Origin of the sequence: Actinomadura miaoliensis (genome assembly GCF_039536785.1) — a bacterium.
Taxonomy (GTDB): Bacteria; Actinomycetota; Actinomycetes; order Streptosporangiales; family Streptosporangiaceae; genus Spirillospora; species Spirillospora miaoliensis.
Genome location: NZ_BAAAZG010000014.1, coordinates 95,372 through 138,614, shown reverse-complemented (window position 1 = coordinate 138,614; position 43,243 = coordinate 95,372). Strand labels below are relative to the sequence as shown.

The 43,243-nt window shown below is 73.3% G+C and carries 33 protein-coding genes, 2 pseudogenes and 1 riboswitch; of the genes and pseudogenes, 25 read left to right on the top strand and 10 right to left on the bottom strand.

The features are described from left to right. The 3 genes from ABD811_RS12315 to ABD811_RS12305 all read right to left on the bottom strand — a co-directional run. Positions 1–1,002, bottom strand: a 1,002-nt coding sequence (locus ABD811_RS12315; RefSeq protein ID WP_344945503.1) for a serine/threonine-protein kinase, incomplete at its 3' end; no start/stop codon positions are given. A 79-nt stretch (positions 1,003–1,081) separates the two neighbouring features. Next, positions 1,082–2,290 (bottom strand): MFS transporter, encoded by a 1,209-nt coding sequence (locus ABD811_RS12310; RefSeq protein ID WP_344945500.1) that lies wholly within the window; start codon positions 2,288–2,290, stop codon positions 1,082–1,084. A gap of 192 nt (positions 2,291–2,482) precedes the next feature. Then, positions 2,483–3,004 carry a TetR/AcrR family transcriptional regulator gene (locus ABD811_RS12305; RefSeq protein ID WP_344945497.1) on the bottom strand — a complete coding sequence of 174 codons (522 nt, stop codon included), beginning with the start codon at positions 3,002–3,004 and terminating at the stop codon, positions 2,483–2,485. Between the two features lie 129 nt (positions 3,005–3,133). Here ABD811_RS12305 and ABD811_RS12300 point away from each other — a divergent pair, with 129 nt between their 5' ends. Both ABD811_RS12300 and ABD811_RS12295 read left to right on the top strand, forming a co-directional pair. Further along, positions 3,134–4,297 (top strand): cysteine desulfurase family protein, encoded by a 1,164-nt coding sequence (locus ABD811_RS12300; RefSeq protein WP_344945524.1) that lies wholly within the window; start codon positions 3,134–3,136, stop codon positions 4,295–4,297. A gap of 61 nt (positions 4,298–4,358) precedes the next feature. Beyond that, on the top strand, positions 4,359–5,195 hold the full coding sequence (locus ABD811_RS12295) for a DUF1206 domain-containing protein (RefSeq protein ID WP_344945494.1): 837 nt from the start codon (positions 4,359–4,361) through the stop codon (positions 5,193–5,195). A gap of 40 nt (positions 5,196–5,235) precedes the next feature. Here ABD811_RS12295 and ABD811_RS12290 read toward each other — a convergent pair whose 3' ends face one another. Then, positions 5,236–6,273 carry a DUF695 domain-containing protein gene (locus tag ABD811_RS12290; RefSeq protein ID WP_344945491.1) on the bottom strand — a complete coding sequence of 346 codons (1,038 nt, stop codon included), beginning with the start codon at positions 6,271–6,273 and terminating at the stop codon, positions 5,236–5,238. A gap of 63 nt (positions 6,274–6,336) precedes the next feature. Here ABD811_RS12290 and mnmA point away from each other — a divergent pair, with 63 nt between their 5' ends. From mnmA to ABD811_RS12265, 5 genes are all read left to right on the top strand, one after another. Next, complete coding sequence (gene mnmA / locus ABD811_RS12285) at positions 6,337–7,413, top strand: tRNA 2-thiouridine(34) synthase MnmA (protein ID WP_344945488.1); 1,077 nt, start codon at positions 6,337–6,339, stop codon at positions 7,411–7,413. A gap of 29 nt (positions 7,414–7,442) precedes the next feature. Next, positions 7,443–8,261, top strand: a complete 819-nt coding sequence (locus tag ABD811_RS12280) for an LLM class F420-dependent oxidoreductase (RefSeq protein WP_344945485.1) — start codon at positions 7,443–7,445, stop codon at positions 8,259–8,261. 43 nt (positions 8,262–8,304) lie between these two features. Further along, complete coding sequence (locus tag ABD811_RS12275; protein WP_344945521.1) at positions 8,305–9,315, top strand: methionine synthase; 1,011 nt, start codon at positions 8,305–8,307, stop codon at positions 9,313–9,315. Between the two features lie 120 nt (positions 9,316–9,435). Further along, entirely contained in the window at positions 9,436–11,604 is a 2,169-nt protein-coding gene (gene ligA / locus ABD811_RS12270) for an NAD-dependent DNA ligase LigA (RefSeq protein ID WP_344945482.1), read from the top strand. 279 nt (positions 11,605–11,883) lie between these two features. Next, positions 11,884–13,968, top strand: a complete 2,085-nt coding sequence (locus ABD811_RS12265; protein ID WP_344945479.1) for a putative bifunctional diguanylate cyclase/phosphodiesterase — start codon at positions 11,884–11,886, stop codon at positions 13,966–13,968. Between the two features lie 126 nt (positions 13,969–14,094). On the opposite strand, the gene ABD811_RS12260 is transcribed toward ABD811_RS12265, so the two are convergent. Further along, positions 14,095–14,361: a DUF6458 family protein gene (locus ABD811_RS12260; protein WP_344945476.1), complete on the bottom strand. Its 267-nt coding sequence runs from the start codon at positions 14,359–14,361 to the stop codon at positions 14,095–14,097. A gap of 174 nt (positions 14,362–14,535) precedes the next feature. Here ABD811_RS12260 and gatC point away from each other — a divergent pair, with 174 nt between their 5' ends. From gatC to gatB, 3 genes are read left to right on the top strand one after another with little or no spacing between them, the layout of a single operon-like run. Then, positions 14,536–14,835, top strand: a complete 300-nt coding sequence (gatC, locus tag ABD811_RS12255) for an Asp-tRNA(Asn)/Glu-tRNA(Gln) amidotransferase subunit GatC (RefSeq protein WP_344945473.1) — start codon at positions 14,536–14,538, stop codon at positions 14,833–14,835. A gap of 3 nt (positions 14,836–14,838) precedes the next feature. Next, positions 14,839–16,347 (top strand): Asp-tRNA(Asn)/Glu-tRNA(Gln) amidotransferase subunit GatA, encoded by a 1,509-nt coding sequence (gatA, locus tag ABD811_RS12250; RefSeq protein ID WP_344945470.1) that lies wholly within the window; start codon positions 14,839–14,841, stop codon positions 16,345–16,347. A gap of 23 nt (positions 16,348–16,370) precedes the next feature. Then, the gene (gene gatB, locus ABD811_RS12245; protein ID WP_344945518.1) at positions 16,371–17,855 is read left to right on the top strand and encodes an Asp-tRNA(Asn)/Glu-tRNA(Gln) amidotransferase subunit GatB; all 1,485 of its coding nucleotides are present in this window, start codon (positions 16,371–16,373) and stop codon (positions 17,853–17,855) included. 133 nt (positions 17,856–17,988) lie between these two features. On the opposite strand, the gene ABD811_RS12240 is transcribed toward gatB, so the two are convergent. Then, complete coding sequence (locus ABD811_RS12240) at positions 17,989–19,119, bottom strand: PQQ-dependent sugar dehydrogenase (RefSeq protein ID WP_344945468.1); 1,131 nt, start codon at positions 19,117–19,119, stop codon at positions 17,989–17,991. Positions 19,120–19,667: 548 nt separating this feature from the next. Between ABD811_RS12240 and ABD811_RS12235 the strand changes: the two genes are divergently transcribed. The 4 genes and pseudogenes from ABD811_RS12235 to ilvC all read left to right on the top strand — a co-directional run bounded on the left by ABD811_RS12235 (position 19,668) and on the right by ilvC (position 26,433). Next, complete coding sequence (locus ABD811_RS12235; protein WP_344945465.1) at positions 19,668–22,781, top strand: putative bifunctional diguanylate cyclase/phosphodiesterase; 3,114 nt, start codon at positions 19,668–19,670, stop codon at positions 22,779–22,781. Positions 22,782–23,101: 320 nt separating this feature from the next. Next, positions 23,102–24,853: pseudogene (locus ABD811_RS12230) on the top strand (acetolactate synthase large subunit); the annotation flags it as partial. A gap of 5 nt (positions 24,854–24,858) precedes the next feature. Next, positions 24,859–25,383: an acetolactate synthase small subunit gene (gene ilvN, locus ABD811_RS12225; protein WP_344945463.1), complete on the top strand. Its 525-nt coding sequence runs from the start codon at positions 24,859–24,861 to the stop codon at positions 25,381–25,383. 66 nt (positions 25,384–25,449) lie between these two features. Next, on the top strand, positions 25,450–26,433 hold the full coding sequence (ilvC, locus tag ABD811_RS12220) for a ketol-acid reductoisomerase (RefSeq protein ID WP_344945462.1): 984 nt from the start codon (positions 25,450–25,452) through the stop codon (positions 26,431–26,433). Positions 26,434–26,520: 87 nt separating this feature from the next. On the opposite strand, the gene ABD811_RS12215 is transcribed toward ilvC, so the two are convergent. Further along, a complete protein-coding gene (locus ABD811_RS12215; RefSeq protein ID WP_344945460.1) occupies positions 26,521–27,312 on the bottom strand; it encodes a hypothetical protein in 792 nt (263 codons plus the stop codon). Positions 27,313–27,422: 110 nt separating this feature from the next. Here ABD811_RS12215 and ABD811_RS12210 point away from each other — a divergent pair, with 110 nt between their 5' ends. From ABD811_RS12210 to ABD811_RS12190, 5 genes are all read left to right on the top strand, one after another. Then, positions 27,423–28,004 carry a PadR family transcriptional regulator gene (locus tag ABD811_RS12210; RefSeq protein ID WP_344945457.1) on the top strand — a complete coding sequence of 194 codons (582 nt, stop codon included), beginning with the start codon at positions 27,423–27,425 and terminating at the stop codon, positions 28,002–28,004. Positions 28,005–28,253: 249 nt separating this feature from the next. Continuing rightward, positions 28,254–29,696: a DUF2079 domain-containing protein gene (locus tag ABD811_RS12205; protein WP_344945454.1), complete on the top strand. Its 1,443-nt coding sequence runs from the start codon at positions 28,254–28,256 to the stop codon at positions 29,694–29,696. A gap of 346 nt (positions 29,697–30,042) precedes the next feature. After that, complete coding sequence (locus ABD811_RS12200) at positions 30,043–30,684, top strand: thymidylate synthase family protein (RefSeq protein WP_344945451.1); 642 nt, start codon at positions 30,043–30,045, stop codon at positions 30,682–30,684. Positions 30,685–30,959: 275 nt separating this feature from the next. Next, entirely contained in the window at positions 30,960–32,549 is a 1,590-nt protein-coding gene (gene serA / locus ABD811_RS12195; protein WP_344945448.1) for a phosphoglycerate dehydrogenase, read from the top strand. Between the two features lie 558 nt (positions 32,550–33,107). Beyond that, positions 33,108–33,821, top strand: coding sequence for a (2Fe-2S)-binding protein (locus ABD811_RS12190; protein ID WP_344945445.1), 714 nt, complete (start codon positions 33,108–33,110; stop codon positions 33,819–33,821). Positions 33,822–33,852: 31 nt separating this feature from the next. On the opposite strand, the gene ABD811_RS12185 is transcribed toward ABD811_RS12190, so the two are convergent. Continuing rightward, positions 33,853–34,587: a CbtA family protein gene (locus ABD811_RS12185; protein ID WP_344945442.1), complete on the bottom strand. Its 735-nt coding sequence runs from the start codon at positions 34,585–34,587 to the stop codon at positions 33,853–33,855. A 19-nt stretch (positions 34,588–34,606) separates the two neighbouring features. After that, entirely contained in the window at positions 34,607–34,831 is a 225-nt protein-coding gene (locus ABD811_RS12180; protein ID WP_344945439.1) for a CbtB domain-containing protein, read from the bottom strand. 52 nt (positions 34,832–34,883) lie between these two features. Then, positions 34,884–35,011, bottom strand: a riboswitch (cobalamin riboswitch). A gap of 416 nt (positions 35,012–35,427) precedes the next feature. Here ABD811_RS12180 and ABD811_RS12175 point away from each other — a divergent pair. The 4 genes from ABD811_RS12175 to cimA all read left to right on the top strand — a co-directional run bounded on the left by ABD811_RS12175 (position 35,428) and on the right by cimA (position 41,369). Further along, the gene (locus tag ABD811_RS12175; RefSeq protein WP_344945436.1) at positions 35,428–37,002 is read left to right on the top strand and encodes a cellulase family glycosylhydrolase; all 1,575 of its coding nucleotides are present in this window, start codon (positions 35,428–35,430) and stop codon (positions 37,000–37,002) included. A gap of 197 nt (positions 37,003–37,199) precedes the next feature. Then, a complete protein-coding gene (locus ABD811_RS12170; protein ID WP_344945433.1) occupies positions 37,200–38,255 on the top strand; it encodes a 3-isopropylmalate dehydrogenase in 1,056 nt (351 codons plus the stop codon). 183 nt (positions 38,256–38,438) lie between these two features. Further along, complete coding sequence (locus ABD811_RS12165) at positions 38,439–39,542, top strand: branched-chain amino acid aminotransferase (protein ID WP_344945430.1); 1,104 nt, start codon at positions 38,439–38,441, stop codon at positions 39,540–39,542. A gap of 249 nt (positions 39,543–39,791) precedes the next feature. After that, the gene (gene cimA / locus ABD811_RS12160; protein ID WP_344945427.1) at positions 39,792–41,369 is read left to right on the top strand and encodes a citramalate synthase; all 1,578 of its coding nucleotides are present in this window, start codon (positions 39,792–39,794) and stop codon (positions 41,367–41,369) included. A 37-nt stretch (positions 41,370–41,406) separates the two neighbouring features. Here cimA and ABD811_RS12155 read toward each other — a convergent pair whose 3' ends face one another. Next, positions 41,407–41,772, bottom strand: coding sequence for an antibiotic biosynthesis monooxygenase family protein (locus ABD811_RS12155; RefSeq protein ID WP_344945515.1), 366 nt, complete (start codon positions 41,770–41,772; stop codon positions 41,407–41,409). Positions 41,773–42,026: 254 nt separating this feature from the next. Between ABD811_RS12155 and ABD811_RS12150 the strand changes: the two genes are divergently transcribed. Together ABD811_RS12150 and ABD811_RS12145 are read left to right on the top strand one after the other, a co-directional pair. Then, entirely contained in the window at positions 42,027–42,449 is a 423-nt protein-coding gene (locus ABD811_RS12150) for an SEL1-like repeat protein (RefSeq protein WP_344945424.1), read from the top strand. Positions 42,450–42,534: 85 nt separating this feature from the next. Beyond that, positions 42,535–43,243: pseudogene (locus ABD811_RS12145) on the top strand (hypothetical protein); the annotation flags it as partial.

Sequence of the window (43,243 nt, the reverse complement as noted above, 5' to 3'; positions counted from 1 at the left end):
GGCCGTCCCGGCCGCTCCGCCCCCGGCCCCCGCGGCGGCACCGCCCGCGCCTGAGGCCGCCGCCCCCGATGCGCCCGCGCCCGAACCCGCGGCCGCGGCGGCGCCGCTCGAACCGGCCGGGGCCAGGGCGAGCGCGGTCAGCGGGAACAGCATCGACAGCGCCGCGGCCGCCCCGGCGACGATCCGCAGGCCACGCCCCTCCCAGCCGGGGCCGTACGAGGCGGCCGCGACCTGCTCCAGCTCGGTGACGAACGCGGCCGCGCCGTGGGGCCGGCCCCACGGGTCCTTGGCCAGGCCCCGGGCGACCAGCGCACGCAGCGGCTCGGGCACGTCCCGCACCGGAACGGGCGCCGTCAGGTGCCCGTGCATGAGCGCGGCCTGCCCGTCGGCCTCAAAGGGGCGGCGCCCCGTCACGCACTCGAAGAACACGCACGTCGCCGCGTACACGTCCGTGACGGGGGACACGGGCTCACCGCGCCACTGCTCCGGGGCCATGTAGGCCGGCGTGCCCGACCGTCCCGCCTCGCCCGCCTCCACGGCGATGCCGAAGTCGATGAGCTTGCTGCCGCCGTCACCCTGGACGATCACGTTGGCGGGCTTGTAGTCGCGGTGCACCACGCCCAGGTGGTGCGCTGCGGCCAGGCCGAGCAGCGAGCCCTTCAGCACCGCCAGCGCCGCCTCCGGCGGCAGCGGTCCGCGCTCGGCCAGCACCGCCTTCAGCGACGCCCCGTCCACGGCCTCCATGACGATGGCGGCCGCGTCCTCGGTCTCGACCAGGCCGTACAGCCGCGCCACGTGCGGGTCGTACACGCGCCGCAGCAGTTCGGCCTCGCCGCGGAACCGCTCCCGGAACGCGGCGTCCGCGCACAGCCGGGGCGCCAGGTACTTGATCGCGGCGGGCGCGCCGGTGGCGTCGTACCTGGCCAGCACCACGCGTCCGTGCGCGCCCTCGCCGAGCGTCCGCAGTTCCGTGTATCCCGGGACGCGCCATGGGCCGTCCATCACCGCTCCTGTCTGTCGTACCGTGTCGCTACATCCCGTCGCGTGGCCTCATGTCCGACGCACGGGACCGGGCGAATGTTCAGGCGGCGAGGGTGACCGCCCGCGGCTCCTCGGGTTCGGCCGCGCCGGGACGGGAGGCGGCCACGTCGGCCTGCCCGCCCAGCGGGACGAACCGGGCCCCGGCCGAGATCAGCAGGGCCAGCAGGACGACCACGCCGACGCCCACCCGCAGCGACGTCGCCTCCGACAGGAACCCGACCACCACCGGGCCGAGCAGCAGCCCGCCGTACCCCATCGCGCCGACCTGCGCGACCGCGGCGCCCGAACGGCCCGGCGCCGCCGTCCCCGCCAGCGACATCGTGGTGGGCACGACCGTGCACACCACCAGGCCCGTCAGGAAGAACCCGGCGACCGCGACGGGCGCGGACGGCGCCAGCACCACGACGGTCATGCTCAGCGACGTGCCGATCCCGGCGGCCGCCAGCATCCGCCGGGTCCCCAGGCGGACCCGGACCCGGTCGCCGAACAGCCGTCCCAGCAGCATCGCCAGCTCGAACACCGGGTAGCCGAGCGCGGCCAGCGCCTGCGAGGCGCCCATCTCCTGGTGCAGCAGCAGCCCGCTCCAGTCGGCGATCGACCCCTCGGCCATGAACGCGATGAACGCCAGCACGCCGATCAGGTACACCGCGGCGGGCAGCCGGGTGCGCCGCCGTCCGTCACCGGCCCCGGCGGGCGCGGCCGGGTCGGGCAGGTAGGTGCGGCCCAGCGCCAGCGCGGCGGGCACCGCCAGCAGCCCGGCCGTCAGCACGGTCCGCGTGAAGCCCAGGCCGAGGGCGGCGGTGAGCACGCCGAACAGCCCGCCGCTCATCGCGCCGACGCACCAGCCCGCGTGCATGCCGCTCATGATGGGCCGCCTGTACGCCTGCTCCACCACGCTGGCCTGGGCGTTCATCGCGATGTCGGTGACGCCGAACGTCATGCCGAACAGCGCCACGGCCGCCAGCAGCACCCCGTACGACGGCGCCAGCGCCACCGAGGTGTAGGCGAGCGCGGTCAGCGGCAGCGCCACGCGCAGCACCCCCCGGCTGCCCGCCCGGGCCATCACGCCGCGCAGGCCCTGCATGGCCGCCAGCGCGCCGAGCCCCCAGACGAGGACCACGATGCCGATCTCGCTCTCGCCGGTGCGGAACTTGTCCGCCAGCGCGGGCATGCGCGCCGTCCACACCCCGCACAGCAGGCCCGCCAGTGCGAACGTCAGGAAGGATCCAAGACGCGAGCGGAACAGCATGATTCACCTCTTTCTCGGCTCGGCGGGGCGCGGTCGGCCCCGGACGCCCGGGGCACAGGCCGGCCCCGGTCGACATACGGTCGGGTGGGCACCGCGGGCGTGGACACGCACGCGGTGTGGCCGCCTGGTCGGCGGCGGTTTCAGCGGGGCCCGGCGCACTCCGGGCCGGGGGTCGTCACGCGATGGCGGCGGTCAGCGTTCGAGCAGCTCCAGCAGCCGTCGTCGCAGCGCCTCGAGCTGGTCGGCGCCGTACAGGTCGGGCGCGTGACTGACCACCTCCCACAGGCCTTCGGCCGCCAGCCGCACCACCGCCCCGGTGAGCGGGTCGGGGTCGCCTTCGCGGGCGCGGCCGTGCCAGCGGGCCATCGCCTCGTTGAGCGGGGCGGCCAGTTCCGGGTCGGTCGCGGCGGCCGTGATCGCCGACCATCGCCGGTGGGCGCGCGCCTCGCCGGTGAGTATCGCGAACGTGGCGTGCACGTAGGCCTGGCTGTAGCCGGCGGGCGACCCGTCGTCGAAGGAGTCGATCAGCTCGTCGAACTCCCCGATGACCCGCGCGACCAGCGCGGTGACGAGGGCCTCCTTGGTGGGGAAGTGGTAGAGCAGGCCGCCCTTGGACACGCCCGCGCGGTCGGCGACCGCGGAGAGCGTCAGCGCCTGGGTGCCCTGCTCGAAGAGCACGGCCTCGGCGGCGTCCAACAGGGCGTCCTTTCGCATGAAATCTACTGTACCGTCCGGTCGGTACAGTAGGCGAACACGGCCGGCCCCGCCCGCATTCCCGCCGTCCCCGGGGCTGCTGGGGCGCCTCCGGGGAAGCTTCGCGGCGCGGCTAATGTTGAGCGGGTGGTGACCTACCTCGACCATGCGGCGACGACCCCGATGCTGCCCGAGGCCGTCGCGGCGATGACCGAGCAGCTCGGCGCGCTCGGCAACCCCTCCTCGCTGCACGCCGTGGGCCGCCGCGCCCGCCGCGTCGTGGAGGAGTCCCGCGAGATCATCGCCGAGGCGTTCGACGCCCGCCCCAGCGAGGTCGTCTTCACCTCCGGCGGCACCGAGGCCGACAACCTCGCCGTCAAGGGCCTGTACTGGGCGCGCCGCGCCGCCGACCCGCGCCGCACCCGGGTGCTGGCCGCCGCCGTCGAGCACCACGCCGTGCTGGACGCGGTGCGCTGGCTGGCCGACCACGAGGGCGCCACGGCGCAGTGGCTGCCGGTCGACGAGTTCGGCCGCGTCCGCCCCGACACGCTGCGCGCCGCCCTCGCCGAGGCCGACGACGTCGCGCTGGTCACCGTCATGTGGGCCAACAACGAGGTCGGCACCGTCCAGCCCGTCGCGGAGCTGGCCGCCATCGCCCGCGAACACGGCGTCCCGTTCCACACCGACGCCGTGCAGGCCGCCGCGCAGCTTCCGGTCGCGTTCGCCGCGTCCGGCGTCCAGGCGCTCACCCTGTCGGGCCACAAGCTCGGCGGGCCGCTGGGCGTGGGCGCGCTGCTGCTGGCCAAGGGCGTCGACCCGGTGCCCGTCCTGCACGGCGGCGGCCAGGAACGCGACGTGCGCTCGGGCACGCTCGACACCCCCGCCATCGCCGGGTTCGCCGCCGCCGTCCAGGTCGCGGTGGCGCGCCGGGACGAGGAGGCCCGCCGCCTGGCCGGGCTGCGCGACTCGCTGGTCAAGGCGGTGCGCACGGCGGTGCCGGACGCGGTGCTCAACGGCGACCCCGACGACCGGCTGCCCGGCAACGCCCACTTCTCCTTCCCCGGCTGCGAGGGCGACGCGCTGCTGATGCTGCTGGACGCGCGCGACATCGAGTGCTCGACCGGCTCGGCCTGCTCCGCCGGGGTGTCCCAGCCGAGCCACGTGTTGCTGGCGATGGGCGCCGACCCGGCGCGCGCCCGCGGCTCCCTGCGCTTCACCCTCGGGCACACCTCCACCGAGGACGACGTGGCCGCGCTCGCCGACGCCATCGGCCCGGTTGTCGAACGCGCCCGCCGAGCAGGCATTTCGTCCTGACCCGGTTTCACCCCTGCCGGCAGGGGGACAGCCTTGCCCGTCCGGGCGAAGGGACGGGCGGATGGCGACGAACACGGTGGCCGGCAGGGCCGACCAGATGGGCCGCAAGACCGTGCGCAGCACGTGGTTCCGCTGGCTGCTGCGCGCCGGGCTGGTCACCCGCGGCGTGATGTACCTGCTGGTCGGCTGGCTCGCGGTGCAGATCGGGCTGGGCCACGGCGGCGAGGAGGCCGACCGCGCGGGCGCGCTGCGGGCCGTCGCCGAACGGCCGGGCGGCACGCTCGCGCTGTGGCTGCTGATCGTGGGGTTCGCCGGTCTGGCGCTGTGGGGGTACACCGAGGCGCTGTACGGCCAGGCGTCCCCGGACGGGCGCAAGGCCCGCAAACGCCTGTCCTCACTGGGACGCGGCCTGATCTACACGGCGGGCTTCGCGGCCACCATCGCGTTCGTCGTCGGGCACGGGAGCAGGTCCAGCGACGCGCAGTCGCAGACGTTCACCGCCCGCGCCATGGGGGAGCCTGGCGGACGCTGGCTGGTCCTGGGGGTGGGCATCGCGTTCGTCGCGGTGGGCGTCGGCGTCATCGTGCACGCCGTCCGCCGCAAGTTCCAGGCGGAACTGGAGCACATCGGCCCGCGGGTCCGCCCGGTCGTGGACGTGCTCGGCGTGGTCGGTCACGTGGCACGCGGCCTGGTCATGGGCGGCGCGGGCGTGCTGCTGTCCTACGCGGCCGTCAGCTTCGACCCGCACAAGGCGCAGGGCGTGGACGGGACGCTGCGCGAGTTCGCCAGGACGCCCGTCGGCCCCTGGCTGCTGGTCGCCGTCGCCGTCGGCCTGCTGCTGTTCGGCCTGTTCTCGTTCTGCGAGGCCCGATGGCGCAAGCTGGAGCACCTCGGCTGACAAGGAACGACGAGCAGGGGGAGCCCATCCCCCCGGGCTCTCAAGGCTGGTAGGGGGCGAGGGCTCGCCAGCCGGGGTCGCTGGTGGAGGCCACCTTGGCCTTGCCTTCCGTCCAGCTCGCCGCCAGCTGGTCCAGCTCGGCGATCACACCGGAGTCGGGGTCGGCGTACAGGTGGAACACCCGCAGCCCGTCGCCGGTCTCACGGACCGCCAGCACCGCCCGGTCGCCCAGCGCCGACAGCCGCTTCTCGAACTCGCGCAGCGCGCCCGCCGACGGCTCCACCGGCAGCCGGTCGGGGTTGCTGTTGGCGTACGGCACCGTGATCGCCACGTGCAGGTCGCACAGCGGGTAGTCCTGGCGGTGCAGCGGGAACCGGGCGCCCACCCGGGCCGGATGGCCGCGCGGGGTGCGTCCCTCGCCGCTCAGCCACGTCGGCTCGCGGAACGGCTCGGAGATCTGCTCGACCACGGCGGGCAGCATGGCGGGCGGCATCGCGTCCATCGGCGCCTCGGTGGCGATCGTCACCTCGCCGATCCAGCGGGCCACGTCGTCCTCGCCGAGCGCCCAGTCCAGCACGTGCAGGGCGACCCGCAGCCGCTGCTCCTCGGCCACGAACAGGAAGTCGGGGTGGTAGGCGGTGACGTGCACGCGGGCGCGTCCCTGGTCGGCACGCATCCCGAACCGCACGTACTCCAGGTCGAACTCGTGGTCGCCCAGCACCAGCCGCTGGTCGAGCATCTCCGGGTCGGCATGCCGCGCCGCGTGGTACCGCCAGCCGCCGGCGTCGGCGGGGGCGGCGCGGCGCCACCGTTCGGCCAGCCCGCGCAGCTCGGGGTCGCCGCCGCCGGTGATCGTCAGGGCGGGCGGGTGGTCGTCGCCCCCGCCGATCTCCCACTGCAGCCCCGGGTTGATCTTGTGGACGCGGCGGGACAGCTCCTCGACCGTCTCGGTGGACAGACCGTCGCCCAGCCGCTTCTCTATCTCCGGCCGGGCCTGCGGCCACCACGCCCAGAACTCGGCGATCGCCGGCACGGCGGCCGGTGCGGACGTGTCACGAGGACGGCGGAAGATTCCCATAGCGGATGTCATCGTACGCGGAATGCCCGGCGTCCCGCCGCCGCTGCATAGGCTGGAGGTGTTATGACTTTGCGCGTACTCGCCGCCATGTCGGGTGGCGTCGACTCAGCCGTGGCCGCCGCGCGCGCCGCCGAGGCCGGGCACGACGTCACCGGGGTCCACATGGCCCTGTCCAGCAACCCGCAGTCGTACCGCACGGGCGCCCGCGGCTGCTGCACGCTGGAGGACTCCCGTGACGCCCGCCGCGCCGCCGACGTCATCGGCATCCCGTTCTACGTGTGGGACCTGGCCGAGCGGTTCCACCGCGACGTGGTCGAGGACTTCGTCAGCGAGTACGCGGCGGGCCGCACGCCCAACCCGTGCCTGCGCTGCAACGAGAAGATCAAGTTCGCGGCGCTGCTGGACCGCGCGCTGGCGCTCGGCTTCGACGCGGTCTGCACCGGCCACTACGCCCGCCTGGACGGCGGCGTGCTGCGCCGGGGGGTGGACGCGGGCAAGGACCAGTCCTACGTGCTGGCCGTGTGCACGCCCGAGCAGCTCGCGCACGCCATGTTCCCCCTGGGCGACACCACCAAGGCCGACATCCGCGCCGAGGCGCAGCGTCGCGGCCTGCAGGTGGCCGACAAGCCCGACAGCCACGACATCTGCTTCATCGCCGACGGCGACACCCGCGGCTTCCTGGCCGAGCGGCTCGGCAGCGCCCCCGGCCCCATCGTCGACCAGGACGGCAACACGGTGGGCGAGCACGAGGGCGCGTACGCCTACACCGTCGGGCAGCGCAAGGGGCTGCGCATCGGCACCCCGGCCCCCGACGGCCGTCCCCGCTACGTGCTCGACATCTCGCCGGTGACCAACACCGTCACGGTCGGCCCCCGCGAGGCCTTGGACGTCGACGAGATCGTGGGGGAGCGTCCCATCTGGCTGTCGGAGCCCCCGACGGGGCCGCTGCCGTGCCAGGTGCAGCTGCGCGCGCACGGCGAGGTGCACGACTGCGTGGCCGAAACGGTGGACGACACGGTCCGCATCACGCTCACCCACCCCGCGCGCGGCGTGGCCGCCGGGCAGGCCGCCGTCCTGTACGACGGCGACCGCGTCCTAGGCTCCTCCACCATCGCCACCACCGCGCGCGCCGCCGTCTGAAGCGGCGCGCCCAGTCGAAAGGACGACTCGTGCAGTTCGGCGTGTCGACGTTCGTGACCGACGACGGGATCGGCCCGGCGGCCCTGGGGCGGGCCCTGGAGGACCGGGGGTTCGGCTCCCTGTACGTGGCCGAGCACACCCACATCCCCGTCAAGCGGGAGAGCCCGTGGCCGGGCGGCGACGAGCTGCCGCGCCACTACTACCGCACCCTGGACCCGTTCGTGACGCTGACCGCCGCGGCGGCGGTGACCGAGCGGCTGCGCGTCGGCACGGGCATCGCCCTGGTGATCCAGCGCGACCCGATCATCCTGGCCAAGGAGCTGGCCTCGCTCGACCTGGTCTCCGGCGGACGGGCCGTCCTCGGCGTCGGCGCCGGCTGGAACCGAGAGGAGATGCGCAACCACGGCACCGACCCGCGCACCCGCATGCGCCTGATGCGCGAACGCGTGCTGGCGATCAAGGAGCTGTGGACCGCCGAGCAGGCCGAGTTCCACGGCGAGTTCGTCGACTTCGACCCCGTCTACAGCTACCCCAAGCCCGTGCAGGACCCGCACCCGCCCGTGATGGTGGGCGGCTCCGGCCCCACGACGTTCGACCGGGTGATCGACTTCGGTGACGGCTGGATGCCGATCTACGGACGCGGCACCGACGAGCTGGCCGGGCAGATCGCCGAGCTGCGCGAGCGGGCCGGGCGCCGCGTCCCGGTCACGGTGTTCGCCGTGCCGCCCAAGCCGCAGGTGATCGACGAGCTGCGGGCCGCGGACGTCGACGAGATCCTGTTCAACCTGCCGACCGAGCCGCAGGACGCCACCCTGCACCGCCTGGACGCCCTGGCCGAGGTTCTCTGAGCGTCGTTCGGGCCGCGGGTTGGCTAGGGTTTCGGGCGTGACGATGAGCTTTCCCTGGGGGGTGGGGAGCGCGACCGGGGTCGGGTCGTACCCCGGTGACGACCCGGCCGAGGCGCTGCGGATCGTGCTCGGCGAGCTGCCCGAGCTGCCGCACCTGCCCGAGCTGCCGGACCGCGGGCCGGGCGCCGACCTGACCGGCCGCAGCGCCGGGCTGCTGGTGGACCTGCCGGTGCACCTGCAGCCCTCCGGCTGGCGGTTCGCCGACAGGCCCGGCCGCGACCTGCGCCGGGCCCACGACCATCTGGCGCGCGACCTGGACGTGCTGGAGGAGCTGGCGGGCGGGCACGACGGCCCGTTCAAGATCCAGGTGTGCGGGCCGTGGACGCTGGCCGCGACGATCGAGCTGCGGCACGGCGACCGCACGCTGCGCGACCCGGGCGCCGTCCGCGACCTGACCGCCTCGCTGGCCGAGGGCGTCGCCGGGCATGTGGCCGAGGTCCGGCGGCGGCTGCCGGCCGCGCGGATCCTGCTGCAGCTCGACGAGCCCGCGCTGCCCGCGGTCCTGGCGGGGCGGGTGCCGACCGCCAGCGGCTTCTCCCGGCTGCCGCCCGTGGAGGCCCCCGTGGCCGAACAGGGCCTGCGCCAGGTGATCGAGACCGTCTGCGCGGACGACGCCGCCTTCCCCGTGGTGCACTGCTGCGCGCGCGACGTCCCGTACGGGCTGCTGCGCGGGGCGGGCGCCAAGGCGATCTCCGTGGACCTGGCGCTGGTGCCCGAACGCCATGACGACGCCGTGGGGGAGACGATCGACGCCGGGGTGGGGCTGTGGCTCGGCGTGGTGCCGGGCACCGACGCGGCCCTGCCCGCCCTCAAGGACACCGCCGCGCCCGTGCGGAAGCTGTGGCAGCGCCTGGGGTTCCCGCCCGCCCGGCTGGCCGAGCAGGTCGTCGTCACCCCGGCGTGCGGCCTGGCGGGGGCGTCCCCCCGTTACGTGCGGACCGCCTTGAAACGCTGCCGCGACACCGCTCGCATGCTCCACGAGGCGGCCGAGTAGAGCACGCCCCCGTGACCGAGGGGTTGAGCACGTCCTGGCACGTCAGCGCGGGTGTTACCGGGACGACTCGGACGCCGCGAGGGGGGTCAGAATGTCGGCGGGGCGAGCAAGAATAGGCCCATGACCTTGAGCGACGGCGTTCCCACGGAGGCGGCGCAGCGGCATGCGGAGCTGAGCCGGGAGATCGACGAGGCCAACTACCGCTACTACGTGCTCGACCGGCCCACGCTGAGCGACGCCGACTACGACGCGTTGATGCGCGAGCTGCGCGAGCTGGAGGCGGCGCATCCGGAGCTGGTGACCCCCGACTCGCCGACGCAGCGGGTCGGGGCGCCCATCATCACCGACTTCGCGACCGTCGAGCACCTGGAGCGCATGCAGAGCCTCGACAACGCGATGAACGCCGAGGAGCTGGCGGCCTGGGACGAGCGGGTGCTGCGCGAGGTCGGCGAGGTCGCCGCCTACCTGTGCGAGCTGAAGATCGACGGGCTGGCGGTCGCGCTGATCTACGAGAACGGGCGGCTGGTGCGCGGCGCCACCCGCGGCGACGGCCGCACCGGCGAGGACATCACCCCCAACATCCGCACCATCGACGCGATCCCCACCCGGCTCAAGGGCGCCGGCTGGCCCGAGGTGCTGGAGGTGCGCGGCGAGGTCTTCCTGCCCCGCGAGGGGTTCGAGCAGGTCAACGCCGCGCAGGTGGAGGAGGGCAAGGAGCCGTTCGCCAACCCGCGCAACGCCGCCGCCGGATCGCTGCGGCAGAAGGACCCGCGCGTCACCGCCCGGCGGCCGCTGAGCATGCTCGTGCACGGGTTCGGCCGCTGGGAGGGCGGCAAGCAGCCCGACAGCCAGGCCGAGGCGTACGAGATGATGCGCGAGTGGGGCCTGCCGATCAGCGACCGCTACAAGGTGGTGCCCGACCCGGCCGGTGTGCGGGAGTACATCGAGTACTACGGCGAGCACCGGCACGACCCCGAGTACGAGATCGACGGCGTGGTCGTCAAGGTCGACCAGTTCCCGCTGCAGCGGCGGCTGGGGTCCACCTCGCGGGCGCCGCGCTGGGCGATCGCGTTCAAGTACCCGCCCGAAGAGGTCAACACCAAGCTGCTGGACATCAAGGTCGGCGTGGGCCGCACCGGGCGGGTCACCCCGTACGGCGTGATGAAGCCGGTGTTCGTCGCCGGGTCCACGGTCGAGCGCGCCACGCTGCACAACGCCGACGAGGTCAAGCGCAAGGGCGTGCTGATCGGCGACACCGTGGTGCTGCGCAAGGCGGGCGACGTCATCCCCGAGATCGTGGCGCCGGTCGCCGACCTGCGCGACGGCACCGAGCGCGAGTTCGTCATGCCCGACCGCTGCCCCGAGTGCGGCACGCCGCTGGCCCGCGAGAAGGAGAGCGACGTCGACATCCGCTGCCCGAACGCGCGCTCGTGTCCGGCGCAGCTGCGTGAGCGGCTGTTCTTCCTGGCCAGCCGCAAGGCGCTGGACATCGAGGCGCTCGGGTACGTGGCGGCGACCGCGCTGACCCGCCCGCTGGAGCCCGCCGACCCGCCGCTGAAGGACGAGGGCGACCTGTTCGACCTGACGGTCGAGCAGCTTCTGCCGATCAAGACGCTGGTGCTCGACCCCGACACCGGCCTGCCCAAGACCGATCCCAAGACCGGCGAGGAGAAGGTCGTCACGTTCTTCGCCAACAAGGAGGGTCAGCCGAAGAAGACCGTCGAGGTGCTGTTCGAGGAGCTGGAGAAGGCCAAGCGGCAGCCGCTGTGGCGGGTGCTGGTGGCGCTGTCCATCCGGCACGTCGGCCCCACCGCCGCCCAGGACCTGGCGCGCGAGCTGCGGTCGATGGAGGCGATCCGCACCGCCACCGAGGAGGAGCTGGCGGCCGTCGACGGGGTCGGCCCGACGATCGCCCGGTCCATCAGGCAGTGGTTCGACGTCGACTGGCACCAGGAGATCGTCCGCAAGTGGGCCGCGGCCGGGGTCCGCATGGAGGAGGAGGGCGCCGCGGCGCCGCGCCCGCTGGAGGGCGTCACCGTGGTGATCACCGGTTCGCTGGAGGGCCACAGCCGCGACTCGGCCACCGAGGCGGTGCAGAAGCTCGGCGGCAAGGTCACCGGGTCGGTGTCCAAGAAGACCGGATTCGTGGTGGTCGGCGACAGTCCGGGGTCCAAGTACGACAAGGCGATCAAGCTCGGGGTGCCCGTCCTGGACGAGGCGGGGTTCCAGGTTCTGCTGTCCGAAGGGCCGGAAGCGGCCAAAAGCGTAACCCTCCGCGGGGACGAATGACGGCCCGTACTCGTTGCAAGGTTAACCAGTAGCGGGTTACCCAGGGGTACGATGTCGCTACGTACGGGTAGTGGACTGGAGCGGAATGGGAATAACGGAACGTACGCAACCGGTTTCGCGAAGTTGAGCAAAGGCCGTACCCTCCCAGTCATCACGACCCTCCCGAGCCTCCGTTCGTCACAGAACGGGGGACGGGCCCCACACCGCCGGCGCCCGCGCCGGCGGTGAACACGGACCCGCGGCCGACCGGGGGGCGGTTGCCGACCCTTCGAGGATGTGATGAAGGACCCGAACAACACGCGGAACACCGTGCCGCGCCGGGGCTCCCCGCTGTGGATCTACTTCGCGGTCGTCATCGTCGTGGGCGCCGCCGTGTTCGCGGCCGCCCTGGCGGGCATGTCCGGCGCGCAGGTCGACGCGCTGGCGGGCAACCCGGTGTTCTGGATCCTGGCCGCCTTCATCGTCTTCGGCGAGCTCCGGCCGATCATCACGCCCGGTTCCACCGAGAACAACGGCGCCACCACCTCCACGACCTTCTCGTTCGCGGCCCTGCTGTACGCGGGGCTGCCCATCGCCGCGGTGCTGCAGTCGGTCGCCGTGATCGCCTGCGGCGTGCTGCGCGGCCGCACCCCGCACCGCATCGCGTTCAACGTCGCCCAGTACACCCTCAGCCTGGCCGCCGCCTACGGGACGCTGACGCTGTTCGGCATCCACCCCGGCCCGACGGCCCTGTGGGTGCCCGAGGGAGGCGACCTGCCCGCGATCGCCGCGGCCGGGGCGGTCTACTTCGCCTGCAACGACGGCCTCGTGGGCGCCGCGGTCGCGCTGCACGAGCGGGTCTCCCTGGTCAAGGCGCTGCGCTGGGACCTGGGCTACCAGGTCCTGGTGCACCTGGCGCTGCTGGCACTGGCGCCGCTGGTCGTGGTGGCGATGGACCGGTCCGCCGTGTTCGTCCCGCTCATCCTGCTGCCGTTCATCGCCGTCTACCTCAACGCCTCGGCCTCGGTGCGCCGCGAGCACCAGGCCCTGCACGACGGGCTGACCGGCCTGCCCAACCGCAAGATGCTGACCGTCCGCACCGAGGACTCCCTGGCCGAGGCCCGCGCCATCGCCTCCCGCGCCGCGTCCCGGAGCAGGGGCGCCGGCCAGGCGCCCCGCGTCGGCCTCTTCCTGCTGGACCTGGACCGGTTCAAGGAGGTCAACGACACCCTCGGCCACCCGACCGGCGACCGGCTGCTGCAGCTGGTGGCGCACCGCCTCACCCACAGCGTGCGGCCCGGCGACCTGGTGGCCCGGCTCGGCGGCGACGAGTTCGCCGTGCTGCTGCCCACCATCCGCGACACCGCCGCGGCCCGCGAGGTCGCCGCGCGGCTGCGCGCCGCGCTCAGCGAGCCGGTCCGGCTGGACGGCATGTCGTTCGACCTGGAGGGCAGCGTCGGCATCGCGCTGTTCCCCGACCACGCCCCCGACTTCGAGCTGCTGCTGCAACGCGCCGACGTGGCGATGTACCACGCCAAGGAGAGCCGTTCGGGCGTCGAGGTCTACTCGCCCGACAAGGACCGCAACTCCCCGGCCCGCCTGAGCATGCTCGGCGACCTGCGCCGCGCCATCGACCGCGGCGAGCTGGAGCTGTTCTACCAGCCCAAGGTGTCCCTGCACGACGGGCAGCTGGTCGGCATGGAGGCGCTGGTGCGCTGGCGCCACCCCGACAAGGGCGTGCTGGAGCCCGAGCACTTCCTGCCGATCGCCGAGCAGACGTACCTGATGCGCTCCATCACCCACTACGTGGTGGACGCCGCCCTGGCGCAGGCCGCCGCCTGGTGGCGCGACGACCTGACCGTCCAGGTCGCGGTGAACGCCTCCGGCCGCGACCTGTTCGACACCGGCCTCACCGAGACGATCGAGAACGGCCTGCTCGCCCGCGGCCTGCCCACCGCCGCCCTGCAGCTGGAGATCACCGAGCGGATCCTGATGAACGAGCCCGCCTACGCCTCCGACACCGTCGGCGCGCTGGCCGAGCTCGGCATCCCGCTCAGCCTGGACGACTTCGGCACCGGCTACTCGTCCCTGGTCCGGTTGAAACGGCTGCCGGTGGAAGAGATCAAGATCGACGCCTCGTTCGTGCGGCGGCTGGCCCGCTCGGCCGACGACGCGGTGATCGTCCGCTCCACCGTCGACCTGGTCCGCACGCTCGGCCTGCGCTCGGTCGCCGAGGGCGTCGAGGATCCGCAGACCGCGAGCATGCTGCGCGAGATGGGCTGCGACGCCGCCCAGGGCTGGCACTTCGGCCGTCCCATGGACGCCGCCACCGCCACCGACTGGCTCCGCCGCCGCATGCAACGCGCTCCCGAACCCGCCGCCTGACCCCGCCGCCTGCCCCTGCCACTCGACCGAGGGCCCGCACCCGGCGCCCGCCCCGAAGACGCCAAGGCCGGGGCCCGATGTGCTCACCCGGGGCGACGCCGGGCGGCCGTGTGCGCGTGTGGCGTGTCAGTAGGGGCGGCGGCGGGTGGGGGGCGCCTCGTAGGTCGGGGGGACGTCCTCTTCGTAGTAGCGCTCCTCCCGGATGGGCGGGCGGGGCGCGGCGGCGCGCCGGGCGGTGACGATCCGCACGATCCCGATGATCAGGCCGATCAGGCCGCCCAGCATGAGGATGACCCCGACCACGCGGATGTCGACCCCGCTGAACTCGTACTCGACCGCGTAGGCCAGGATGGCACCGATGATGATCAGAGCGAGGCTGCCTCCGATGGTCACCGCGCTCTCCTCTCGTCGTCGGGGGGTGTTCCAGATGTCCGTTCCCCCTGGACGGCCCTGAAACGGGGACGCGCCGCCGCCCGCCCCGCCCGGACCGCAAACCCGTCGGCCGTGGCCTGCGGGCCCCATAGGATGGCAGGGAACCCAATCCGATCTCAGGAACGGTTTTTCCAGATGACCGCCATCACCCGTGACGAGGTGGCGCACCTCGCCCGGCTGTCCCGGCTGGCGCTCGGCGAGGACGAGCTCGACCACCTCGCCGCCCAGCTCGACCAGATCATTTCCGCGGTCGCGCGGGTGCAGGAGGTCGCGGCGGAGGACATCCCGCCGACCTCGCACGCGCTGCCGCTGACCAACGTGTACCGGGCCGACGAGGTCCGGCCCTCGCTGCCGCCCGAGCAGGCGCTGGCGGGTGCCCCGGCGGCCGAGGAGCAGCGCTTCCGCGTCCCGCGGATCCTGGACGAGGAGGCGTGAGCGGTGAGTGATCTGACCAGGAAGACGGCGGCGGAGCTGGCGGGGCTGGTGGCCTCGGGCGAGGCGTCCGCCGTCGAGGTGGCGCGGGCGCACCTGGACCGGGTCGCCGCCGTCGACGGGCGGGTGCACGCGTTCCTGCACGTCGACGAGGAGGCCGTGCTGGCGCAGGCGCGCACGGTCGACGAGCGGCGCGCCGCGGGCGAGACGCTCGGCCCGCTGGCCGGGGTGCCGATCGCGCACAAGGACGTGTTCACCACCGTCGACATGCCGACCACCGCCGGGTCGAAGATCCTGGAGGGGTGGCGGCCGCCGTACGACGCGACGGTCACCGCGCGGCTGCGCGCGGCGGGGCTGGTGATCCTCGGCAAGTCCAACATGGACGAGTTCGCGATGGGCTCGTCCACCGAGAACAGCGCGTACGGCCCGGCGCACAACCCGTGGGACCTGACGCGGATCCCGGGCGGCTCGTCCGGCGGGTCGTCGGCCGCGGTGGCGGCCTACGAGGCGCCGCTGGCGACCGGCACCGACACCGGCGGCTCGATCCGCCAGCCGGCGGCGGTCACCGGGATCGTCGGCGCCAAGCCCACCTACGGCGGCTCCTCCCGCTACGGGCTGATCGCGTTCGCGTCGTCGCTGGACACGCCGGGCCCGTTCGCCCGCAACGTGCTCGACGCGGCGCTGCTGCACGAGGCGTTCAGCGGCCACGACCCGATGGACTCCACCTCGATCGACAAGCCGGTGCCGCCGGTGGTCGAGGCGGCCCGCCGCGCCGACGTGGCGGGGCTGCGCGTCGGCGTGGTCAGGGAACTGGGCGGCGAGGGCTACCAGCCGGGCGTGCTGGCCCGCTTCCGCGAGGCCGTCGAGCTGCTGGAGTCGCTGGGCGCCAAGGTGGTCGAGGTGTCCTGCCCGAACTTCGGGTACGCGCTGCCCGCCTACTACCTGATCGCGCCGTCGGAGTGCTCGTCCAACCTGGCCCGGTTCGACGCCATGCGGTACGGGCTGCGCGTCGGTGACGACGGCGCCCGCAGCGCCGAGGACGTCATGGCGCTGACCCGGGCGCAGGGCTTCGGCCCCGAGGTCAAGCGGCGCATCATGCTGGGCACCTACGCGCTGTCGTCGGGCTACTACGACGCCTACTACGGCAAGGCCCAGCAGGTCCGCACGCTGATCGCGCGCGACTTCGACACGGCCTTCGAGCAGGTGGACGTGCTGGTGTCGCCGACCACGCCGACGACGGCCTTCCCGATCGGCGAGCGCGCCGACGACCCCATGGCGATGTACCTGGCCGACCTGTGCACGATCCCGGCGAACCTGGCGGGCAACGCGGCCATCTCCGTGCCCTGCGGTCTCGCCGACGAGGACGGGCTGCCGGTGGGCCTGCAGATCATGGCGCCGGTGCTGGGCGACGACCGGGTGTACCGGGTCGGCGCGGCCGTGGAGAAGGCCCTGGAGGACCGGTGGGGCGGCCCGCTGCTGGCCAAGGCCCCCGAGCTGGCGGAGGCAGGCGAGTGACCAGTTTGTCGCAGGCGACGTTGATGGACTACGACGAGGCGCTGGCCCGCTACGAGCCGGTGCTGGGTGTGGAGACCCACATCGAGCTGGGCACGGCGTCCAAGATGTTCTGCGGCTGCCCGACCGCGTTCGGCGCCCCGCCCAACACCCAGGTCTGCCCGGTCTGCCTCGGCCTGCCCGGCTCGCTGCCGGTCACCAACCGGGCCGCGATCGAGGGCATCATCAAGATCGGGCTGGCGCTCAACTGCGAGATCGTGGAGTGGTGCCGGTTCGCCCGGAAGAACTACTTCTATCCGGACATGCCGAAGAACTATCAGATCTCGCAGTACGACGAGCCGCTGTGCGTCGACGGCCACCTGGACGTGGAGGTGGACGGCGAGACGTACCGCATCGGCATCGAGCGCGTCCACATGGAGGAGGACACCGGCAAGTCGCTGCACGTCGGCGGCGCCACCGGCCGTATCCACGGGGCCGACCACTCGCTGGTCGACTACAACCGGGCGGGCATCCCGCTGGTCGAGATCGTCACCAAGCCGATCACCGCGACCGGCGACAAGGCGCCGCTGGTGGCCCGCGCGTACGCCACCGAGCTGCGCGAGCTGGTGCGCGCCCTCGGCGTGTCGGACGTGCGCATGGAGCAGGGCTCGATGCGCTGCGACGTGAACGTGTCGCTGATGCCGCGCGGCGCGTCGGAGTGGGGCACCCGCACCGAGACCAAGAACGTCAACTCGCTGCGGTCGGTCGAGCGCGCCGTCCGGCACGAGATCGAGCGGCAGGCCGCCGTGCTGGCCTCGGGCGGCAAGATCGTCCAGGAGACCCGGCACTTCCACGAGGACACCGGCACCACCACCGCGGGCCGCAGCAAGGAGGAGGCGCAGGACTACCGCTACTTCCCCGAGCCGGACCTGGTGCCGATGGCGCCGTCCCGCGAGTGGGTGGAGGAGCTGCGCCAGGGCCTGCCCGAGCTGCCCGCCGCGCGCCGCCGCCGCGTGCAGCGCGAGTGGGGCCTGTCCGACCTGGAGCTGCGGGACGTCGTCAACGCCGGCGCCCTCGGCCTGATCGAGGACACCGTCACCGCGGGCGCCCCGCCCGCCGCCGCCCGCAAGTGGTGGATGAACGAGCTGTCGCGCCGCGCCACCGAGCAGGGCGTGGAGCTGGCCGACCTGCCGATCACGCCCGAGCAGGTCGCCCGCGTGCAGGCGATGGTGGACGCCGGTGAGCTGAACGACAAGCTGGCCCGCCAGGTGTTCGAGGGCGTGCTGGCCGGCGAGGGCGACCCGGACGCGGTCGTCGCCGCCCGCAACCTGAAGATCGTCAGCGACGACGGGGAGCTGGCCGCCATCGTCGAGCAGGCCATCGCCGACAACCCGGACGTGGCCGACAAGATCCGCGGCGGCAAGGTCGCGGCCGCGGGCGCCCTGGTCGGCGCCGTCATGCGCGCCACCGGCGGCAAGGCCGACGCGGGCCGCGCCCGCCAGCTCATCCTGGAGAAGCTCGGCGCCTCCTGACCCCGTGCCCCGCGCCGGGCGGCCGTTCCCCGGCCGTCCGGCGCGCCAGCGCGGCGGAGGCGCCCATATCTTCGTGCTCGTCCGGCGCTCGCGGCCCTGAGCGCAGTGGAGTCGGCAGGCCCCCAACGACGGTTCAGGTGACCGGGATGACGAGGATCTTGTCGTCGCCCGGACGGGGGCTGCCGCGGCCGTCCTGGTTGCTGGTGGTGACCCACAGCGTGCCGTCGGGGGCGCGAACGACGGCGCGCAGGCGGCCGTACCGGTCGTCCAGGTGGGCGACGGGCCGGCCGACCTTCCCGGCGGCGTCCAGCGGCACCTGCCACAGGCGCCGCCCGCGCAGGGCCGCCGCCCACAGCGACCCGTCGGCGTAGGCCAGGCCGGACGGCGACGCCTCCGAGGTCGACCAGGTCAGCAGCGGGTCGGTGAACCCGTCGCGGCCGCCGAAGCCCTCCACCTGGGGCCAGCCGTAGTTGCGGCCCTTCTCGATGCGGTTGATCTCGTCGAAGCGGTCCTGGCCGAACTCGGTGGCGTACATGCGGCCGTGGTCGTCCCACGCCATGCCCTGCACGTTGCGGTGACCCAGGGTCCACACCCGGGTGCCGAACGGGTTGCCGGGGGCGGGCCGTCCGTCGGGGGTGACCCGAAGGATCTTGCCGCCGAGCGAGTCGCGGTCTTGGGCCAGTTCCCCTCGGTACACCTCGCCGGTGGAGATGTAGAGCATCCGGTCGGGGCCGAAGGCGAGGCGGCCGCCGTTGTGGTTGGCGCCCTTGGGGATGCCCGTGACGATCGGCCGGACGTCCCGGATCGCGCCGTCCAGCCGGAACCGCACCACCCGGTTGTCGGAGGCGGCGGTGAAGTACAGGTAGACGAGCCGGTCGCGGGCGAACGACGGGGACACCGCCACGCCCAGCAGGCCGCCCTCGCCGCCCGGTTCGACGCCGGGGACCCGCCCGATCTCGGTGACCCGCCCCTGCGGCGTCACGCGCAGCAGCCGGGCGGTGTCACGTTCGGTCACCAATGCGTCGCGGTCGGGCAGGAACGCGATCGCCCACGGCACCCGCAGGTTCCCGGCGAGTTCCCGGGGCCGGCCCAGCTCGGCCGCGGCCTGCCGCCCGGACGCGCCGCCCGGGGAACCGGGCAGCGGCGGCGGTGTACCGGCCGCCCCCTGCCCGCCGCCGCCCCCCGAGCCGGACGAGCAGGCGGAGGTCAGCAGGAGGGCCGCGGCGGCGGCCGCGACGAGCCGGTGCGCTCTTCGGAGTCCCATGGCACGCCCCTTCGTCTCCCCGTAATACGGATGGCCCGGCGTTCCCGTTCCGGCGTTTCCGTTCCCCCCGGAGGCGGCGCCGATCCCGGCGTTCCGGTAACCCGTTTCGGCGTGTTCGGCGTTACGCGCGTTTTCCGCGACCCCCGGGATCGCGGACTGTACGATCATTTCCGACGGGGCGCGGCACCGCGGTGGTGACACAGCGTCAAGGGACGGCTGTACGGCCGGGCGGGCGGGGCGACCAGCGGCATTCCGCGACAGGGTCGTTCGTCGCCGGGTGGACGCTCAGCCTCAATCGCTCCGTGACCTACGGAACGTACATTGAGCATCACGGTGATCCCGCACTGCAGCAACGTCGCTGATCCACTGCCGGCGCTCCCGCGGCGTCCGCAGCAGCCCGAGCGCGAACCCTGCGCGGGGCACGATCCACCTCCTGCCGGGCGTTACCCGATCGTCCGGTCAGGATCCGGTACCGACAAACCACCGGGCGCGGCGCAGCGCCCGGTCGGGGCCGTCCGCCCCGACGGGGCAGAAAGGGACACGGCGCGATGAGCGGCGAGAACGCCAGGCGGCTGCCGCGGCCGTTGCCGCCGCGCGCGGTGCCGGTCACCATGGTCGCGGTCGCAGGCGTGCTCTACGCCCTCGGCTCGATCCTCGGCTGGGGCGGCCGCACGTTCATCGCCTGGGGCGAGGCCGCCGCGGCCGCCGCCGCGGCGGGGTCGCTGCTGCTGGCCGCGCGCCGGCCGCGCGGTGCGGGCGGGGCGGTGGTTCCGGCCGTGCCCGACCCGCAGGGGCCCGACGGCGGGGAGGGCGGCTCGGTGTGGCGGGCCTCCTGGCGCTGGTACGGCATCGCGGCCACCTGCTGGTTCCTCGGCGCGGCGGGCAGCGCGGCCTTCTCGACCGTACCGACCCGCAGCGCCCTGTCGCTGTCGGCGGCCGACCTGTTCTACCTGGCCGCCGTCATCGCACTGGTCGTCGGGCTGGTCGCGCCGATACGGATGACGCGGGACGTACGGGCCTGGCTGCGGTACGCCGCCGACACCTACGTATGCGTGTGCGCGCTGTTCGTCCTGGGCTGGGTGGCCCTGTTCAGTGACCTCTACCACGGCTCCGGCGAGTCGCCGTGGGAGTTCCTGCTGGAACTGCTGTACCCGGTGGTCGACCTGGTGCTCGTGTGCGGGGCGCTGCCGTTCGTGCTGGGCGCCGGGCCCGGACGCAGGCGCCCGGCCTGGCTGGGCTATGCGGCGCTGACCGCGCTCGCCGTCGCCGACGTGGTGACGCTGGCGGTACGGCTGCGCGGGGGCGCCCCCGCCGACGACCCGTCCGACATCCTGCGGCTGGGCGCGCTGCTGCTGCTCGTCCTCGTCCCCTGGACGGCCCCGGCCGAGGCCGCCGCCGTCCCCCGCGACGACGTCGACGACGTGCCGCAGGGCGTGACCATCGACGCCCCGCAGGGGGCGTCCGCCGACGCCGAGGCGGCCGACGACGGACGGGCCGGGCGGATGATCGGCCCCGGCATCACCCCGGCGGCGGTGGCGGCTGCGGCGACCCTGTTCGTCGCGGGGCACTCGCTGACCGCCACGCACGGCCTGGAACCGGTCGTGTCGCTGGTGGCGGGGTCGGCCACGATGGTGCTGCTGGCGCGGCTGGCCGAGCTGCTGCGCGAGAACGAGTCGCTGCGCGGCGCGGTGCGGACCGGCGAGGAGCACTTCCGCGCGCTGTCGGAGAGCATCAACGACGCGGTGCTGATCTGCGACCTGGACGCGGTGGTGCAGTACGCCAGCGCGGGCGCCCTGCGCACGTACCGGTACACCCCCGAGGAGCTGCTGGGCCGCCGCCTGCACGAGATCATCCACCCCGAGGACCTGCCCCGGGTACGGGCGGTGTTCAGCGGGTTCCTCGACGAGCCCGCCGACGGGCCCTCCGGCGGGCCGGCGGAGGGGGCCGGGCGGTCCGGGCCGGACGTGGACGATCCCGAGGTCGACGACCCGCCCCCGCCGTCCGACGACGACCTCGGCGTGGTCCGCGACGAGGACACCGACACCCTTCGGCTGTCGTGCCGGATCCGCGCCGCCGACGGCACCTGGCTGCCCACCGAGTCGACGATCTCCCGCTACAGCGGCACCGGGGAGGCCCCGGGACGGCTGCTGGTGACCACCCGCGACCTGAGCGAGCAGGCCGCGCTGCAACGCCAGGTCACCCATCTGACCTTCCACGACGGGCTCACCGGGCTGCCCAACCGCGCCTACTTCGAGGAGCGCACCCGCGAGCTGCTGTCGCACCAGCCGGACGGCGGCCGGGTCGCGGTGCTGTTCGCCGACCTCGACGGTTTCACCGCCGTCAACGACTCGGCCGGGCACGCGGCCGGCGACCAGGTGCTGGCGCAGGCGGCGCGGCGGCTGCGCGCGGCCGTCCAGGCGGACGACACCGTGGCGCGCTGGGGCGGCGACGAGTTCGCCGTGCTCGTCCAGCTCCCGCCGGACGCGTCCGGCGCGGGTGCCCGCACGGGGCCCGGCGCCGACACCCAGGCCGCCGTCGACCTCGCCGAACGGCTGCTGCGCGCGCTGTCGAAGGAGCCGTACCGGGTCGGCGGCAAGGGCATCGTGCTGACCGCCAGCATCGGGATCGCCTTCGCCGGCGACCAGGAGCAGCCGTCCGCCGGACGCGACCGGTCGCGCGCGGCGGCGACGGCCGGGGGCGCCGACGCCGAACGGCGGCTGCGGCGCAGCGCGGCCGACCTGATCCGCAACGGCGACCTGGCGATGGCCCGTGCCAAGGAGCTGGGCGGCGGCCGGGTCGAGGTGTTCGCCCCGCACATGCACACCGACGTCGTACGCCGCCTGGAGCTCGGCAGCGACCTGCAGCGGGCGCTCGCCGAGGAGCAGTTCGCCGTGGAGTTCCAGCCGGTGGTGGACCTGGCGACGTCCCGCGTCACCGGCGTGGAGGCGCTGGTGCGCTGGTGGCGGGGCAGCGAGGCGGTACCGCCGGAGGAGTTCATCGGACCGGCCGAGGAGTCCGGCCTGATGACCCCGCTGGGCGACTGGGTGCTGCGCGAGGCGTGCCGGGAGGTGGCGCGCTGGCGCCGCGACTCCTGGGAGGTCGGCGTGTCGGTCAACTTCACCGCCCGGCAGATCGCCGCGCCCGGCTTCGTGGAGTCGGTCGCGGCCGCGCTGGAGGAGACCGGGCTCCCGCCGCAGGCCCTGACGGTCGAGGTGCGGGAGGAGGTGCTGGTCGAGGACGCCGGGCAGAGCGTGGAGCGGCTTTCGGCGCTGCGCGACCTGGGCGTACGGCTGGCCATCGACGACTTCGGCACCGGCTACGCGTCGCTGGCCTACCTGGGGCAGCTCCCCGTGGACGTCATCAAGATCGACCCGTCGTTCGTGGCCGGGCTGGGGGCGGACGAGACCCTCACCCTGCTCACCCGCACCATCGTGCGCCTCGGCAGCGATCTCGGGCTGACCGTGGTGGCCGAGGGCATCGAGCGGCCCGAGCAGCTGGAGCTGCTGCGCGAGATGGGCTGCCCGCGCGGTCAGGGCTACCTGGTGGCCCGTCCGATGGCCGCCGGACGCGTCGAGTCGCTGGTGCGCACCAACCTCAAGGCCAGGAGCGTCCCGGGCGAGGTGACGCTGCCGCTGGAGGACTCCGCGCTGTCCGCGGGGTGATCGCCGCCGCGGACCGCGCTGACCTGCGGGAACGAGGTGCGGAAAGGGTCAGTTTTTCCCCACGGACGTCTCACATTCTGAGATAAACCGTCCAGGGATTTGACCAGCGGCGTGAAGTCGGCGAAAGTGGGGCCCGTGCAGAGCACTTCCCGCATTCTCGTAGTACTTGGTCGGCGCGCAGGCTGACCGAGTCCCTTCGTCCTGCGCGCTTCCCTCGACCGTCACCCGGCGGCGGGGGTTTTTTGTTGGCCGCGTGACCCGCGAACGGCCGTGACCCGCGGCCGCGACGTCCAGGCCACACCGACCTCTCCCCAAGGAACAGGAACATGACGACCGAACAGATGACGGGAGCCCAGGCGCTGGTCCGCGCCCTGGAGAACGTCGGCGTCGACACCGTGTTCGGCATCCCGGGGGGCGCCATCCTCCCGGCGTACGACCCGCTGTACGACTCCAACAGGCTCCGTCACATCCTGGTGCGGCACGAGCAGGGCGCCGGGCACGCGGCCCAGGGGTACGCCATGGTCACCGGCAAGGTCGGCGTCTGCATGGCCACCAGCGGGCCGGGCGCCACCAACCTGGTCACCGCGATCTCCGACGCCTACATGGACTCGGTGCCGATCGTGGCGATCACCGGGCAGGTGGCGACCCCGCTGATCGGCACGGACGGCTTCCAGGAGGCCGACATCTCCGGCATCACCATGCCGATCACCAAGCACAACTTCCTGGTCACCAAGGCCGAGGACATCGTCCGCACCATCGCCGAGGCGTTCCACATCGCCTCCACCGGGCGTCCCGGGCCGGTGCTGGTCGACATCGCCAAGGACGCACTGCAGTCCACCGTCGAGTTCAGCTGGCCGGTCACCATGCACCTGCCCGGCTACCGTCCGGTCACCCGGCCGCACTCCAAGCAGGTCCGCGAGGCGGCACGGCTGATCGTCCAGGCGAAGCGGCCGGTGCTGTACGTCGGCGGCGGCGTGCTGAAGGCCGGGGCGTCCGCCGAGCTGAAGGTGCTGGCGGAGCTGACCGGGGCGCCGGTCGTCACCACCCTGATGGCCAAGGGCGCGCTGCCCGACAGCCACCCCCTGCACATGGGCATGCCCGGCATGCACGGCAGCGTCGGCGCCGTCGGCGCGCTGCAGCGCGCCGACCTGCTGGTCGCCCTCGGCGCCCGGTTCGACGACCGGGTCACCGGCCAGCTGTCCACCTTCGCGCCGGACGCCAAGGTCGTGCACGCCGACATCGACCCGGCCGAGATCTCCAAGAACCGGCACGCCGACGTCCCGATCGTCGGCGACGCCCGCGAGGTGCTCGCCGACCTGATCGTGGCGGTCCAGGCCGAGCACGACGCCGGCCGCCGCGGCGACTACGAGGAGTGGTGGCGCCAGCTGCGCGCCTGGCGCGAGACCTACCCGCTCGGCTACGACCAGCCCGCCGACGGGTCGCTGTCGCCGCAGTACGTCATCGAGCGGATCGGGAAGCTGGCCGGTCCCGAGGCGTACTACGTCGCGGGCGTCGGCCAGCACCAGATGTGGGCGGCGCAGTTCATCAAGTACGAGCGGCCCGGCGCGTTCCTCAACTCCGGCGGCGCGGGCACCATGGGCTACGCCGTCCCGGCCGCGATGGGCGCCAAGGTCGGCGCGCCCGGCACGCAGGTGTGGGCGATCGACGGCGACGGCTGCTTCCAGATGACCAACCAGGAGCTGGCCACCTGCGCCATCGAGGGCATCCCGATCAAGGTCGCCGTCATCAACAACGGCAACCTGGGCATGGTCCGGCAGTGGCAGACGCTCTTCTACAACGAGCGCTACTCCAACACCAACCTGCACAGCCGCCGGGTCCCCGACTTCGTCAAGCTGGCCGAGGCGTACGGTTGTGTCGGGTTGCGCTGCGACCGTACCGAGGACGTCGACGCCACGATCGCCAAGGCCATGGAGATCAACGACGCGCCGGTCGTCATCGACTTCGTCGTCCACCAGGACGCCATGGTCTGGCCGATGGTCGCCGCGGGCACCAGCAACGACGACATCAAGATCGCCAGGGACATGGCCCCCGACTGGGAGAACGGAGACTGACCCCGATGAGCCAGCACACGCTGTCGGTCCTGGTGGAGAACACGCCGGGCATCCTCGCGCGGGTGGCGGCCCTGTTCTCCCGGCGCGGGTTCAACATCGAGTCGCTCGCCGTGGGCACCACCGAGCACCCCGAGATCTCCCGCATGACGATCGTGGTCAACGTCGAGGAGCTGCCGCTCGAGCAGGTCACCAAGCAGCTCAACAAGCTGATCAACGTGCTGAAGATCGTCGAGCTCGACCCGTCGTCCTCGGTGCAGCGCGAGCTGGTGCTGGTCAAGGTCCGCGCCGACGCCGAGACCCGGTCGCAGGTGCTGGAGACCGTCCAGTTGTTCCGCGCCAAGGTCGTCGACGTGGCGCCGGACGCGGTCACCATCGAGGCCACCGGCAACCGCGACAAGCTGGACGCCTTCATCCGCGTCCTGGAGCCCTTCGGCATCAAGGAACTGGTGCAGTCGGGCATGGTGGCCATCGGCCGCGGCGCCCGGTCCATCACCGACCGGTCGCTGCGCGCCCTCGAACGCAGCGCGTGACGCGGCGCCGCCCCTGAAAGCACGAGCAACACCACGTGAAGAAAGGCAACAGCAACAGTGGCTGAGATGTTCTACGACGACGACGCCGACCTGAGCGTCATCCAGGGGCGGCACGTGGCCGTCATCGGATACGGCAGCCAGGGCCACGCGCACGCGCTGTCGCTGCGCGACTCCGGCGTGGACGTGCGCGTCGGCCTGCGCGAGGGCTCGGCCAGCCGGGAGAAGGCCGAGGCGGAGGGGCTGCGGGTGCTCACCCCGGCCGAGGCCGCCGAGGAGGCCGACCTGATCATGATCCTGGCGCCGGACCACCTGCAGCGCGGGATCTACGAGCAGGACATCAAGCCCGCCCTGGTCGAGGGCGACGCGCTGTTCTTCGGCCACGGCCTCAACATCCGGTACGGCCTGATCGAGCCGCCGGAGGGCGTGGACGTGTGCATGGTCGCGCCCAAGGGCCCCGGCCACCTGGTGCGCCGCCAGTTCACCGCGGGCCGCGGCGTCCCGGTGATCGTGGCGGTGGAGAAGGACGCCTCCGGCGGCGCCTGGCCGCTGGCCCTGTCCTACGCCAAGGCCATCGGCGGGCTGCGCGCGGGCGGCATCAAGACCACCTTCACCGAGGAGACCGAGACCGACCTGTTCGGCGAGCAGGTGGTGCTGTGCGGCGGCGTCTCCGAGCTGATCAAGACCGGCTTCGAGGTGCTCATCGAGGCCGGCTACCAGCCGGAGGTGGCCTACTTCGAGTGCCTGCACGAGATGAAGCTCATCGTCGACCTCATGTACGAGGGCGGCCTGGCCAAGATGAACTGGTCGATCTCGGACACCGCCGAGTACGGCGGCTACACCCGCGGCCCGCGGGTCATCACGGCCGACACCAAGGCCGAGATGAAGAAGATCCTCGGTGAGATCCAGTCCGGCAAGTTCGCCAAGGAGCTGGTGGAGGAGTTCGAGGGCGGCCAGGCCCAGTTCGGCAAGTTCCGCCAGGAGCTGGCCGAGCACCCGATCGAGAAGACCGGTGCCAAGCTCCGTCCCATGATGAGCTGGCTCAACGACTGAGCCCCGTCCTCAGGACGCACGACGGGCAGGTGTGCGCCCGGTCCGGCCGACGCCGGGCCGGGCGCACACGGCTTTCGGGACGCCGTGTCAGGGGCGGCTGAGACGGCGGCGGAGGCGGGCGCGCAGGGGGAGGCGGCGGGAGGCGTCCCTGACCAGGACGGCCAGGTGACCGCCCTTGGTGAAGTAGGCGGTGGCCTCGGTGGAGGGGGCCAGCAGGCGCTGCTGCGGGTCGGTCTTGAGCTTGGGGCCGCGGACGGTGCCGAAGCGCTCCTCGCGGCGGATCCCGAGCGCCTCGGCGGCGACGAAGGCGTCCCAGCGTCCCGGGCCCGTGGCGGTGACGTCGGCGTACGCGGTGAAGCCGTCGTCCTCCGGCTCGGCGGGGAAGTGGTGCTCCACCCCCGACCGCCGTTCACGCAGGATCAGCACGACCTTGGTCTCGCGCGCCTGGACGCGCTGCACGGCGGCGTGCCCGCGCACCCGCAGCCGTGCGCCGCCCTGCCAGCCGACCGCGTCCAGCCGGTGGTCCAGGCCGATCTCGGCGGTGACGTCGGCGTCCTGGCGGGGCACGCCGCGCAGGTACGGGTAGACCGCGTACACCCGGCCGCCCACCACGACCGTGCCGACCTCGACGCCGTCGACCTCCTCGCGGACCAGGCGCTCCAGTTCGTCCTGCAGGTCATGGCGGATGCAGAAGGCGCGCAGCCGGTACGCGGCGGGCAGGGCGGTGCGGTCGGCGGCGTCGGCGAGGCCGCCGTCGGCGAGCATCTGCCGCGTCCCGGCCACCATGCCGCGCCGTGCCGCGCCGTCGAGGTCCAGGAACCGGTGGTCGTACACGCGCAGCATGTCGCGCAGGAGGCTGGTGGCGGAGTCCGGGGTCACGGAGGTTACGTTAAGGGGGCCGGTGACCGGCCGGGGTGAGGCGGTGCCGCGTGTCGTCCGCGTGCATACGCGGTATTGCCTCCGCATACGCCGTATGCAAGCGTGGGGCCATGTCGATCCGTCACGGCCTCCTGGCCCTGCTGGCCCAGGGCCCCCGCTACGGCTACCAGCTGCGCGCCGAGTTCGAGGCGTCGACCGGCGCGACATGGCCGCTCAACATCGGGCAGGTTTACTCCACGCTGTCCCGGCTGGAGCGCGACGAGCTGGTCACCCGGGTGGGCGCCGACGACGAGGGCCGCTTCGTCTACCGCATCACCCCGGCCGGCCGGGAGGACGTGCGACGGTGGTTCACCACCCCCGTGGCCCGCGGCGACCGCCCCCGCGATGAGCTGGCCATCAAGCTCGCCCTCGCCGTCACCACACCGGGCGTCGACGTGCGCGGGGTCGTGCGCGCCCAGCGCACCGCCACGCTGCGCACCCTCCAGGAGCTCACCCGCCTCAGGGGCGACGACCCCGGCGTGCCGTCCGCGCCCGGCGACCGCGCGTGGCGGCTGGTGCTGGAGTCGATGATCATGCAGTCGGAGGCCGAGGTGCGCTGGCTGGACCACTGCGAGGCCTACATGCTCCGCGGCGAGCCGGCCGCCGCCCCGCGCACGAACGCTCGCGAACTGGCCGCCAACGAGCACCACTGACCGTCCCCCTCGTTCACGCGGCCTCTGCGGGGGAGTGGGGGTGTACGTCCCCGTACCGGCGGGAGGCGTTTCGGTGTCGTCTCGGTCACTTCGCGGCGGCGACCCGGCTTGTGACGCTTCCGGTGGTCACCGCCGGGTTCGGGGCGGCGGCCGGGGCTGGTAGCGTCCTGGCACGTGGCGGAGGCGGTTGCGGTGGAGGGCGCTCCTGGCGGGCTCCAGCGGGCCGAAGAGCGGCGACGGTCCGTGCGGGTGCCCGTACCTCTGGTGGCGATGGTCGCGGGGGCGGCCGTGTTGTACGCGGCGTACTCCCTGCTCCGGCTGCGGACGTTCCGGGCCAGCACCTACGACCTGGTCATCTTCGACCAGGCCGTCCGGTCCTACAGCGGGTTCGGCGCGCCGGTGGCCATGGTCAAGGGCGTCCACAACGGATTCGGGCCCGACTTCTCGGTCCTGGGGGACCACTTCTCGCCCATCCTGGCGCTGCTGGCGCCGCTGTACCGGATCCATGACGGGCCCGGCACGCTGCTGGTCGCGCAGGCCGCGCTGTTCGCCGCGGCGATCGTGCCGATCTGGCGGTACGCGCGCCGCCGCCTGGGCACGCGCGCCGCCTACTGCGCCGCGGGCGCCTACGCGCTGTCGTGGCCGATCGCCGAGGCGCTGGCGTTCGACTTCCACGAGGTCGCGTTCGTCCCGCTGCTGTCGGCGCTGCTGGTGGAACGCCACGACGCGGGCCGCCGCGGCCAGGCCCTGCTGGCCGCCGCCGCGCTGCTGCTGGTCAAGGAGGACATGGGGCTGTTGCTGGCGGGTTTCGGCCTCTACCTGCTGACCCGGCGCGGCGACCGCCGCCTCGGGGCGGGCCTGCTCGCCGCCGGGACGGTGGCGACGTGGGTGGCGTCGCGGGTGCTGATCCCCGCGTTCGGCGGCGACGGCGACTACTACTGGGCGTACGGCTCGCTGGGCGACGACCTGCCGGACGCCGTCCTGCACGTGCTGACGCACCCGTGGGACGCGGTGATCACGCTGGGCACCCCGGTGGCGAAGCTGTGGACGATGGCGCTGCTCGTCCTGCCGCTGCTGTTGCTGCCGCTGCGCTCGCCGATCACGCTCACCGCCGTGCCGCTGCTGGCCGAACGCATGCTGGCCAGCGACTTCTCCAACTGGTGGGAGCCCAAGTACCACTACAACGCCTTCCTGATCGCCGTGCTGGTCATCGCGGCCGTGGACGGCGCGGCGCGGCTGCGTCCCCTGTGGGACCGCCTGCCGCCGCTGTGGGAGCGTGCGCGGCCCGGGTGGGCCCGTGGACGGGTGCGCCTGCCCGCGGCCGGGGCGCTGCTGGTCGCCACGGCCGTGACCGTGCCGTTCTTCGCCTTCAGCGACCTGGTAGATCCCGCGTTCCTGCGGCGCGACGAGCGCGCGCGGGCCGCGGCCGAGGCGGTGGCCGAGGTGCCCGACGGCGTGGTGGTGGAGTCGGCGAACCGGCTCGGCCCGGCCCTGTCGTCGCGCGCCCGGGTGCTGCTGTGGGACGAGCGCCCCCGCGGCGCGCCGTGGGTGGTGGCCGACGTCGAACGCCACACGTTCCCGTTCGGCTCGCTGGACGAGCAGCGCCGCCGCGTCGAGACGCTCGTCGAGTCGGGCTACCGGGAGGTCTTCCGGTCCGGCGGCTACGTCGTCCTGCACCGTCCGGACCGCTGACCCGCGCCATTCAGAGCCCTCGCGCGGATCGGTAAGCCTCGCCGGTCACGATCGTCAGAAATCCCGGTGAAGACCCGGTCGGATAATCTCGCCCTACCAATTGCGTGATGTTTGTCCGATACTGGAAGAAAAGACTGGCGGTGAACGCGACACGCCGAGCGCACCAGCGCTGACACCGGACCGCGTCCGCGTTCGCCGTGACGCTTGGGGCGGATGCTCATGAGTGGCGATCATTTTCCGTGCGGGCGCGGCGGTCCGGCGACGAATACCGGACGCGCATTGTCGGCGGGAGGTAATTCTCCGATTCCGGCGGCGCGCGGCCCCAATTACGGCGAGGAGTCGTGACGTGGCCGCGGCGGAGGAGCGGGCCGTCCGGCGATGGGACACCTGCGGCAGCGCGTGGATCGCGGTGCTGCGGCACGTCTGGACGGCCGGCGAGGCCGGCATGGAGGATCGGGGGCCCATCATCGAGGGGCCCCCGGTCCTTTTCGAGGTGACCTCGCTGACGTGGGAGGACCCGATCCTGCGCGAGCACGGGGACCCGGCGGGCGAGCGGCGCGGGGCCGAGGGGCGGGCGCGGCCGCCCGCGGCGTCCGAGCGCGAGCGCGCCCGGCTGCGCGACCTGCAGGACGCCGACCAGGTGCGCTGGGTGGTGGACCTGCTGCGCGCCCGGCCGTGGACCACCAGCGCGTGGATCTCCCTGGCCGTGCCGTGCGAGCCGCGGGACGCCGCGCCGTGCCTGGTCGCGCTGTCGTTCCGCATCCGCGCCTACAAGCTGATGATGACGGCGATGTTCCGGGCGCAGAACGTCTTCCGGGGCTACCTGTCCTACGTTCCGCTGCGGGAGGTCCAGCTGGAGGTGGCCGAGGAACTGGGGCTGCCCCCGGGCCCGATGCGGGTGTTCGTCGACGTCCCGTACCTGCGGGTCGCCGACGCCGAACGCGTCGCCCGGATCCTGACCGCGCTGCCCGAGCCCAACGCGGCGTGACGTCGGTACCGGCCGCCAGGGCGGGTGCCGTGGGCGGGTGAGGAACGAGTACGGGGGCAACTCGGGGCACCGGCAGTATAGGCGCGCGGCCGGCGCCGCGAGCGGCGTCCACGACCGGGTTCCGGAGGGACGTAAGCGTCTATTCCGGGCGTATACGGATGTGTCTCCACCGCCGTGGGGACGCGTCGGCCGGGGGGTCTAAACTCGGTAAGCGCGGGGGCACGACGGGGTGACTCGCGATCTTCATCTGCCCGACATCTTCCGAAGGATCTTCCTTGAGCAAGCCTGTCGTCCTCGTCGCAGAAGAACTCTCCCCGGCCGGAATCGCCGAGCTGGAGGCCGACTTCGACGTCCGGCACGTGGACGGGTCCGACCGGGCGGCCCTGCTGCCCGCCGTGGCCGACGTCGACGCGCTGATCGTGCGCAGCGCCACCAAGGTGACCGCCGAGGTGTTCCAGCACGCGAGCAAGCTGCGCGTGGTGGCCCGGGCCGGGGTGGGCCTCGACAACGTCGACGTCGAGGCCGCCACCAAGGCCGGGGTGATGGTCGTCAACGCCCCGACGTCGAACATCGTCACCGCCGCCGAGCACGCGATCGCGCTGCTGCTGGCCACCGCCCGGAACGTTCCGCAGGGCCACGCCGCGCTCAAGCAGGGCGAGTGGAAGCGCTCCAAGTACACCGGCGTCGAGCTGCAGGGCAAGACCGTCGGCGTGCTCGGCCTCGGCCGCATCGGCGTGCTGGTCGCCCAGCGGCTGGCCGCGTTCGACATGAACATCATCGCCTACGACCCCTACGTGCAGGCGGCCCGCGCCGCGCAGCTCGGCGTCCGCCTGGTCGGGCTGGAGGAGCTGCTGCGCGAGAGCGACTTCATCACCGTCCACCTGCCCAAGACCCCCGAGACCCTCGGCCTGATCGGCGACCGCGAGCTGCGCATGGTCAAGCCCAGCGTGCGCATCGTCAACGCCGCGCGCGGCGGCATCGTCGACGAGGCCGCCCTCGACCTGGCGCTCAAGGAGGGCCGCGTCGCCGGGGCGGGCCTGGACGTGTTCAGCACCGAGCCGTGCACCGACAGCCCGCTGTTCCACCACGACAACGTGGTGGTCACCCCGCACCTGGGCGCCAGCACCCACGAGGCGCAGGAGAAGGCCGGCACCCAGGTGGCCCGCTCGGTGCGGCTGGCGCTGTCCGGCGAGTTCGTGCCCGACGCGGTCAACGTGCAGGGCGGCGCCGTCGCCGAGGACGTCAAGCCCGGCCTGCCGCTGGCCGAGAAGCTCGGCCGCATCTTCACCGCCCTGGCCGGCGGCGTGCCGGTGCGGCTGGAGGTCGTGGTGCGCGGCGAGATCGCCGGGCACGACGTCAAGGTGCTGGAGCTGGCCGCGCTCAAGGGCGCGTTCGCCGACGTGACCGAGGAGTCGGTGACGTTCGTCAACGCCCCGCTGCTGGCCCGCGACCGCGGCGTCGAGGTCACCCTCACCACCACCGAGGACAGCCCCGACTGGCGCAACGTGGTCCAGGTGCGCGGCACCATGGGCGACGGCACGGTGGTGTCGGTGTCCGGCACGCTCACCGGCCCCAAGCACCACGAGCGCATCGTGGAGATCAACGGCTACGACATGGAGCTGTCGCCCACCGACCACATGGCGTTCTTCTCCTACAGCGACCGGCCCGGCATCGTCGGCGTGGTCGGCCGGCTGCTCGGCGACCAGGGCGTCAACATCGCCGGCATGCAGGTCGGCCGGGACGCCAAGGGCGGCACCGCGCTGATCGCGCTGACCGTCGACTCGGCCATCCCGGCCCAGCTCGTCGACGTGATCCGCGACGAGGTAGGCGCCGAAATGGGCCGCCGCGTCGACCTCGACGGCTAAGAGCGGGCGGGGCGGGGTCGGCGTGCTCGGCACGCTGCGCGTGCCTTCGCCGTGGCCCCGCCCGTTGTGTCTCCCAGGGGGACGACCCCCTGGAACCCCCGGCTTGAGGCGGGCGGAGCGTGCTTGGTGTGCTCCGCCCGCCTTTGTCGTTGGCTGCTTCTGGCGGTTGTGGGTGCACCTGCGGGTTCTTCGGGGGGTGTCTCAGCATGCGGAAAGTTGGGCCACGGGTCGGGACAATTCGGGAGGCGGGCCGGTAACGTGGGCGGAGTCATGCGCTTGGTGGTATGCATCCTTCGCCGCCGCGGCGGGGCCTGAGACGGCAGGCCGGCGACCCGCCGCGGAGCAGGGCGCTGGCCGTAAGCCCGTCGTTCACTCTTCCGACGAACCACCACGAGGGATCGCGATCATGAACACCGACGTCAACGTGCCCACGCCCGCCGACGACGCCGCCGAGGAGGCGGCCCGCGCGCTGCAGACCGCCCTGGACCGCCGCGACAACGGCGGCCGCTCCGACCGCTGACCCGCGGTCCGCTCCCGCCGGATGGCATGATCGCAGACGTGGCACCACGTGGTCGGGCGGGAGCGGACGAGGTCCGGCGGGCGCTGGCGGACGCGGCCCGGCTGGGCCCCTACTTCCAGGTCGTCACCGACCCCGCCGAGGAGGCCGACCCCACCTGGCGGCCCCTGCCCGAACCCGACGCGGCACGGCTCGGCGAGCTGACCGACGCCTACGCGCGGCGGCTGGGCACCGGAGAGCGCCGGGTGGCGGCGTCCATCCTGTTCCAGGGGCTGGCGTCGCGGTTGTGGTCGCCCGTGGTGGCGGCGAGGGCGTACGGCGTCGTCCCCGACCTGTCCGGGCTGCACTGGCGCTGGGCCCCCGGCGCGCCGATCGCGCTCTGGCTGGCCGACCCCGGCGGCTGGCCCGCCGCGGACGATCCCGCCGCCACCGCCGGGCTCGTGCACCGGACGGTCCTGGAGGGGCAGCTGCGGCCGCTGCGCGCCACGCTGCTGGAGATCGTCGGGCTCGCGGACGGCCTGCTGTGGGGCAACGCGGCGGCGGCCCTCGCCGGGACGCTGCGCGCTGGCACGCTCAGGCCCGAACTGGCCGAGCCGGTCGGGACGCTCGTGCGAGAACTGTTCGAACGCGAACCGCTGGCGGGCACGGGCTCGTTCACCCCGGACGGGTTCGTCCGCCGGAGCTGCTGCCTGTACTACCGGGTGCCGCCCGGCGGCGAGATGTGCGGCGACTGCGCCCTCCTGCGCCGCGCGTGAGCGTCCCGCGCGGCGCAGGAGGGCGTAAAGGTCAGGCCGCTGTGGCGGCCGGTGACGGCCGCCGCTGGAAGGAGCGCTCGGTGAGCGCGCCGAACACCAGACCCAGCGTCGCCCACAGGACGACCTGGACGCCCAGCGACGCGATCCGGAAGTCCCACAGGACCGTGGCCGGGAAGCCGTCCGCGACCGCGTCCGGCGTCGGCGTCAGCCGGTACACCAGCGCCAGCACGACCGCGAACCCGGCCGTGGTCGCGATCGCCGCGTTCCAGGCCCCGAACCGGGGCAGCAGGCGGCGGAACACGATCACGGCGGCGACGACGGCCAGCACGCCCAGCGCCACCATGCCGAAGTACAGCGCGGTGCGGCCGCCGATCGTGTCGGGGTCGCCGACGGCCGGGGGCGTCGGCGGGTACTTCAGGAACGGCACCAGTTCGACGGCGACGAACCCGCCCAGCGCGACCAGCGCGGCGGTGGCGCGGGCGCCGAACGCGCCGACACGGCCGTAGGCGACCGCGAACGCGATCGCGAACAGCCCGCCGAGCGCGACGCCGTACACGCCGAGCGCGGTGACCAGCCCGGCGGTCTTCTGCACCGTGCGGCTGACCACCTCGTGCTCGTGCCCCTCGTGGGCTGCGGCCGCCTCGGCCTCCTCGAACGCGATGGCGTGGCCCACCTGCGGCTCCCCGTACAGCCAGGCGACGACCAGCGCGAGCGCGGCCGCCGCCAGCCCGGCGAGCATGCCGCGGACCAGCAGTGTTCTCATCATCGGGGAATCGGCCCGCCCGTCAGTGGCAGGGGAAGCCGAGCAGGTGACGGCCGTCGTGGGTGAACTCGTGCACCCAGGTGCCGCCGATGAGGGAGGTGGCGCCCTGCTCGGCGCCGACGAAGTAGATCAGCACCAGGCCGAGCACCGCGGCGAACACCGCCCACGGCAGGACCTGGCGAAGGGGGATGCGGACGGGCGCCGGACGTTCTCCGGCAGGCGTCGACGGAACGGCGGTCTGAGCCATCTCAGGGTCTCCTCACGGGGTTCACTCGCCCCGGTACGGGAGGACGACGGGTCAGTGTCCTGACTCCCAGATCAGCGCCTCCCGCCGACCTTCCCGCCGGGTGTCCGGCCGTGGTCGTGGAGTGGGGGAGGCTCCCTGGTCACAGTGGCGGGACCGTCCTGGAGTCGCACCAGGTTCCTGCGCACCGTCGCCTCGATGTGCACTTGTTGGGGAGAGCGTCCCCTTTGCGGTGGTCCAGCGTCAAGTGCGGGTTCTGTCGCCCGGAGGGCAGTGCGGGGCCGCCCCCGCCCGTGAAAGAGCGGCGTCGCGGACGAGGCGGCGCCGTACGAGGTGAAACGGGCGCCGTGCGGGCGGCCGGCGTGAAAATCCGCCGCCCGGCATGGGGTTCGTTGACCGTGCGGACGGCGCGTTCCCACAATCTCCGGCGATTCACCTCCGCGTTCGCTCCCACGAACCGCCCACCGAAACCGCCCACCGAAACCGCCCACCGCGACCGCCCACCGAGACCGCCCACCGAGACCGCCCACCGAAACGCACTTCGTCCCCGACCTGGAGGCGCCCGAGCCATGACCCATCCCCCAGGAACACGACCGCCGGTGGCGCAAGCGGCGGCCGCGCTGGCCGTCTGCCTGAGCCTCGTGGCCGCCGCGCTGGTGGCCGTGCTGGTCCGTCCGCCGGGCGCCTCCGCCGCCGCCCCGGCGGGCACCGGCACCGGATACCTCAGCACCAGCGGCAACCGGATCGTCGACGGCACCGGCCAGACGGTCCGCCTGACCGGCATCAACTGGTTCGGCATGGAGACCGACAACAAGACCTTCCACGGCCTGTGGGCGCGCGGCTACAAGTCGATGCTCGACCAGATGGCCCAGCTCGGCTACAACACCCTGCGCGTGCCGTACTCCAACGACGCGCTGAAGCCGGACGCCAAGGCCACCAGCGTCGACGGGGTGTCCAACCCCGACCTGGTGGGCCTCAGCCCGCTGCAGATCCTCGACAAGGTGATCGCCTACGCCGGCCAGAAGGGCATGCGGGTGATCCTGGACCGGCACCGGCCGACCAGCGCGGGCCAGTCGGCGCTGTGGTACACCCCGGCCGTCTCCGAGACGACGTGGATCGAGGACTGGAAGGCGCTGGCCCGCCGCTACGCGGGCAATCCCACCGTGATCGGCGCCGACCTGCACAACGAGCCGCACGCCGACGGCACCGACCCCAACGGCACCGGCTCCTGCTGGGGCTGCGGCGACCCGGCCCGCGACTGGAGGCTGGCGGCCGAGCGCGCGGGCAACGCGATCCTGTCGGTCAACTCCAACTGGCTGATCTTCGTGGAGGGCGTGAGCTGCCCCAGCGGCGGCAACGCCAACTCCTGGGACGACATCCCCGACGAGCACTGCGGCTGGTGGGGCGGCAACCTGTCGAAGGCGGGGCAGTACCCGGTGCGGCTGAACGTCGCCAACCGCCTGGTGTACTCGCCGCACGAGTACGGCATCTCCGTCTATCGCCAGCCCTGGTTCGACTCCGCCGACTTCCCCAACAACCTGGCCGCGATCTGGGACCAGCAGTGGGGCTACCTCTACAAGCAGAACACCGCCCCGCTGCTGCTGGGCGAGTTCGGCAGCACCCTGGCCGACCCCAAGGACAAGGTGTGGCTGGAGAAGCTGCTCGCCTACGCGGGCACCGGGGCCACGGGGATGAGCTTCACGTACTGGTCGTGGAACCCCAACTCCGGGGACACCGGCGGCATCCTCAACGACGACTGGACGACGGTGAACCAGGCCAAGCAGAGCATCCTGCAGCCGTACCTGATCCCGCCGACGCCCGGGGACGGGGGCGGCCCCACGGACCCGCCGCCGACGGGCTCGGACGCCTGCAAGGTCGCCTACACCGTCATCAACCGCTGGTCCGGGGGCTTCCAGGGCAACGTGGACGTGACCAACTCCGGCTCCACCACGTTCCGGAACTGGACGCTGACGTTCGACGTCCCGCAGGGCGTCACGGTGTCCAGCGGGTGGAACGCCACGTTCAGCCAGAGCGGCACCAAGGTCACGGTCAAGGGCCCGTCCTGGAACGCCGACCTGGAGGCCGGTGAGAAGGCGAGCGTCGGCTTCACCGCCAACGGCAGCGACACGCCGCAACCGCAGACCTACGCCGTCAACGGCACGTCCTGCGGCTGACCCGGGCGCGACCTGCCCTCCCCGGGGCGCCGCCCCCCTTCCTCCACCGAGCAGGGGGCGGCGCCCCACTCGTACCCCCGCTGAGCAGGGGCGGCGCCCCCCTGGGACGCACCCGGCGGGCTGCCGGACACGAGACGTGCATCCCGAAGAGTGAGACCGATGCTCAGGAACTGAGACGTTTGCAGTAGAGTGCGCGCATGGCTTCCCGCAGCATCCGCCTGGCCGTCATCCCTGGTGACGGGATCGGCCCCGAGGTCGTCGCCGAGGGTCTGAAGGTTCTGGACGCCGTCGCTCCGGCGCACGACCTGAAGTTCGAGCAGACCTCCTACGACCTGGGCGCCGCCCGCTGGCACCGCACCGGCGAGACGCTGCCCGACACGGTCCTGGAGGAGCTGCGCGGCCAGGACGTGATCCTGCTGGGCGCGATCGGCGACCCCAGCGTGCCCAGCGGCGTGCTGGAGCGCGGGCTGCTGCTGCGGGCCCGGTTCGAGCTCGACCACTACGTCAACCTGCGGCCGGTGAGGCTGTTCCCCGGCATGGACACGCCGCTGTCGGGGGTCAAGCCCGAGGACGTCGACATGATCGTCGTCCGGGAGGGCACCGAGGGCCCGTACGCGGGCGTCGGCGGCGTCCTGCGCAAGGGCACCCCGCAGGAGATCGCCACCCAGGAGAGCGTCAACACCGCCTACGGCGTCGAGCGCGTCGTCCGGTACGCCTTCGAGCAGGCGGCCTCCCGGCCCCGGCGCAAGCTGACGCTGGTCCACAAGGACAACGTGCTGACCTTCGCCGGCGAGCTGTACCAGCGCGTCGTCAAGCGGGTCGGCCAGGAGTACCCGCAGGTCAGCACCGACTACGTGCACGTCGACGCGGCCACCATGTTCTTCGTCACCGCGCCGCAGCGGTTCGACGTGATCGTCACCGACAACCTGTTCGGCGACATCATCACCGACCTCGGCGCCGCCGTCGCCGGGGGCATCGGCCTGGCCGCCTCCGGCAACGTCAACCCCGACCGCACCGCGCCGTCGATGTTCGAGCCGGTGCACGGCAGCGCCCCCGACATCGCCGGGCAGGGCAAGGCCGACCCGACCGCCACCATCCTGTCGGTGGCCATGCTGCTGGACCACGTCGGCGCCCCCGAGGCCGCCCGGCGGGTCGAGCGGGCCGTCGCCGACGACCTGGCCGCCCGCCGCGGCCGCCCCGCCCGGGGCACCGCCGAGGTCGGCGACGCGATCGCCGAGCGAGTATCCGGCTAGGGCGCGCCCCGGCCGGACCGCGAAAACGCGACACAAGCCACAGCACCGGGCGCGCCGACACGGCGCGCCCGGTTCTTCGTGTGCGCCGTGATCAGGGAGCAGGGCTGGACGAAGTACGACAATGAGGATAGGAATGCCCGGACGGCGACGGGGCCGGGCGGGCGATCCGGGAGAGGACCCACCATGAGCAGCACGCTGGACTTCGACATCAGGCTCTCCGAGCGGCGGCGCGGTACCGCCGAGCGCGAGGCGATCCTGGCCGATCCCGGATGGGGCCAGTACTTCACCGACCACATGGTCACGATCCGTTACGCCGAGGGGAAGGGCTGGCACGACGCCCGGCTCGAGCCGTACGGCCCCATCGCCCTCGACCCCGCCAGCCAGGTCCTGCACTACTCCCAGGAGCTGTTCGAGGGGCTCAAGGCGTACCGGCAGGCCGACGGGACGATCGTCACCTTCCGCCCGTACGCCAACGCCGCCCGCATGAACCGCTCGGCCCGCCGCATGGCCATGCCGGAGATCCCCGAGGAGCTGTTCGTCCGGGCGCTGGAACTGCTGGTCGAGAACGACCGCGACTGGGTGCCGACGCAGGCCGGCCACAGCCTCTACCTGCGGCCGTTCATGTTCGCCACCACCCGCGCCCTCGGCGTGAACAGCCCCGCCAACGAGTACCTGTTCGTGGTGATCGCCTCCCCGTCCGGCAACTACTACGCCAAGGGGATCCGGCCGGTGTCGGTCTGGCTGTCGCAGGACTTCACCCGGGCCGCGCCCGGCGGCACCGGTGAGGCCAAGACCGGCGGCAACTACGCCGCCTCGTTCGCCGGGCAGGCCCAGGCCGTGGCCAACGGCTGCGACCAGGTGGTCTGGCTGGACGCGGTCGAGCACCGCTGGGTCGAGGAGGTCGGGTCGATGAACCTGGTCTTCGTGTACGGCTCGGGCGCCGACGTGCGGCTGCTCACCCCCGCCCTCACCGGCACCCTGCTGCCCGGCATCACCCGCGACTCGATGCTCAAGCTCGCCCCCGACCTCGGCATCCCGGTGGAGGAGGGCAAGATCAGCATCGACGAGTGGCAGGAGGGCTGCGAGTCCGGCCAGATCACCGAGGTGTTCGGCTGCGGCACCGCCGCGGTGATCAGCCCGGTCGGCAGCGTCAAGGGCGCCGACCGCGCCTGGACGATCGGCGACGGCGAGCCCGGCCCCGTCTCCATGCGGCTGCGCGAGGAGCTGATCGGCATCCAGTACGGCACCCGCCCCGACCCCTACGGCTGGGTCCACAAGATCTGCTGACCGCGGGCGCCGCGATCCTTTCCGGCGCAACCGTCGCACAAGCCACGTCCGTCTCACCATTCAAGACTGATGTCTCAGTGGTGCGGCGGATGTGGCAGACTGTGACCATCATGCGCCTCAGCCTCGTCATTATCGGCTGGCGCGCCGGCGACTGATTTCGGGACACCGCCGGCGCGCAGACCTCTCACGTCCGTGAGAGGTCTTTTTCTTTCCGGCGGGGCTGCTTCCATCCCTGGAGGGGACTGCGACATGCACGGCGACGGATTCCACGTCTACGACACCACGCTGCGGGACGGCGCGCAGCAGGAGGGCCTCAACCTCTCCGTCGGCGACAAGCTCGCCATCGCGCGCCACCTGGACGACCTCGGCGTGAGCTTCATCGAGGGCGGCTGGCCCGGCGCCAACCCCAAGGACACCGAGTTCTTCAGGCGCGCTCGGACCGAGCTCGGCCTGAGGCACGCGCAGCTCGCCGCGTTCGGCGCGACCCGCCGGCCCGGCGCGAAGGCCGCCGACGATCCCCTGGTGGCCGCCCTGCGCGAATCCGGCGCGCCGGTCGTGACGCTCGTCGCCAAGAGCCATGACCGGCACGTCGAGCTGGCCCTCCGCACGACCCTGGAGGAGAACCTGGCGATGATCCGCGACACGGTCTCCCACCTGCGTGCGGAGGGCCAACGCGTCTTCCTGGACGCCGAGCACTTCTTCGACGGCTACCGGGCCAACCCCGCCTACGCGCTGGAGGTCGTGCGCACCGCCGCCGAGGCGGGCGCGGACGTGATCGCGCTGTGCGACACCAACGGCGGCATGCTCCCCGACGAGCTGGCCGAGGTCGTCCACGAGGTGGTGGGCGTGGGCGCCCGGGTCGGCATCCACTGCCACGACGACTCCGGCTGCGCCGTCGCCAACTCGTTGGCCGCGGTCAAGGCGGGCGCCACCCACGTCCAGGGCTGCGCCAACGGCTACGGCGAGCGCAGCGGCAACGCCAACCTGTTCACCGTGGTCGGCAACCTGCAGCTCAAGCGCGGCATGCGGCTGGTGTCCGACGAGCAGCTGGCCGAGATGACCCGCATCGCGCACGCCGTCTCCGAGGTCACCAACGTCGTGCTCGGCTCCCAGCAGCCGTACGTGGGGGTGTCGGCGTTCGCGCACAAGGCCGGGCTGCACGCCTCGGCCGTCAAGGTCGACCCCGACCTGTACCAGCACATCGACCCGGCCGCCGTCGGCAACGACATGCGGATGCTGGTGTCCAGCATGGCCGGCCGCGCCTCGGTCGAGCTCAAGGGCCGCGAGCTGGGCTACGACCTGTCGGGCGAGAAGGCGCGCAAGGTCGTCGAGCGGGTCAAGGAGCTGGAGTCGGCCGGGTACACCTTCGAGGCCGCCGACGCCTCGTTCGAGCTGCTGCTGCGCGAGGAGCTGACCGGGGTGCGGCAGCGGCACTTCGAGGTCGAGTCGTGGCGGGCCATCGTGGAGCGCCGCCCCGACGGCTCCATGGTCTCCGAGGCCACCGTCAAGCTGCACGCCAAAGGCGAGCGGATCGTCGCCACCGGGGAGGGCAACGGCCCGGTCAACGCGCTCGACAACGCCCTGCGCCTGGCCCTGGAGCGGCTCTACCCCGAGCTGGCCCGGCTGGAGCTGGTCGACTACAAGGTGCGCATCCTGGAGGGCGCGCACGGCACCGGCGCCCGCACCCGCGTGCTCATCGAGTCCAGCGACGGCGACCGCGAGTGGGGCACGGTGGGCGTGGAGGAGAACGTCATCGCCGCGTCCTGGCAGGCCCTGGAGCAGGCCGTCACCTACTGCCTGCTGCACGCCGGCTACGAGGCGAGCTGACCGTCCGGGCCGGACGCGGCGGCGCGCGCCGGACGGCTCAGCCGGACGCGGGCTTGGGGTCGGCCTCCTGGACGACCTCGAAGCTCCACAGCTCGGCCGCGCCGGCCGCCGGGCCGCCGTGCCCGTGACCGTGGCCCTGGCCGCCCGCGCGCTCGGCGTCCCTGGCCGCCTCGGCGTGGCCGCGCTGGAACGCCTGGCTCTGCGTCCAGCGCTCGAAGTCCTCCTCGCTGCGCCAGCGCGTGTAGACCATGTAGCGGTCGGTGCCCTCGACGGGACGCAGCAGCTCGAAGTGCTCGAACCCGTCGGCGGACTCCACCAGCCCCGCCCGGCCCGCGAAGCGCTTCTCCAGCTCCGCGCGCATCTCCTCGCTGACGGTCAGCACGTTGATCTTCACGACGGACACGTGGCGCCCCTCCCGGTCGATCCTGTCGGCGATCACCACAACCGTACGCGGCCGGTGTCCGGCCCGCCTGCCGGGGGAGTGCTCTGCGGCCGGCACGGCGAGGTTTTTACTGGCATTACTGCCAAAGCTGGCAAATCAGTGGCGAAACGGGACGCCGGTCGCCACGATATGTACGCTCGACCGACGCGGCCGTCCCGTTGACGCCGCGCGTGCCGAGCCGCCCAGTCCCACCACCGAAACTCCGGAGCGCCGTCATGTCCGTCCCCTCCCCGCGTCCCCAGCCGGTGGGGGACCCGCGTCCGGCAGGGAGAGCGAAGGACGGCGCGTGGAGCGAGTGGCCCGACTTCGCCTACGGGCTCGGCGCGCTGTACGAGAGCGAGGGCGACCTGGAGCAGGCCGCCGGGTGGTTCCGGCGCGCCGCCGAGTCCGGCCACCCGCGCGCCGCGCTGGCGCTGGTGGACGTGCTGGGACGGCTGGCCGACGAGCGCGGCGAGCGGTCGCCCGGCGCCTCGGACGTGCTGCTGGCCGAGGCGACCCGCTGGCTGGCCAGGGCCTGCGCGTCCAGCGGCCGGGACGCCGCCGCGCCGGACGCCATCGAGCTCGTGACCGACATGCTCAACCGCCACCAGCGCCGGGCCGCCCGGCGCGGCGTCCCGGAGCCGGCCGCCACGTCCTGAAGATCCGATTTCGGCCGAGCCTGAACCGGGCGCGTCCCGCCGCCGTCGCACATCAGTAGACGACGCAGCGCGAAAGGTGACGCAGGTGAGCGGTCACGAGCCGGGACACGTGCCCCCGGACCACCGGACGACGACCGAGTTCGGGATCCCCAGAACCAAGGCCGGCGAGGCCGAGAACACCATCGTGGACGCGCCGCTCGACCCCGACGCCACGTCCGTGGACGGCCCGTCCGGGCGCCCGGCTCCCGCCGACCGCGCCTCCGAGACGGTGACGGACGAGCCGGTTGCCCCGGCCGCGGCCCCGGCCGCCGTTCCCGGCGGGGACGAGGAGCCCTGGACGATGCAGTTCGGGTCCGAGGCCGAGAGCGGCGAGCCGGGCGAGCAGCCCGCCGCCGGCCAGGTGCCGCCCACCCCGTACACTCTGGCGCCCGCCATGGCCGAGATGCCCGCCGCACCGCCGGAGCCGTCACCGAACGGCTCGGCAGGGCCCGACGTCCCGGCGCCGATGGCGCAGGGCGCTCAGACCGGGCCGACGAGCCTGCCGCCCGTCGCGTCCCCGAGCCTCCCGCCCGGCGCGCCCGCGAGCCCTCCGCTCGGTGAGCCGGTGAGCCCGGCACCTGGCCCGTCGAACCGCAGGCGGCGCCCAATGGTGCCGGCCGTCGTGCTGGTGGCCGTGGCCGTCGTCGCCGCGCTCGCCGTCGTCGTGCTCATGCTGGGCGGCGGCGAGGAGGAGCCCGCGGCGACCCGGCAGTCGCCGGACGGCGGCACCGCGACGTCCACGCCGCCGTCGTCGC

Excerpts from the sequence above, each read along its gene's own strand:
- ABD811_RS12210 (WP_344945457.1), top strand. The coding sequence starts at position 27,423 with ATGTCGATCCGTCACGGCCTCCTGGCCCTGCTGGCCCAGGGCCCCCGC.
- ilvN (WP_344945463.1), top strand. The coding sequence starts at position 24,859 with ATGAGCCAGCACACGCTGTCGGTCCTGGTGGAGAACACGCCGGGCATC.
- ABD811_RS12185 (WP_344945442.1), bottom strand. The coding sequence starts at position 34,587 with ATGATGAGAACACTGCTGGTCCGCGGCATGCTCGCCGGGCTGGCGGCG.
- gatC (WP_344945473.1), top strand. The coding sequence starts at position 14,536 with ATGACCGCCATCACCCGTGACGAGGTGGCGCACCTCGCCCGGCTGTCC.
- ABD811_RS12180 (WP_344945439.1), bottom strand. The coding sequence starts at position 34,831 with ATGGCTCAGACCGCCGTTCCGTCGACGCCTGCCGGAGAACGTCCGGCG.
- mnmA (WP_344945488.1), top strand. The coding sequence starts at position 6,337 with ATGACTTTGCGCGTACTCGCCGCCATGTCGGGTGGCGTCGACTCAGCC.
- ABD811_RS12235 (WP_344945465.1), top strand. The coding sequence starts at position 19,668 with ATGAGCGGCGAGAACGCCAGGCGGCTGCCGCGGCCGTTGCCGCCGCGC.
- ABD811_RS12275 (WP_344945521.1), top strand. The coding sequence starts at position 8,305 with ATGAGCTTTCCCTGGGGGGTGGGGAGCGCGACCGGGGTCGGGTCGTAC.
- ABD811_RS12170 (WP_344945433.1), top strand. The coding sequence starts at position 37,200 with ATGGCTTCCCGCAGCATCCGCCTGGCCGTCATCCCTGGTGACGGGATC.
- ABD811_RS12265 (WP_344945479.1), top strand. The coding sequence starts at position 11,884 with ATGAAGGACCCGAACAACACGCGGAACACCGTGCCGCGCCGGGGCTCC.
- ABD811_RS12150 (WP_344945424.1), top strand. The coding sequence starts at position 42,027 with ATGTCCGTCCCCTCCCCGCGTCCCCAGCCGGTGGGGGACCCGCGTCCG.
- ABD811_RS12310 (WP_344945500.1), bottom strand. The coding sequence starts at position 2,290 with ATGCTGTTCCGCTCGCGTCTTGGATCCTTCCTGACGTTCGCACTGGCG.
- cimA (WP_344945427.1), top strand. The coding sequence starts at position 39,792 with ATGCACGGCGACGGATTCCACGTCTACGACACCACGCTGCGGGACGGC.
- ABD811_RS12305 (WP_344945497.1), bottom strand. The coding sequence starts at position 3,004 with ATGCGAAAGGACGCCCTGTTGGACGCCGCCGAGGCCGTGCTCTTCGAG.
- ligA (WP_344945482.1), top strand. The coding sequence starts at position 9,436 with ATGACCTTGAGCGACGGCGTTCCCACGGAGGCGGCGCAGCGGCATGCG.
- ABD811_RS12240 (WP_344945468.1), bottom strand. The coding sequence starts at position 19,119 with ATGGGACTCCGAAGAGCGCACCGGCTCGTCGCGGCCGCCGCCGCGGCC.
- ABD811_RS12290 (WP_344945491.1), bottom strand. The coding sequence starts at position 6,273 with ATGGGAATCTTCCGCCGTCCTCGTGACACGTCCGCACCGGCCGCCGTG.
- gatB (WP_344945518.1), top strand. The coding sequence starts at position 16,371 with ATGGACTACGACGAGGCGCTGGCCCGCTACGAGCCGGTGCTGGGTGTG.
- ABD811_RS12295 (WP_344945494.1), top strand. The coding sequence starts at position 4,359 with ATGGCGACGAACACGGTGGCCGGCAGGGCCGACCAGATGGGCCGCAAG.
- ABD811_RS12165 (WP_344945430.1), top strand. The coding sequence starts at position 38,439 with ATGAGCAGCACGCTGGACTTCGACATCAGGCTCTCCGAGCGGCGGCGC.
- ilvC (WP_344945462.1), top strand. The coding sequence starts at position 25,450 with ATGTTCTACGACGACGACGCCGACCTGAGCGTCATCCAGGGGCGGCAC.